The organism is Algoriphagus antarcticus (genome assembly GCF_002150685.1).
GTDB classification, from domain to species: domain Bacteria; phylum Bacteroidota; class Bacteroidia; order Cytophagales; family Cyclobacteriaceae; genus Algoriphagus; species Algoriphagus antarcticus.
Genome location: NZ_MSSW01000042.1, coordinates 1 through 57,671, shown reverse-complemented (window position 1 = coordinate 57,671; position 57,671 = coordinate 1). Strand labels below are relative to the sequence as shown.

Below are 57,671 nucleotides of genomic sequence, written 5' to 3'. Positions count from 1 at the left end.
CATTGATTGATGCGAGAGCGACGGATGATATTGAAGTTTTCCGTTCATTTATGCGTAAAGAATATGCCGAGTACCTTCAAGCAGATATTCAAAGGTTTGAAGAAATGACGAAGCCCAAAAAAGGAAAAGGTTTTAATCTGATGTTTTGAGATAGATTTTTTCATTCCATTTTTGGCAAAAGGCAAATAAGTAGCCGCCTTCCTTCTTTTTTCTGACAACTACCGCTCTTTCTATTGCTTTTTTAGGTAAAAAAAATGCATCCTGTTAACAGTTTTTTACTCAAGTAGAGTCAATCTCTTCAATTGACCTTGGGTTGCTAAATTAAGTACAACAAGATCAAATGATTAAAGATAAACTTACCCTCTCACAACTCGATCAATACCTCCCCAACTAAGCGTAGATTGTATCTACGCTTTTATATTTTTCAGGGATTTGTAATCCCTAATACTATGTTTATCTTCACGCTATATATTTTCCCCAAAAACCACTCATAGCCAAGTCATTACCGCTCTTCGCAATCGACAATCTCGAAGCTTGATCTGAAGATTTGAAACCTTCGAGGTGTAAAAAACCTCAAAGGTTTTTCGGATTGAAAATCCTACGATCTAGGTTTAGGATCAACACAGCTGACTGATGATTTTGAGAGAAATTTACCGACTTCTCAACATTAGAATTCCCCAACTAAGCGTAGATTGTATCTACGCTTTTATATTTTTCAGGGATTTGTAATCCCTAATACTATGTTTATCTCCACGCTATCCATTTTCCCCAAATCCACTCATAGCCAACTCATTCCCGCTCTTCGCAATCGACAATCTCGAAGCTTGATCAAAAGATTTGGAACCTTCGAGGTGTAGCAAACCTTGAAGGTTTTTCGGATTGAAAATCCTACGATCTAGGTTCAGGATCAACACAGGTGACTGACGATTTTGAGAGAAATTTACCGACTTCTCAACATTAGAATTCTACTTTTGCTCTGCCCGATAAAAAACATCTTGCAAAGCTTCTCGAATACCCAAACTGTACAATTTCTGGTGATCTCTAGACGGGTAAACTCGGTTGGATAGAAATATATAAGTGAGCTTTTTTTCGGGATCGTCCCATACAAAAGCCCCCGTAAAACCAGAGTGACCGAAACTTCTGGGGCTTGCCAAAGGAGAAGGATAAGCTTCCGCCAAGGGAAGCTCGGCATTGTTCAAGAGTGGTTTGTCAAAACCCAGCCCGCGACGGTTTCCGTTTTCGCGAAATTGTACTTCCGTAAATTCTTTTACGGTTTCGGCTGAAATAAGCTGTTTGCCATTCACTCTGCCATAATTTTGATAAAAGAGCATCAATTTTTGGCTCCTCCTCTGCAAGCGCTGAAGAAATGAAAGCTGAGGAGTTGGTCAACATAATTACAGAATACGAAAAGGTTGACTACTCTATTCTTGATCAGGTACCATCAGCAAAAAGAAGAAACAGGTGACTTCTGCATTTAAATATAGATTTTGAACTCATATACTTATCTTTGTGTATCTTATTGTGTACACAAATATTAAAAGGCTATGGTAGTAGTAAGCACTAGAGAATTTCGTCAAAATCTCAAAAAATATCTGGATTTGATTGATAAAAATGAGCGGGTTATCATTAAGAGAGGTAATGATAAAATCTATGAAATATCAAACACTGTAAAAAATGATCGCTTCTTTGATGATCCTGTAATCCAAGAGCGGATTTCAAAAAGTATTCAGTCCTACAATGAGGGTAAAACGGTTAAGTTAACTGACGATCAACTGAAGGAATTGCTTGGCATATGATTTTTGAGATTGAATTCACTTCAGAAGCATTGGAGGACATTGAGAAACTAAAAAAGACTGGTAATAAAGCTCTGGTAAAGAAGGTTTTTATATTAATTCAAGAACTTAAAGAGCATCCAGAGACAGGCACTGGTAAACCAGAAAAACTTAAATACAACCAACAGAACACTTGGTCAAGAAGGATTGATAGAAAAACACAAACTTGTTTACCTGATTGACGGTTCAAAGATTGTAGTGACAGTTTTAGGTGCTTAAGGGCATTATGATGATAAATAGCCACTATTTTTGATTTTTGTGCATATCGTATTCTGCCCGATAAAAAACATCCTGCAAAGCTTCTCGAATACCCAAACTGTACAATTTCTGGTGATCTCTAGACGGGTAAACCCGGTTGGATAGAAATATAAAAGTGAGCTTCTTTTCGGGATCGGCCCATATAAAAGTCCCCGTAAAACCAGAGTGACCAAAACTTTTGGGGCTTGCCAAAGGAGAAGGATACGCATCCGCCAAGGGAAGCCCGGCATTGTTCAAGAGTGGTTTGTCAAAACCCAGCCCGCGGCGGTTTTCGTTTTCTGGAAATTGTACTTCCGTAAACTCTTTTACGGTTTCGGCTGAAATAAGCTGCTGCCCATCCACATTGCCATAATTTTGATAAAAGAGCATCAATTTGGCCAAGTCATCTGCAGTAGCGAACAATCCTGCATTACCGGAAATACCTCCTTTTAGCCCTGCGTTTTCGTCGTGTACCCAGCCGTTAACCAAGGTTTTTCTAAAGAGGGAATCCACTTCGGTAGGGACAATGTCGTTTACATAATTTTTTCCCTTAGGTAAATATCCCAAGGTATGTGAACCTAGAGGTTGATAGAAATTCTCTTCCAAATAGGTTTGATAGTCCGTTCCTGTGAGTTGCTCGATCAACCTAGGGAAAATCAAAAAAGTGAGTCCCGAATACAGGTATTTCTTTTCATCGGAGACTTTGGACCGGTTAATAATTCGGTTCATTTTCCGTTCAAAACGATTGTTGATATAAAGCCCATCGTATACTTGTCCTTGAAATCGATTATTAGGTGATTGATGAACAAATCTTCTTTTGATCTTGCCATTTTCCCGAACCACTTTTTCCAAAAACACTATGTAGGGCACCAAACCTGCCTGATGCGCCAAAATCTCTCGGAGGGTTAGATCCTTTTTGTCTTTTCGGTTTCTCCAAGGTTTCCAATAGTTGCTGAAAGGTTTGTCCAGATCAAGCTTCCCCTCGTCCACCAACTTCATTAAAGCAGGTAAAGGCCCCGCAATTTTGGTCACAGAAGCCAAATCGTATAAATCGTTCAATGCGACAGGCTGAGTGTTGTCGTAGGTATGGTAACCGTAGGCTTGGTGAAAAATAACCGTATCGTTCTTTGCTACCAAAAGTTGTGCTCCTGGAAAAGCCAAACTGTCGATGCCCATTTGCATAATAGAATCCACTTTGTGGTTGATGAAATCCTTATCAAATCCTAATATAGCCGGCTTGGCATGGATCAGTTCTCGTTGAGCAAATCCAAGTTGCATCACTGAAGTAATTAAGAAAAACGAAAATGCTATTTTTTTCACTTTGGCTGAGTTTTATTCCTAAATATGCAAAAATCCTTCGCAAAATAACTGGCTATAGTATTAGCGGTCTCCACGCGTTAATTGGTGAAGGAAGTGGTAGTCGCAAAATTTGCGACAACTGCAAACTGCTTTGGTTAGCATTAAGGTAGGTGGCTTAAAAAACTTAAACGCAAAGTGTAATTCCAGTTTTATTATTTGTATTTCTGTTCCACATATCAGAACAATTAAAAACTAATGCGTGTTGTCAACTACAAACGAATTAAATAATTTTCTGAGAAACATGCTGATTCAGAAATACCATTAAAGTTCTGGTATTCAATAACCAGCAAAAAAGACTGGCTTTCCATAAACGATAGCAGGAAGGATTTTAATTCAGTTGATTATGTAGGCAACAATCGATTCGTTTTCAATAGTAAAGGAAATACATACCGTCTAATTGCCATTATTTCATTCAACGCCAGTAAGGTTTACATCCGGTTTATTGGAACTCACACGGAGTATGACAAAATTAAGGACATTCAAACTATCTGAACCATGATCAAATCAGAAAAAGAATATAACGCCATTTTAGAAAGAATTGAGGAATTACTCTCTAACCCAGATAATATAGAAAATTCTGAAGCCAAGGGATTTGTTGAATTGAATATCCTCTCAGATTTGGTTGCAGATTATGAAGAACAGCACTATCCTATCCTGCCTCCAACCTTACCCGAAGCTATTCGACTTAGAATGCATGAACGAGGCCTAAGTCAAAAAACACTCGCTGATTTTTTGGGGGTAAGCAGTTCAAGGATCAGCGAATATCTCAATGGTAAAAGCGAACCAACATTAAAAGTAGCTCGCGAAATAAGTCGAAAACTGGATATTGAAGCATCAATTGTTTTGGGGGTTTAATATCCAAAGAAAGCGGATGAACAATTAAGCATTTTCAACTACCGAGAAAAACTCTGTAGTTGAATAGTTATAAAAAAACGACATTCAATCATTAAATGGCGTGATTAAGAAACTTGCTGAAAAGAAAATCACCAATGACCAAGAATACGAAACTGCCATGAAATGGCTAAACCCAATTTTCAATGCAGATCCTGAAAGTCCTGAAGGGATAGAGGCTGAGCAGTTGGTCAACTTAATAACCGAATTCGAAATAATACACTACCCTCATCCTGAAAAAGAAGTCAAAAAGAACACTTCGGAAATTATATTTAAAATAATGAGTATCCGCAATCCTGCACCTTGCCAAATTTAATACTGATTTGCTTCTGAAATCCCCTTTACCCCCTTTGAGAAAGGTGGAATTTGATCCGATTTAGAATCAAGATTTAGCTTTTTTCCGGAACGTGCAACAAAGCGAACACTCATTTTTAAAATTTTAATATCCCTAAATAGTACGGCAATCAGGAATTTTTTTACTGTATATGTACCGCATATAAGTTAACTACCTGAAATAAAAGTGATTTTACATTCTGTATCGGGAAATGATGGATAGTATAAACTAAACCACTATAAACTTAAAGTCCATAGGTTAAGGGGGAGCGACTAGAAGTCGCCTTGGACCTCATCACTCTATGATAAAATTATCTTTGGTGTCATCTTTTGGCCGTCTATGATGCTCAAAATATTCGTTGACCATCTCATCCGTTATGTTTCCTGTACTCCAACATCCATAACCTATGGACCAAAAGTGGCGACCCCAATACCTTTTCTTCAAGTCAGGAAATTCCTGCTGGAGTTTTCGAGTGCTCCGACCTTTTAGCCTTTTCACAAGATTACTCACGCTTTGAGAAGGACGATATTCCAAATGCATATGAATATGGTCTTTTGATACCACTCCCTTCAATATCCTTACGTCCTCTGACTCGCAGATTTGGATCAAGAGCGTTCGACATCGCATTTTAATATCCCCTTTGAGAACGGCATATCTATACTTCGTGCACCAAACCATATGAACTGTAAGTCGAGAAACTGTATGTCCATTGCTCCGTTGTTCTGACATTCGTCAAAGTAAACCTTTTTAGAAGCTAAAGCGAAATGCACTAAAGTGCATAGTTTAAACTACTTTTGAGACCACTTAAAAGCGTAAAATTTAATCAACAAACAGCTTGGTTAACAAGTAGTTAGTCAGTAAAGCTGTTTGATTAATGCAAAGCAAATATTGCCGTCCATATCAAAAACATCTCTCTATCTAAATAGTTGGATGAAATTTTCAACTACCCACAATTCATAAGAGGTTGAGCATGCCTCTCTCTGAAAGAGATAGCGCATGATCACCTGGCTGTCAGCATATCAGTTGGCTGTTAATTAATTTCCAACCAAGAAACACAAGTGCGAATCAGGTCAATGAAACGGCTCTAAGACTTTGTAGCAAATCTAAGTCACCAATGAAAAAAGAATTGCTCAGCAGCCATGAGAAGTCCAAATACTCAAAGACTGGAAAGGCTTTTAAACCCTGTAATTGAATAAAAAGCAGAAGATCAAACAGGATCCTTACTGTTCCTTTTTTTTAAATGAAGGTAGGTTATTACTTTTCCCATTTCTAGTCGTTTTTTTATGTTTTGAAACAATTTATTCCTTTTCTGAATAATTTTGAGAATCAGATCTGGGTGGTGAGTTCCTTAAAAATAAACGTAACTTAAGCGCATTCTGCTTTGATAGCCTCTCCCCTGCTAGCTTTGGAGAAATTACCTGAAGACAAAGCTAATTATATGCATCCTCCCAAATCTGATCTATTCATAATAGCCATTGGTGCCTCAGCAGGAGGCATGGATGCCATAAATACACTTTTTGACCATACGCTTACTGACGCGGTTTCTTATGTGATTATCCAGCATCTTTCCCCTAATTATAAAAGTTTCATGGCCGAATTGCTTGCTAAGCATTCCAAGCTCAAGATATATAAGGCAGAATCCGGAATGGAAGTCATTTCCAATCGAGTCTATGTAATGCCGGAAGGAAAGTACATGACCATAAATGGCGGTAAACTGATTTTAACACAAAGGGAGGAGTCAACGCCCAATTCAGCAATTGATATATTTTTCAATTCTTTGGCAGAAGACCAGGGGAATAAAAGTATTGGCATTGTGCTTTCCGGAAATGGATCCGATGGGACAAAGGGCGTAGCGGCAATTAAGAAAGTTGGGGGCATGGTCATCGTACAGGATCCCCAATCCACTGAATTTGAGAGCATGCCGAACTCGGCCATTTCATCAGCCAACTATGACCACATACTCCTCCCTCAACAAATACCTCTGAAAATTGTCGAATACGTAAACCAAAAAATATGGACAAAAAGGTACTCTGACTCCATTTCGGATCAGGATGAGAGCAATGTTATGGAATTGATCGGATTAATAAAAAGCCAAACTCCCCTTGATTTCTCCCAATACAAGCGTCCCACCATTATCAGGAGGGTCATAAAAAGGATGCTCGCAAACAACTGCGAAACCATGGAAGACTATATCGGACTTCTGAAAACCAATGCTTCTGAAATTGATGTGCTTTCAAAGGAGTTTATGATAGGAGTCACTAATTTTTTCAGGGATCCGGAGGCTTTTGAAGTCATACAAAATAAAGTCATTCCAGAAATAGTAAAGAATAAGTTATTGGTTGATCCCTTAAAAATATGGGTAATAGGTTGTTCTACTGGGGAAGAAGCCTATTCTTTGGCCATATTGGTCAAGGAGCATTTGCTTGCACTGAAAAAAGACATCGAGGTGAAGATATTTGCCTCGGATATAGATAAAGAGGCATTGGACAAAGCCTCCAAAGGGTTTTATTCACCGAAAAACGTAAGAGATATTTCAGCCTCGCGCCTTAGGACATTTTTTAAAAAGGAGGGGAAAGGATACCAGGTCAGAGAAAATATAAGGAAGATGCTGATCTTTGCTAACCACGACATTGTACAACAACCACCCTACGGCAAAATGGATCTGATAAGTTGTCGCAATCTGATGATCTATTTTAACCCTACCCTTCAAAAGAAAATATTTTCAATTCTTCATTATTGCTTGAATGTGGAAGGTTACTTGTTTTTAGGCCCGAGTGAGGGGTTGGGTGAAAAGAGGGATATGTTCCATGAAGTTGATAAGAAATGGAAGATCTTTCAAAATATTGAAGGTTCATTCACACTGGGTTTTAATACAACCCCTACCAGACAGGCGGAAATGAAGCCTGGACTCTCTTCCACGGATGATTTAGATACCTCGAAATATCATTTACCCGATCCGATTACTGAGATAATCGCACAATCCCATCTTGAGGAATCAGGGTTTCACGCCGGGGTTTGTATTGACGGAGAAAACAAAGTTATTCTGCCTTTTGGAGATGTCAATCAATATCTGCTTCCAAAACTTTTTAATGACAATTTATTGGAACTTCTTCCTGATGAACTTGCTCTAACCGTAGGCACTTCCATAAAAAAAGTCGCTGCCGGACATTTGAGCGTAGCTGTAGAGCAAATAAAGTTCACTGAGAATAATGAGGTTCGTTCTGTAAGAATTCTGGTCAAGCCGATTTTTAATGACAGTAAATCCTCCAAGCAGAGGTTTATAATCTATTTCGGTGAAGAGAAAATGGAAAATAATGCGGATAAGGTCATTGAAGTTTTTGATAAGAATCTATATTCTAACAGGCATTTAACTGAACTGAATCAGGAACTCGGAGAAACAAGGAAAAAACTTCAGCAATCATATATTGCATTGGATGAATCCAACTATAATATCCAATCCTATAACGAGGAACTGATCTCCAGCAACGAAGAGATGCAGAGCTCCAATGAGGAGTTGCAATCCACAAATGAGGAACTCACCACTTTAAATAGCCAATACCAAGATAAAATTAAAGAACTGGCAGACTTAAATGATGACCTCAATAATTATTTCAGAAGCAATATTTCCAGCCAAATCTATGTAAATAAGAATTTAATTATCAAAAAATTCTCTCCTATATCGTTTAAACAGCTTAATATTAGAGATAGTGATATTGGAAGACCAATTGGAGACATTTCTACAAATATCAAGTTCTCCACCTTGATGCACGATATCAAAGCAGTCATTAAAAGTCAGGAAAACATAAAAAAAAATATTGAGACCATTCACGGCAATTGGTACAGTATGACGATTGTCCCCTACATAAAGTTAAAGGAGGGGAAACCAGATGGTGTAATTATCACCTTTAATGAGATCACAGAAATAATCAAATCAAAAAATATAATTGAGATTGCCAATGCCAAATTGATAAAAATGAATGAAGACCATGACACTTTCATTTATTCAGTTTCCCATGATCTTAAGTCTCCCTTAAACAACATTAATGGCCTAATTAGCATTATTCAGGAGTCAAATGATATTAAAGATATTAAACTAATTGCGGTTCCACTTATCGAATCAGTCTCAAAATTAAGGGAAACCATTGATGAACTTTCAGATATAATCCAAATTGAGAAGGGATTGGAGGATTATGATAAGATAGATCTAGCTGAACTGGTAAGAGAGGTGATTGCAAGTCTCCAAGACAGGGTCGTTCAATCCAGCACTAAAATTCATATTAAACTTGAAGAAAATATACTATTTTTTCCCAAAAAATATTTAAGAAGTACCCTTCTCAACCTAATTAGCAATGCAATTAAGTACAGGTCTCCAGAGCGAGAAAATGAAGTGGAGATTAAAAGTCAAAAAATGGATGACGTTATCATTTTATCAGTCAGAGATAATGGATTGGGAATAGCGAAAGAAAATGTTGGTCAACTATTCACCAAATTTAAGCGTGTTCATGATCTGAATATCCCCGTTGAAGGAACGGGTATTGGCTTATATTTGGTAAAGAGAATGATTACCAATGCCGGGGGCGAAATTGAAGTGGAAAGTAAATTGGGAGAAGGATCCTGTTTTAAAGTTTATATCAAGACGAAAGCGCCGGTAAGATTGGAAAGCTAGGTAATTTTAAGATATATTTTTCATGGGAAATTGCTTTCATAAAATGAACATTCCTGGATCAAATCAAGTAGAATTTCAATTCTCACGATTATGCAGGTTGTGATTGTTTAGTTTTCCAAACTAAGGGAATCACTCATCGGCTAAAAGTCATCATTGCTCTTTGGCTCACTTTTAAGGTAGTTATGCCAATTTAGATTGCACTTCAGCAATAGACCCTTTCAGTTATTACTTGGAAAATAACCAGTAATACCAAAAGTATTGTAGATTAGAATTAGGCAGGAAATTACATGAATTGCTCGATTCCATTACTTATATCTCACAGCATAATATTCTACCAGATATCATATATTAGATGAGTTTAGCCTAATTTGCAATGCTTTTGAAAATTCGGCTCCATGCGGAGCTTTGAGCATATTTGCATGTTCTCCTGGCATATGAATGATGTGTATAGCATTCACATAAGGAGACCAACCAAATGTTTTAAAATCAGACACATAAAATGTTTTCTTCTTTGCCAAAAACAAAGTAACATTAGCATTAATATGTTCATGCTTGTATTTTCTCCATGCATCCATATTGACATTTTCAATTTGACTAATACGAGCTTTTAGATTTCCTAAATCTTCATCTGCAATAGGATTTCGAAACTTATCAAGTTTCTCTTTCAAAGAATTCACTCTATATTTTTTATAATAAACAGGATCATCAAAAAGGAATTTAAGTTCAAAAAGCATTTTTTTAGAAAAATTTTTAATTTTAGAAGGCATCGTTTTTGGGACTTCACTTGGTAAGGTCGCTGTAGTATCAATCATTCCCAAAAATGCTATCTTCTCACCTTGACGCAGTAATTGTTTTGCCATTTCAAAAGCAATTTGACCGCCGATGGAATTACCTAATAAATTATATGGTCCTGTGAAACCGTTCTTCTTTATTTCAAATAGGTATCTCTCTGCTATATCTTCAATAGTATCAATTGGATCTATTTTACTGTTTAGTATTGTGGGAGACTGCAATCCCCAAATAGTTTGATCCTCATCCATATAATTAATTAATGTCTTAATTTCTAAAGGATTAAGACCAACTCCATGAATAAAAAACAGAACTTTATCTGGAATACCATCTTTTATTTTGACTAAAACCCCACTTTCAACTACATCATTTAAAAGGAGTTGATCTAACTTCCTAGAAATAGAGTTGATTGTTGAATATTCAAAAAGAAATGAAAGCGGGAGATTTATATCAAATTTCTTTTCAATCTTTGAAATTAAATCTACCGCAAGTAGGGAGTGCCCCCCAATTTGAAAAAAATCAGCATCTAATTTTGGGTCACGTGTAATTAAAACGTCCTCCCACATTTTTTTAACTTTGAAAATTGTATCACTACTTCCAATATTAAGGATTGGTGGCACTATTTGGTTTTCAACTTCTTCTACCGATGTATGTATTAAAGATCTTAGAGCTCTCCTATCAATCTTTCCATTTTGGTTCAACTGAAAATCATCAACAACCAGGAAATTTGCTGGTATCATAAAGCTTGACAGAACTCTAGAAAGATTTTGTTTGCAGGAATCAATCCAATTTGAAGAATCTATGATACCCCTCTTATTTTTTTTAAATGAAATAAATGCGACTAGGCTATCATCTCCATTTTCATCTATGATTTTTTCTACAATAACATTTTCAATTTCATTATCACGAGCTATCATATTTTCTATTTCGCCTAGCTCAACTCTTTGCCCTCTAATCTTAACTTGGTGATCAATTCTTCCTTTACATATAAGCTCTCTATCTTCGGTCCAAACAGCCAAATCTCCTGTTTTATAATATCTATTTGGCTTATTAGGCAGAGGATATGAAATAAATTTTTCTTGAGTCAGCTCTTTTCTATTTAAATATCCTATTCCGACGCCTTTTCCACCTATATATACTTCACCAAGTTCTCCTGACTTGGTTACTATATTTCCTTTTTCATCCAATAAAAAAATATCGGTACCCTCTACAGGCTTACCAATAGTCACTTTTTCTGTTTCCGAAGTAATCTCTTTTATGTTGGTGTAAATCGTAGTTTCTGTTGGCCCATAGATGTTGTACACTTTAGCGGAAGCTTTGACCAATGCTTGAGCTAAGGACAGCTGCAAGGGCTCACCAGCAGATATAATTGTCAGTTTCTCTTGTTTCTCAGTCAAGCCATATTCTACAATAGATTTCAAATGAGAAGGTGTAGCAAATAATTTGGTGATTCCTTGGGTCTTGATAGCTTTTACTATTTCACGAGGATCTCTTCTTTCGAATCTGTCAAATAAATATAAGGATGCCCCGTACACAAATGGAAGGATGAGCTCCATAAATGACATGTCGAATGAAATAGAAGTCAACCCTAACACATGGTCATCTTCATTCAGGCCAGGAGCTTGTTTAAAATGCTTCAAAAAATCTGCTAGATTTTGCTGGGATAACAAAACTCCTTTTGGATTGCCTGTAGATCCTGAAGTATAAACAATGAATAATGGATCCTCAGCAGTAGGTAGTTTTGCAATGAAATCCGGAGATTGTTTTAAAAACATCCCTTTCTCCATCTGAATCTTTCTATCATTCAATTTATCCCAGGAGTAGTTATCTTTGTCAGTGATAAAAGCCTTTACATTGACGTCATTAAGCATAAACTTTACTCGATCCTCTGGCAATTCAGCATCAATAGGCATGTAGCATGCTCCTACTTGCACCACTGCTAATGCACTTGCAACAAGCTCTATCGTTCTATCCAGATGAACACCAACAATCTTTCCAGGCCCAACTCCTTTTAACAACAATTGCTGAGAAATGGAATTGGTTATATTATTTAGGTATTCGTATGTATACTCTTTACCTCCGACTCTAACAGCCATTTTGTCTTTGTTGGAAGAAAGCTGCTTTTTGATTAATTCACCTAAAGGTTCAAAGTCGTCTAATACAATTTTACTTTCCTCGAGTTCAATACTAAGTAAATCTACTATTCCAGAAATCTTTTCATCAGGATTTTCTATAAATAAATCGATCATTTCAAAAAATCTATCCGCTGCCGCTTCAATCGTGGATTTATTGAACAAATTACTATTATAGGTCCAGTCTATAACATGCCCATCAGATGTTTCGAATAGATCAAGTACTAATTCGAAGTTTACATACGACTTAGCATTAAACTTCAGATCATGATTTAACCCCTTGAATTCAAGAACATTGCCCGTTCCTTTATCGATATTTAAAGTAACTGGAATCAATGGAATTCGAGATGAATCTCTTGGCAGATTGATATATTGAATCATTTCTCCAAAAGAGATACTGCTATGTTGCAAAGCCTTATAATAGTCTGACTTTCTTATTTTCAAGTAATCAGAAAAAGTTAAATCCCTATCGATTTTACTTCTTAAGGGAAGTAAACTGACACAATGACCTATCAAGCAATGCTTATTAAGCATTAACTGTCCAGCAATAGGGATGCCTACAATTATATCATTTTGCTTGGTCCACTCATGAAGGAATATCTCAAAAACCGACATTAAAGTAAGGTTCAGACTTGAATTAAGCTTTGCACCAATGGCTCTAACCTTGTTTAAAGTTTCATCCTTCAACCGTTTTTTATGGACTTTTGAATTATAAGTCCTGCTATTAGTTCTCTCATTATCTATCGGTAAATCAAGTATTGGAACAGGATTACTTAAATAATCTTGCCAGAATTCTTTCGTTTTCTCGAAACTAGGTCTTGACATTAAATTGAAAACTTCCTTTGAATAATCACCCAAAAGGTAAGCTTTGGGTAGTTTGTGTTCATTCCCTGACATATAGGCTGAGTATAAAGCACCCAGCTCCTCTATCATTACGTCTAATGACCATCCGTCAAAAATTAAGTGATGTCCCGTGAAAGTCAATAAAAATTCTTTCTCATCCAGTTTGATTAAATCCATCACATACAATGGTCCATGAGTCAAATTAAAGTCGAATAAACCAGTTTGCTCTATATGTTTCTCGAGAAATGTATCTTTTTCATATGCGCTCAAATCACTAATATCTGTCAAATTTATAGGTTGAGAGTAGGTTTTGAAAATGATAAAACTCTTTCCATTTGGACTTACAATTGATCGCATAGCTTCATGCCTCCCTATCACCTTCAAAAAAGCATCTTCCAAAATTTTCACTGAAAGAACACCGGTTAGATTCAATGAGACTGATTCATTATATGCTTTACTAGCCTGTTTACCTCCCAACTTACACGCAAGCCAAATTTCCATTTGGGAAGGAGTAATCGGAATTACCTTTTCTATTTTAGGTATTTCTCTATCAGGAATATTCTTGTTTGGGGACACTTTTTGAGCTTTAATCCAATATGGATTGCCTTCTTTATCTAACCCAATTTCAGCTCCCTGAAAAGGTGGGCTATTCACATCCTTTGAAGTTCCTATAAAATCCGGAATATCTCTTTTCATAGTTTCATTTCCAATTAATTCTGATGTCTTGAATTTTGATAAGTATTCTGCTTGTTTTTTGATCGAAGGATATTGATAAATAAGAGCTACAGGAAAATGAACATTTAAGGTATCCTTGATACTCAAAGAAAGCATTTGAGCAAAAATTGAGCTTCCTCCCAAATCAAAAAAGTAACTTTCTCTAGTTGCTTTTTGTTCAGGCAGAATTTTATTCCAAAGTAAAGCCAAGTCTGACTCTAACCCAATGCGCGGAGACTCTGAGCTGCTATTTGTAGTACTGGTAGAATTGTCAATCGAGGTGGATAATTTTTTTCTATCGACTTTCCCACTAGTCGTTTTAGGCATTTTTTCTAGCTTCGAAATTTTTGAAGGAACCATGTATTCAGGCAGCACCCGTGACAATTGAGTCCAAATAACGTCAACTGTAATCGATTCACTTGATGAAGTGTAATATAGTTTTAAATAAAGTTGACTATCACTATAGTGAGCCTTTACAACAGCACATTCATCAACTCCCGGAACCTTGGAAGCCGCCAGTTCTATTTCACCCAATTCTACTCTAAAACCACTTATTTTGACTTGATCATCCCTTCTGCTTACAAAACCTATTTCACCATTTTCGTTCCAATACCCCAAATCACCTGACTTATATACCCTATATGATGAATTTTCTTTATCAGTAAACATTACAAATTTATCCAATGTCAACTCTTCCCTATTGAGGTATCCACCTGCTAAACATACTCCTGATAGGTACAATTCGCCAATTTCACCTGCTTTGGTAATTATATTTCCTTCATCATTTACTATATCAACTCGTGAATTTTGAATTGGCAAACCTATTGTTGGCAATTCCTCCCAGCTACTTGGACTTCCTTGCAAATGAAGCTGTGTCACTACATGGCTTTCAGTAGGCCCATACTGATTAAATAAATCACAGTCAGGTATTTCTGAAAAAAAATTCCTAATTGATTCGGTGATCTTTAGTTGTTCTCCGGCAGTCATTACCTCAATCAAACCAGATGGATATATTTGGTATGAGTTGGCGGTATTAGCCAAAGCCTGAAGAGCTACAAAAGGCAAAAAAAGGCGATTGATATTCTGCTGCTCTATATAATTAAGAAGTAAATATGGATCTTTTATTGTCTCATTACTTACAATATGCAAAGTACCACCAGTACCTAATGAGCAAAATATTTCTTGGAAAGAGGCATCAAATGTCAATTTCGCGAAGTGAAGGGTTTTAAAACCAACAGTGGATTTAGAAATATTATTTTGCCATTCAACTAAGTTTAACAACGCCTCGTGGGGCATGCATACACCCTTAGGGACTCCAGTAGAGCCCGAAGTAAACAATACATAGGCATATTTAGAAATAACTATCTCCTTATTTTTACCGGAGTCATTACTATAAATTGATTTAAGACCTAACGATTCAAATGATTCTGAAGCTACGCTAGGCAAGAAGTAACTTGATTTTGCTTCAGATACTATAGTTTGTATCCTCTCAGTAGGTAAATCAAAATCAATCGGCAAGTAAGTTTTACCTGCAGCGAGTACTGCAAGCAAATTAACTATAGTTTCAATCGAACGTTTGCAAGAAACCGCTATAATACTTTCTGAAGGCACATTTATCTTCAACTGTTCAGCAAGTGAATGTATTCTCTGATCTAATTCAGAATAGCTAATAGATTGATTATTAAAAACTATAGCTTTTTGCTCTCTATACATATTAAAGGCAGGCGCCAAGAGTTCAATAATTTGATTACGCATAATCGAAAGTTAAAGAGAAAAAACAACGAATGAGAATACTTCAATATTACGAGAACATTATTTAATATGTTTATCATTATCTTCACGTAGATATATAATGATAGTTCGTGATATATAAACTTCGATTGTAATATTAGAGGATAGTAATTAGTTGAATATAATCAATAGTATGATTATTTTATGAATATAATCTACTTTATGCAAAATCCCGAAATAATCGGGAGAAGTCTTGCCTCAGAGATTTGTGAAATAAATCTGACATCTTAACTGGAAAAGACTGGTGTGAAGTTCAAAAGTTGCCAATCGGTCACCAAACGTTTTGGTTTACAGAGGGAAAGATTTTCGACTACAGTAAAAGTAGACGCGGGAGTCCGTTCAAAACCAGAGCATTCATGAGAATTCATAATGATTTAATAACATCGAAATAGGATTCAAGGTGGCTCTGAATGTTCAAATTTTGAAAAGCCTTCACATATAATCGTTGAAGGGTATCTCCACTAGACCATTTTTCGTAGTTTACCTTAGCTTTGATATTTAACTCAATACCCAATCATGAATAGATTTGTACTCGGATTTCTTGCAGCCCTCCTGATAATGGGAGGCATTTGGTTTTTTACGGACAAAAAAGACAGTCGCGATGAGCTGAATGAAAATTCCGCCATGATCCAGCAGCAAATCCAAAACGTGGGCAAATTGATCGTGACCGAGGGTTATTACTCTCAAGTTTTCACCTATAGTAATTCTCAAAAGCTATTTCTAAGTCTGGTAAGTGCAAATAAGAAAGCATTGATTGTCGCCAAGGCAAAGGCAACTGTAGAATATGACCTGCGACAACTGGAAACGAAGATTGACCAGGAATCAAAAACCTTGACCATCACTAAAATCCCTGAGCCTGTTGTCAACATTTACCCTGAGTTCGAATATTATGATGTCACTCAAGACTTTTTAAATCAGTTTGAAGCAAAAGATTACAATAAGATCAAGACCAATATTACTGACCAATTTCGTAAGAAAATAGAAGCTTCTGAGCTTAAGAATGATGCACAGGAACGCTTGATGAGTGAACTGCTAAACATCTATGTGCTGACAAAATCATTGGGCTGGAGCTTGGTTTATAATGAAGTCATCATAGAAAATCCGGAGCAGATGGAGAGTTTGAGACGGTAAGCACATATTTCTAACACTCATTTCTGCTACTCCCCTCATTTGCCTAATCCCTCAAAAACTCTTCTCTAAACTTCGATACAGTTTTGACTACATGCTCAATTCAAGGGGTGGAACAATACTATTATTTTTTTAAAAAAGCCTGCCCACAATCAATTAACAAATTTTCCTTTCAAGAACTATCTGTAGGTTCTGATATAAGGGAGTAAGATGTTCCGCTTTCTCGCCGGTAGGTTCAGCAGTTCCAATTGAACCTACCAGCGAGAAGCTGCTGAGCTAGTCAAGTAGGCAGATGTGATAAGTCAATTAAATTTGGGTAGTGGCAGAGTTACATGTAATCATAATACAGTTAGTTTAATTGATCGTAATTCGTTTTATCAACTTTTTCTCCATGATTCCCTTTATCCACAAATACCACATCTTTTTTGTATTCAAAATAGGTCCTCGTGAAAGTAGATTTAACTCTTTCAGATTTGACGAAATAGGGAATCCAAATAAACAACCCAATAACCCCTCGAAAAATATCAACTGATGAGGAATCAATAGCTAACTCATGGAAATATTGGTCTGCCACATATGCCTCAATTAACAACGAAATAAAATTGATGGTAATCAATAGAATAAACATTTGAGGGGCGGCAGTGCGCAACTTGAAAAAGAAAATCAATGTGAGTATCGAATAGCAAAACATGAAAATCAAAAAAACGAAGCTTACTCCATAATACACCTGCAAACCATTCCCATAGTTACCTGCACCTGTCCATACCGAACCATTGAAATAAGTGCCATCCACTAAATTGAAAACAATGGTAATAGGGACAACTAGTAAGGTTATGGCAGGAAATACAAGCCATCCTCCAATCCCATCGTAGTAACTTTTGGACTGTGGCGCTGGGTTGTACCCTTTGTAAAGCTTTGTACCAAAGAAGAAAGATGCTGCCAAAATAAAAGCACAACAGATGATAGCTGGGATGCTCAATGAGCTTCCAGTATTAGGATCGTAGGTCAAATAGTAATTTAATTCATTGTTTACTGAATTCTTACTTTCAATTATTTTGGCTACTTCAGTGCCAGGAACACTCGATTTAAGCAATTCATACTTATGGCTGATATCAATAATATTACCCTCCCCTTTTACCATATTTTCATATATAAAAGCACCAGCATCGATTCGTTTATGATATTCTTCAACAGCCCAAAATTCAGGCATAATTAATTTAGTGGTAATGGTAAACTCTTCAGGTTCACCTAAGTAATAGTCCATTTCACGACTGGCACTTTGAGGAAAACCTAGGCGAGAATTTAATTCCAATGGATAAACTTCTGCATATAATTGATTTTCCTCGGTATCTGATTTCTTCCAGAAATTTTCAATAGTATAATTTTCCAGTGTTGTAACTACGTTGGATATGTTTCGGTCTGAATCCGAAAACTCTATAGGGCCACTTGCTTCAATTCCGGGATAAATTGCCGAATAAAAATCCAAATACGTTTTGGAAATTTCATCAACAGTACTGTTTACGAAACTGGAACGAGTTTCATCTGCCTTCCTCCCTCTATACTCCGTCCGTATCTGCAAAGTCGCATTCCCTTCCAAGTCATGGACAGCGATCAGTTCTTCTACTTTTTGAACGGATTTTTTAGCTTCTGGAAAAGTAGTTAAGGCAGAATTACCGGGTTTAACCACCAAACCCATTTTATAGTCAGGAAAGTAGATTCCTGTCAGATTTCCACCCTGATCCGTAATCGTTGGATCAACATAAATATTTTCTCCCTTCCATTTATACGTCACTACACAATGATCAAATGCTGAAGCATTGGCTGAGAATGCTTCAATATTATTTTTCCATTGTGTATTCACCAGCACTGGATAAGCCTCCAATCCCTCACTCCGAAGTAACGCAACAAGCAACAACGATTTGTCTTTACAATCCCCATATTTCTGTTTGAATACTTTCGAAGGAGCGTTTGGTCGGTAAGCGCTCATTCCTGACTCTAATCCCAAATAGCGAATATCATCCTGCACATATCGGATGATATTGGTGATTCTAGAAATATTTTCTTTGCTGCCAGCGAACTGCTTTTTAATAATGTCTAATTCATTCGCTGAATACTTGTAAAGCGGCAATGCCCAATCGACTACTGATTTCCAATCTGAAAAAGTAGAATAGGAAGTCATAGGGTACATTGCTGACCAATAAGGAACATTAACATCAAAGCTTATTGCCTGCATTCCATCGTGGCTCCACTTATAAATATCCATCCCATTTTTACTCAATTTCTCAGGTTGATAGGCATGCTCGTTAGTGTGAATCTGCAAAGGCTGTCCTTGCGGTACCAACAATCGATAATGGAAATTTTCAACCTTAACGTACAGCTTATGATATAGAAAACCTGAAAACTGGTTTCCATAAACAGGGTTAAACCCTTTCAAAGTATAGCTGTAATCAATGATGTCATTTTTCTGAACATCACTTAAATGCATCAACGCGCTGAGTGCTCCATCATAAATATGCCTGTCTGCACTAGTTTCCTTTTGGATAAGCGCAAAATCATCAGCTTCCAGTTTATTGATTTTCTTACCGCTCCGATAAATATTCACTTCATGGATTTCCAATTTTTGGAAAGTAGGGTCATAATCAATCAGCACATCAGAATTTTCTTGAATTCCATCGGCAGATAAAACCTGCACACTATATCTGTAAAAAGACTCCTTTGCCGGTAGATTTATCTGCTTATCAAAAAGTAAGTATCGATAACCTTCGCCTATCTGGGTTTCCCGCTTTGAGTTTACATCTAACTTAGGCGTTGTCACCCAGTTGGGTATTTCTGAAACGGTAATTTTCTGAGCATTGACGGAAATAATTACTCCAAGAAGTAACATTCCCAATAGAAGAGTTCTGTGCATAAACGAAATTGAAACTAATAAATACTTGGAAATATATTAATTAATTTCACGGGTTCGATAGTTGACTAATCGATCTTTTGTCCTTTTCCACAACTTCAATTTTATATGGTTGATTGTGAGTACTTTAATTTCAACTTAAACTGTATTTAGAAACAGACTAACCCAAATTCTTTCATCAAATTCATCCTAATCCTCAAACTCTTGCTTGCCGGGATGGGCTATTACTAAGAAACCAGAAATCAAAACTGCTTCAATTGCCCAGATAAGAAAATAGGAAATGACTGATAGGGTATTTTCTACTTATGTGAAAAAGCATATTCCAAAAATTACTTCCATACGAAGTACTGGATACTGACTTAGAAATCAATTAGATCCGTTTGAAATCGTGTGATTCATGTGAGCATTCTGAAGCGCACTTGATGGATCTTCTACCAAAAACGAAATATTAATTTCTATATTAGCCCTATCAAATAAGGGGTGCCCTAAAAGTTACGGGCTGAGATCATACCCATCGGTGAGCGATCACCGAGCACCTGATCCGGGTAATGCCGGCGTAGGGACTAGATTACTGTTCTCCCTTTTTTGAATAATCATAAAACGTTATTCAAATGTTATTATTTATTGACCTGAGTCTGTTCGCCGAGCAGATCAAAGCCACCAGTTTGCTGGAATGGATCGCAGTGAGTTTTGGTGTCACCGAAGTGCTACTAGCTCGTAAAAACAATGTTCTGCTCTATCCCGCAGGCATCATCGGCATTTTGTGTTCTGGTTTCTTGCTGGTGGATGCCAAACTTTACGCTGAAACTTTGCTTCATGCCTACTACTTGGTGATGAGCATTTATGGCTGGGCATTATGGAAAAATCGTTCTGCAAGTGGAGCATCCCAAATCACAAGAAGCACTCAGAGTGAGCAGAAAATCACCTGGGCAATTGCTCTTGGCGGCTGGGCATTTCTCTATTTCATGCTCACCACTTTCACCGATTCTGATGTCCCGATAGTTGATGCTTTTGTATCCTCTACAGCTTGGGCAGGCATGTGGCTTTTGGCGAAAAGAAAGCTAGAAAACTGGATTTGGCTGAACGTATCCAACCTTGTAGCTATCCCCTTGCTCTTTCACAAGCAACTGATTCTAATCTCATTCCTTACCATTTTCCTTTTCGTCGTAGCAATTTTCGCCTATTTCGACTGGAAAAAAGAACTAGACCAACCCCATGAAATCGAGCATGACTCTAAGCGTCACACATTGGATGATTATAAGTCCTGCGAGATTCCATCTGACCATTAAAAAATAAAAAAAACAGATGAAAAACTCAAAACTGTTTAGTCACGAACTAGCCACCAAGGCAGAAGAACTTGGATGCCTTCCAGATGAATGGTTGTCTGAGGTTTATTCTGAAAAATTGTTCAAGCTTTTTGTACCAACCGATTTGGGAGGACTGGGATGCACCTTACCCGAAGCATTAGAGATTGAGGAGAAATTAGCGAAGCTTGACGGAAGTTTGGGCTGGACTGTGACGCTATGCGCCGGTGCAGCTTGGTTTGTTGGTTTTATGGACAAGTCACTACGAAAAGATATTTTTCCTGACGAAAAACTATGTCTGGCCGGAAGTGGATTTGTGGGTGGAAAAGCAGATAAAATTGGAGAAACCTACCTGATCTCAGGAAGTTGGACCTATGCATCTGGAGCTTTGCATGCCACGCATCTTACTGCCAACTGTGAGATTTTGGAGGATGGAAAGGCACTTTTGGATAAAAAAGGAAAGCCCGTGATCAAGGCATTTGTGCTGGACAGAAAAGATGTGGAGATTCTGGATGGCTGGAATTACATGGGAATGATCGCAACTGGAAGTCATGCTTTTCGCTGCAAAAATATAAGTGTTCCGTTAAACCGTTGCTTTGAAATCCTCCCCAAAAAAGCTCAATTGACCGCGCCAGTTTATCAGTATCCATTCCTGCAATTTGCGGAAGCTACACTAGCGGCAAATATTCTGGGGATTTCTACTCACCTAATAGAGTTGATCGAGCAGTCTTTCTGGAAACGACATGAGTACAGAAAATACGATAAAAAGCACCTTAATTATTTCCAAGAACTACTGAGCAAGCAGAATAGAAAACTTCAGAAGCTTCGGGATGAGTTCTATCATCAAGTAAATTCTTCATGGGCAGAACTGGAAGAAAATGGCAGAATCTCAGACTCTCATTTAAATAAAATCAGCAAAATCAGTCGTAAGCTAACGCAAAATTGCCGTGAAATAAATGGGAAGCTTTATCCATTCTCAGGTTTGGAAGCTGCGAAAACACATACCGAACTCAATCGTGTTTGGCGGGATTTCAATACAGTAGGCCAACATGCGCTATTGATATTTCCTTTTTAAAGATTAGGATAGAATTTAAAGACAATTAAGAAAGAATAACTTAGTTTTAAATCGTGTATTTTAATCAAATATTGGCATTCAAGCATAACATAGTTTAGTGGATAATGGTATAATCATAAAAATTAAGACATTACATTGATATCCAAACTAGGTCTGAAGGAGCTTAACCATTAAAAAATGAATAATCAAAGCCCTGAAGGGGTGGAACTTCATAGTTTCGCCCTTTCAGGGCTTAAATATTGATAACATTTGCTTCACCCCCGGCTTTGCCGAGGGTTAAGAATGGTTTCAATCCTTCGGATCTTTTTTGACTGAAATAATTATTTAGATTATCGAATATTATAAGTCTTCCATTCCGCTTGTGCATACAAAAAATTGACTAATGTCTCAATTCCAGATATATGAATAGATAAGTATCTTGCTTTTCTAGTCTCACTATTATTTAAACCAAATAAACTATCCCAAAATGCCTCAAAAACTAGCCTTTCGCATGAAGCTGATTCCTGGTTTTGAAGGAGAGTACGAAAGAAGACATCGTGAGATTTGGCCTGAACTGGTTACTTTACTCAAAGAAACCGGAATCATTGATTATCAGATATTTTTGGATAAAGAAACTTGCAGTCTTTTTGCATTTCAAATAATCGAAGGGGATGCAAATTCTCAGGATCTTGGGAGTACTGAGATCGTTCAACGCTGGTGGAAACACATGGCAGATATCATGGAAACCAATCCAGACAACTCTCCTGTTTCAGTCGATCTTCCCAACGTGTTCGACCTCCAATAACTTAAGGCCCTATGCTTTGTGCCTAAGTATAAGGATTTTTATATGGTACAAATTAATCTGGGCAAACAGAAAATTATTGGTCAATTCCTACCCATATAGTACAGGATACATGAGAGCATCTCCTAGCCTAATTTGAACCTCAAGCCCAAAAAGAAAACCTATGTCATCAACCCAAAATCTAAAACAGCGGCTCGAAGCTGTCAATGAATACGAGCGAACTCCTATCCCCAAAAACAAACTAAAAGGCTGGAAAAGCTTTATCGGTACTTATGCAGGCGAACATACTGCAGGAACTGAGTTTGTGTTGGGGCCACTTTTCGTCGCTCATGGTGCTTCAGCTGGAGATTTGGTGAGCGGATTGATTGTCGGGAATATTCTCGCTGTTCTTAGCTGGGCATTTTTAACTGGAAAAGTTGCAGTTAAGACAAGAACAACACTCTATTATCAATTGGAGAAAATAGCTGGCAATCGATTTACGCTAGTCTATAACGTAGTAAATGCAGCACTCTTCTGCTTCCTTGCAGGCTCCATGATCGCCGTTTCTGCTACTGCCGTCGGAATACCTTTCAATCTGCAAATGCCTTCGCTAACTGATGTCTATCCGAATAGCGTTGGTTGGATAATAACCGTATTTGGCATCGGAGCTATCACTACGGTTGTGGCTATGTTCGGTTTCAATGTCATCTCAAAATTTGCCAATATCGCTGCGCCATGGATGATTATGATCTTTATCGCTGCAGCAGTGGGAGTTTTGCCTAGACTGGGAATCAACTCATTTTCTGATTTTTGGCCAGTGGCCGAAACGACTATTTGGAATGGCGTACCACTTGAAGGTCAAAGCAAATTCACTTTCTGGCACATCATGTTCTTTGCCTGGTTTTGTAATATGGGCATGCACATCGGAATGGCTGACTTGTCGCTCCTCCGTTATGCAAAGAAATGGACGTACGGATTTTCATCTGCCACTGGAATGTTCTTAGGGCATTTTATCGCTTGGATGGCTTCAGGTATTTTGTATTCATTGTTTCTTATCGAGTCAAAAGGAAGTTTGGTTTTTGCTCCAGGTCCTATTGCTTACGAGGCAGCTGGCATAGCAGGTGCAGTTTGTGTGGTGATCGCTGGATGGACTACTGCTAATCCTACCCTTTATCGAGCAGGACTTGCGATTCAATCCATCAACCCGAAATGGAAAACTTGGAAAGTAACACTCTTCGTTGGCTTAGTGACAACTATCGCCGCTTGCTTCCCAGCTTTGGTGATGCAGTTGCTGGAATTCGTTGCCCTTTACGGATTGATCTTAATGCCACTTGGCGCAGTGATATTCTTGGATGTATTTGTGCTTCCAAAAATGGGACTTGCCAGCAATTATGCTGAATTGACCAACTCCCACTTCAATCCAGCAGTCGGAATCACTTGGGGTATATCTCTTATCTTCTGCTTAGGATTGAATATTTATGGTGGAATAGAAATCTTCTTCCTTGGACTTCCGGGTTGGTTTGTAGCAGTGTTCGTATACTTGCTTGCTTCAAAAGCTATTCAGAAGAAAGTCACAAACGTCTCTCCTACTATTCCTTTAACTTATTGATTGTGGCAACTATACTTAAAATAATATCCTTCGCTGCTTTAGCACTTACACTTGTTCCAGCATTCCTTGTATTTTGGGGATATATCGAACCAAATCTATCTAAAACGCTAATGCTAATTGGCACGGTAGTCTGGTTTGGGACGGCTTCCTTTTGGATGAACAAGTCAGAAGAGGAAGAGGAAGAAGTCATCTAGCTAGCTTTCGTTAAGTCCAGCTTCTGGAGACGCATGGAAAATACAATTATCAAAAAAAATACTGCGCCCTTTGCATGACCTTTGTGCCCTTTGCGGTTAAAATAATACAACTATGAAACTTACTCTCGACCAAATAAACGATCAAAATAAACCTCAAAGCGCTGAGCATACAAGAAGCTTCGAGTTCCTTGCGGAAAGCCTGGCTAAAAAAGGAAACAATGTAGAAGAACTAATTTCCAAGCTTCAAGCTTTGCAAATTGCCATTCCAAGTTGGGCTCTAGGAACAGGCGGAACACGCTTTGGGAGATTCTCTGGTGGTGGAGAACCTGCCACTTTGATCCAAAAAATTCAGGATGTAGGAATACTTCATGACCTCAATCAATCCAGCAGTGCCGTTTCTCTCCATATTCCATGGGATATTCCAAGCGATTATCAAGCAATCAAGGACAGTGCAGCGGAGGTAGGAATCTGCTTCGATGCAGTGAATTCCAATACTTTCCAGGACCAAACCAATCAAGCGCATAGCTATAAATTCGGTTCTTTGGCCAATTCTGAAGCTGCGGTTCGTGAGTTGGCTGTCGAGCATAACAAACAGGTAATTGAGATTGGGGAGAAATTAGGTTCCAAAGCACTCACCGTTTGGTTGGCTGATGGCAGTAGTTTCCCAGGTCAGCATAGTTTGAGAAAAGCGCTGGAAAACACCCACTTATCGCTACAGGAAATCTACAAAGCTGTGCCTGAAGACTGGAAACTGCTTATTGAGTACAAACCTTATGAGCCGCATTTTTATAGTACAGTGATTCAAGATTGGGGAACGTCATTTTTATTGGCAAATAAGCTTGGTAAGAAGGCATACACTTTAGTGGATCTTGGGCATCATCTTCCGAATACCAATATTGAGCAGATCGTGGCTACCCTAATGACGGAAGGAAAATTGGGCGGATTTCACTTCAATGATTCAAAATACGGAGATGATGATTTGACAGTTGGAAGTGTAAAACCGTATCAGCTATTCTTGATTTTTCAGGAACTTGTGAAAGGCTTTAGCGAAACGAAAAATCCCCCACTTTCATGGATGATAGACGCAAGTCACAATCTAAAAGACCCGATGGAGGATCTGATTCAATCTGTGCAAGCGATTAAACTTGCGTACGCTCAGGCATTATTGGTGGACACCAAATCTCTGGACGCTGCTCAGGAAGTTCACGATGTAACAGGCGCACAGGAGATTTTGCAGGATGCCTATAGAACAGACCTTCGTCCACTTCTAGCTGAAGCTATCCGCAGATCAGGTGGAGCGATTGATCCAATTCAAACGTTCAGAAGTCTTAAAGTAAGAGAAACTCTGATTCACGAAAGAGGCTTAAAATCAATAGCTTCTGGGTTGTAATTTATATTAAGTTTTAATCTAAAACACAGTTCACCCCTAATCCGAACTTCATGATTGAACAGGAGCACTCCCCCTTTTAAGGGGTTTGGGGGATTTATTTTTGTGATAATTAACCAAACTCTAAAAAGTAATACGTGGTATCCTCCTAATACAATTTTCAGTTTTAATTTGAGTTTCAGATTGGAAAATCCCCCTTGCCCCCTTTGTAAATTGGAACTTGGCAAATTGCTATCTTCAAGTACCTCATATAATCATTCTCCTGCTTCTTAGCGGGTCTCCGCGAAAAACTCAGTGTGCTTTGCGGTTTAAATATTTACATTTTTTACTTCCCCTCTAAGGGTAATCCCGCTCAAAGCTGTCACCTATATGACCTCACAAAAAAGTCATTATAGCTTATGGGAAAATATAGCCAACTCCGAAAAATCACTCAAGTCTTCAACGAATACGGAATCGTATTGACTGGAGCTCGAAAACACGATCACTTCATATTCGATCTGAGAATGGATAAAATCTTCCTGAATGGATTGATTTTCGAATTGGAGTATGCCCTTGAAAAGGAGCTCGAAGATCATAAAGTAATCGCAGTGGATGCACCATCCCAACTGATCGCTATGCTGATTGATTGAAACTCCACAGCAAAAGCAACAACTTAATAATTAAATTTTCACCAATCCATGTCGCGCTAGTAAGCACTTTTCTACCGTTGACTTTGGATTAGTTTTAAAAACCCACCTCAATGAAAACTCTCCAACTAAAACTCGCCCTATTATCATTTTTGTTTTTCACTTTCATATCAATCTCATATGCTCAAGAAAAAAGCCCCGCTCATGTAGGGGTCTTCTACCCTATTTCCACGCATGGAACAGAGGCAGCTGATTATACCAACAACTTTAGCCTTCATGTACTTACGGGATTGTCCGGAGGAGAAACTGGCGCTGCGATCTACGGTTTGGCGGGAATGGTCAAAGGCGATGTGCGAGGCGCACAGATCTCTGGGCTCTGGAACAATGTCTCCGGTAATGTAATAGGTCTACAGGTTGCAGGCATTCTCAATCAAAGTTCAGATGCCACTCAAGCCGCCCAGATTGCAGGCATCAGCAATATAAACTTAGGGAATTCTGCTTTTCAGGCTTCGGGCATCTTCAATACCGCTAAGCTTGTAGATGGAGCCCAGCTAGCTGGAATCTCAAATATTGCTGAGAAAATTGATGGGATTCAAGGTTCTGGAATTTCAAGTATTTCTAAGTCTGTAACTGGCTTGCAAGTGTCGGGAATTGCTAGCATTTCACCTGAAATAGATGGGGCACAAATCTCAGGAATTGCCTCATTAGCCAAGAATGTGAGTGGAATCCAGATTTCAGGAATCTCAAACGTAGCAGCAAATGTCGAGGGAATTCAGATCGCAGGGCTGGTGAATAGAGCTAAAAAAGTCAAAGGCATGCAAATCGGCCTGATCAATATTGCAGACAGCAGTGATTATACGATTGGCTTGATCAACATTGTGAAAAACGGTGAGCATAGAATAGGTGTTTCTATGGATGAAAACTTCAACTCCTTTCTAACTTTTCGCTCGGGCGGAAAGCGGATTTATGGGATTTTTGGCTTGGGAACAAACTTTGAAATTAAAGACCTGAAATATGGATTTGAAGCAGGTTTAGGTTTGAATTTGGTGGAAAGCAAACACTTTCGCCTAGACTTGGAAGGAGTAAGCAAATATCTGACGGATTTTAAGGACAATGATTTCGCAAAATTCAGCTTCCAATTACTGCCTGCCCTGAATATCTCCCAAAGTATTCATCTTTTCGCAGGGCCAAGTATTTCCTACGTGTATTCAGAAGACTGGAATATGATGGATCATTCGGGCTTGACAATTTGGGACAAGACGAATCGAGAAAATCAGCAAGCGGTACTGTTGGGATTTACGGTTGGTTTGAATGTGAGGTTCTACCAATAAATGGTGATATGACCGATGCAACTAACATCGGTCACCCGACACCAAACACCTGACAATAATCACAATTACCAATAAACCCATATTTTTACCAACCCCGCTAAGGGTAAAGCCAGTTCAACTTGTCATATCACTGAAAGCATCAAAGAATCGCAAGTGACAGAGAAACTATCACATCCGTCAAATACGCTCACGCTGGTCGATGAACAGTCATTCGAAGTCGTGTTCAAGACATATTTCAAGGCTTTGCATGCCTATGCAATGGCGATTTTGAAGGAGTCGGAAACAGCAGAAGAAATCGTACAGAGCGTATTTCTCAAACTTTGGGAAAAACGAGAAACCATTGAAATCAGCAGTTCGCTAAAGGCTTACCTCTACCGAGCTGTGTACCATGACAGTCTGAACCACATCAAGCATCAACAAGTGAAACGAAAGCATTGGGAACATGCGCATTACGAAATGACTCAGGGCAAGCCCGAGGAAGTTGGGGAGCCGATCAGCGGCCAAGAAAATGAATTGTATGAGCGCTTCCAATTGGCGCTGGAAAAACTGCCTGAGAAATGCCGAATGGTGTTTAATCTCAGCAGGTTTGAGGAACTGAAATATCAGGAAATAGCCAATCGATTGGGAATCTCCATCAAAACGGTGGAAGCTCACATGGGGAAAGCACTGAAGACGCTGCGGTTTGAACTCGCGGAATTCCTTCCGCTGCTTTTGATGTTTTTGATAAATCTATAAGCTATGGAAACCATGAACGAAGAAAAATTGATCAAATATTTGCTTCAGGAAAGTGATTCAGAGGAGACCAAAGCTGTACAAGAATGGATTGCCAGTGATGCCGCGAATCAAAAGCAATTCGAAGAGATAAAATGGATTTGGGATTCCAGTAATGTTCTCTTGGAAAAAAGCGACATGGATGAAAACCAAGCTTGGCAGAAATTCACAACTCTTAGAGATAAAAAAATAGCAAATAACCCGCAACAGAATCAGCGCTTTTTGCGAAGCAACTGGTTCAGAGTGGCGGCGGCAATCACATTAATAGTTGTATCAGCATGGGTTTATTCGGCTTTTCTACCTCAGTCTGGCAGAGCCTATTTTAGCTCAGTTGAACTCCAGTCAGAAAGCACGCATATGGAAGTACAGCTGCTGGATGGTACGGATATTACGTTGAATAGAAATACGAAGGTAACCTATTCTCAGAAGCTTTTCGCAAATGAAAGGAAAGTGAGTTTAGAATATGGAGAGGCATTCTTTGACGTAAAAAGAAATGAAGCAAAGCCTTTTGTAATCCAGTCAGATCGGGCTCAAATAACAGTTTTGGGAACAAGTTTTCATGTAAAAACCTATGAGAATACTACAGAAGTGATCGTGGTGACAGGTTCTGTACAAGTAGAAATTGAAGGCAGAAAAGAGATACTTAAGCCAGACGAAAAACTCAGCATTAATCAAAATACTGGTGAAATGGTAAAGACTTTACAAACAAATAAGCTTTACAATTATTACGTCAGCAAGAAATTTCAGGCTGATCGGATTCCATTGGAAGAGTTGGTGGCAACGCTCAATGAAGCCTACGATGCTAACATCGAAATTGCCAAAGTGGAATTGAGGACACTGCCCATCACTACGACTTTGGAATATGGCTTACTCAGTGAGAATCTTGAAGTGATTCGAGAAACTTTGAATTTGAAAATTACTCAACGTGGCGGAAAGATTATCATCGAGTAATAAGTTACTTTCTAGAGAATAAAGGACTATGGTTGAAAAAATCATAGTCCTTACTTTGTTAAATTGAATCATCATTCCTGTTTTTAATATATTGACTTAAATGCTCAACTCTAAAGTACTTTTTCAGGGTTCTATCCTACTCTTAATTTTTTTGATCAATTCGGTCAATGGATTTTCGCAAATGATGCTTGAGAAGAAAATTCAAATCCAAAGAGATGACGAACTCAATCTTCGTCAAATGCTGGATACGCTTTCTGCTCAAAATGCCTTCTATTTTTCTTATGAAAGCACACTTCTGGAACTGGATAAAACCTTGGATACAGAAAGATTCTCCGGTACCATAGGCGATTTTCTCCTGAAAGAACTTGGCAGTGAATATGAATACAAAGAGCTGCCAGGCTACATCATCATCCGCTATGCACCGGAAAAACTTGATCTGGATGCTGATATGGACACAAGATTTAAAACGATAACAGTAAAAGGTTATATCAAAAATGTCCGAACCAATGAAGTTGTGAGCCAAGCCAGTATCTATGACAAAAATAGCCTTGCTTCCACGCTCACAGATGATAAGGGGTATTTCAAATTGAAGTATAAGAAATTAGACTCATCTATTTGGCTCAAGCTGAGCAAGGAGAATTATAGAGATACTACCTTTTTGCTTTTGCCTACTGTGGATATTGTCGTAGAGAAGGAAAATCGGAGGTTCCGCTACTTACCTGAAGACAGCACAACTAGAGCATTGGAAGATAGTTTCTTAGGAAGGGCGTTCATTGGTTTCAGACAAAGACTACAAGGAATAAACGTAGGAAATTTCTTTGCGGAAAGCCCATTTCAAATGTCCCTGATCCCTGGACTGAGTTCCAAAGGTATGTTTAGCAGTCAAACTATAAGCAAATTTTCCCTAAACCTAATAGGTGGCTATACTGCCGGAATCGAAGGAATGGAACTGGCGGGAATCTTCAACATAAATAAAAGAGATGTGAAATCTGTGCAAGCTGCTGGTATTTTCAACTTAGTAGGCGGTGGGTCCAAAGGAGTTCAGGTAGGAGGAATTTACAATTCGGTGTACAGAAATATAGATGGCTTGCAAGTTGGAGGTATTTACAATCATGTGCGAGAAAATGCAGAAGGCCTTCAGATTGGTGGAATAGTGAATCAAGTGAACAATGATGCTGATGTACAGATAGCCGGAATTGTTAACCACGCGAAGAATTCCAATCATTTTCAGCTTGCAGGTATAACTAATCATGCCACAAAATCAGCAGGCTTTCAATTGGCAGGAATTTCCAATATAGTGGGTGATTCTGTAAATCATCAAGTCTCTGCCATTGTCAACCGAGCTAAAAAAGTCAAAGGATTTCAATTATCGCTGATCAATATTGCAGAGGAAAATGACAACCCGCTTGGTCTTTTGAACTTTATCAAAAATGGAGAGAAGAATTTAGGACTTTCCTTTGATGAGTCGGGATTTACTCATTTCGCTTTTAGGTCAGGAGGTAGAAAAATGTATGGAATTCTGGGAGTTGCCTATAATCTTAGAGATGTTGACACTCCTATTGGAATAGAGGCTGGATTTGGGATTCACTTGATTCCAGACTCCAAATTCTCTCTAGACACAGAATTTTTAAGCCTCTCTGCCAGTGATTTTCAAGAAATATCAAATCATCTCCAATCTTTTCGACTTTTCCCCGGTTACCAATTTGGCAACCATTTTCGCATTTTCGCAGGCCCAAGCCTTAATTTTGCATTCTTGGATCCGGGTCAGGAAGATTTTACCAATGGCTGGAATATTTTAGACAAAACCACATCAACACGCATCTACCGGAGTTATGGTGGGATTACCGGTGGGATTCAGGTTATTTTTTAGAATTAAATAATCCCGTTACGCTCCTACCCTATAGTTTTCTGCCAATACCAAGTTCCAGAGGAACGGCATTTTTTTTAGCCTCGGGTTTCAACCCGAGGTAAAATATGATTGAATAGATTCCCGTGTTTTGGCCGAAAAGATGTCAAAAGGAAAAATGCCAGTTCGCCATTTTAGAATTAAATAATCCCGTTACGCTCCTACCCTATAGTTTTCTGCCAATACCAAGTTCCAGAGGAACGGCATTTTTTTTAGCCTCGGGTTTCAACCCGAGGTAAAATATGATTGAATAGATTCCCGTGTTTTGGCTGAAAAGATGCCAATAGAGAAAATGCCAGTTCGCCATTTTAGAATTAAATAATCCCGTTACGCTCCTACCCTATAGTTTTCTGCCAAAACCAAGTTCCAGAGGAACGGCATTTTTTTTAGCCTCGGGTTTCAACCCGAGGTAAAATATGATTGAATAGATTCCCGTATTTTGGCCGAAAAGATGCCAATAGAGAAAATGCCAGTTCGCCAAAACCGATGGATGATGATAACATAAATTAAAAGTCTTTGGAAACGCGGACTACATTGAAGTTTATTTTTTTGACCGCATTTTTTTCGCCACATAGAGTCTCATAACGCTCATAGTCTAGAATAGAAAATTGAGCCCCATCCTGGTTCAAGTCTCATGACTTGAACCTGTTAAAATGTAGTCTTCAGCATTTCATAATGGCGAAAAATCTTTCGTCCCAATCGTGCCATCTGTTTTCTCTGCGTTACCCTCAGCGACCACCGCGGTTTAAAAAAACATAAAAAAACCCGGCCGAAGCCAGGTTTTGGGTGATTTAAACAATTTTTCACTAGTTCCTTATTTGAATGTTGCCACTAGAGACAACACCAGACACGGTATAAGGAGAACCGTTATTAATCTTCAATGAGCCTGAAGAAGTACTTCCTCCTACCCTTAGATTTCCACTGGATGATTTCAAATCAAAGTTGAAACCATTCAAATCGGAATTTGTTTTAATATCAAAATTCCCTGAAGAACCTTCAAATATTGTATTAGGCCCTAGGTTAGAATCTTCTGCTGTATAATTTCCAGAGGAAACCTTCAATTTCCCAATTTCTTGAACTCTGCTTAAAGTTCCGTTTCCTGAATTCAATGAACTGTTTACCCTGCCGCTAATTTCATTGAAACTAAATCTTCCGCTAGATCCTACTGCATTTATATTCCCTTCGAGATCTGAAACAGTGGCATTTCCCGATGACATCTCCAACTCTACATTACCTATTAACTGTGTAGCATCGATCATACCAGAACTCAACTCCAAATCAATAAGGGGAGCACTGATACTTGATAGCCTCACATTCCCAGATCCCCCATCAAACTCAAATTTCTGAGAAGTAACTTGGTGAATCTGAATATTCCCAGAACCGGCTTCCAGATCTATATTCATCAATACAGGGCCAGTAAGGTTGAGATAGCCACGGCTATTTCCGCCGCCACCGCCGTGTTTTTCCACTTCGATGATCAGCTTATCCTGCTCCACACGATACTCAATAGAATATTTTCCTGATCTGCTCGACTCCAGAGCTCCAAGGAGTTGTACTGACTCGGCATTTACATTTCCCTGATAAGTCACATCCAGAAAAGATGACTCTATTTCAACAGAAGAAATCCCTGTGAATTCCTCATTAACTGACTGGACTAACTCAAGGTCATAATCACAAGATGCCAAAGAAGCAAAAGTTAACCAAAGTAGAACAAATGCTAATTTTCGAAATTTAATTTGTTTCAATTTCATAAACAGATAGTTTTTCAAGATAAAATATTGATATATAATACTAACTACATCTGCTTGCACACAAACTTATGCAGATTTAAATGGCTCTGTTTCTCCTTTTTTATTACTTGATCTAAATCAATTTGAAAAGACGATGTATTCTACAGAATTGAAGTAGAAATGAGGAATTCATCTCTTATTCAACACTTTTCGATTACTGTAGTATTCCTCATTTCATTAGATTTGAATGAACAGTCACACCTTATTCAAATCATCTTTAGCAGATAAAGCTAAGACAGCTTTCTTTGTACTTACCCTTAGTTAAAATTTAAAAAAATGATCGCCGACACTCCAAGACCTCCCTACTACGCAGTTATTTTTTCGAATATCAGAACTGAAATAGAGGAAGGTTATGCCGAGACAGCAGTAGAAATGGTAAGATTGGCTGAAGCGCAAGATGGATATCTTGGGCATGAAAGTGTACGTGATGGTTTAGGAATCACAGTCAGTTATTGGTCAAGTTTAGATGCAATTCGAAACTGGAAGCAACAGACTGATCACCTACTTGCCCAAAGAATGGGAAGGGAAAAATGGTATTCAGCTTATAAAACCCGGATTTGTCGAGTAGAGCGGGATTATGATTTTTCGGTTGCCGATAAGTGATTTCAGATATGAGATTTCAGCCAGACCTTTATCACATTTTAACCAACTCAGCAGTGTTGGTAAAATCTTATAGTAGAAAACGCCTATAAAAAATCCTTTGAAATATTTCAGGATTTGTAACACTGAATTATTCCAAAGGATCTAAAATCTTAAGTCTAATGTCTCAATACTAAGGATTAACTGCTAAAAAGCATATCCAAGACCAACTCCCGCAAACAATGGCCAAAACCCATTGTTATTAAAGATCGGATTCAAATTTACTTTCCACATAAAACCGCCATCAGTTGGCATTCTTCTATAGCCAAAATTCAAGACTCCCATTACAGATGGAGATCCGTCTATTTCTAAAATGAAGGCTGTCCCAGAGTTAGTTTGATTATAACTATTACAGATATAAGTGCCATTCTGATCAAAATAGCAACTCTCATAAAAGTTATTATTTTTAAAAGCAACGAAAGTCGCACCAAAACCCATTTCAAAAAAATGATTTCCTTTTCCGTATAATTTATTCACCATTACAGGAAGAGAATAAAACGAATTTCTATCCAATGCATAGCCACCAAAACCAACTCTCATGCCCCAAGAGTCCATTCTGGTTTTATCAAAGCGAAAATCATAGTTAAAACTGTAAGGTAAGCCAGCTCCACCCAGTTCTGCATAAATAGACCGAGTTGCCAGTTCAGGTTCTGTTTCTTGAGCCATCAGTAATTGGCTACTTAATAGCAATAAGAATACAAGGATAACATGTTTCATAAATGTTGGTTTAAGAATTATTAATACGAATTAACGCATTTCGGTCGAAATTGATGTTTAGATTTGATTAAATTTTACTGTTTAATTAGTTTTAAATTTTACACTTTTATGAATTTTTCAAACAACACTACCGCTACTTATAACCAACTGATCTTATGCTGAGAAAAATACTGCTAGGAGTGTTTGCCGCAGCGATGGTGCTTGCCATTGTGTATATGCTGGGCCCCAAGGTCAAGGATCAAGAAATAGCCATAGAATTCCCCCAAATACCGACTCGTCTGGCTGAATTGCAGGAATACTTACACCAACGAGAAGATTCTGTAGTAGGGCTGAAACCGGGAAATGAAGCCTATATCGTATGGGCGGATAGTTTGAATAAGCGCAAGACTCCATACTCTATCGTCTATATCCACGGATTTGGAGCTAGCCCTATGGAAGGAGACCCTGTCCACAGATTTCTTGCTGCTCATTTCGGAGCCAATCTCTTTGTAACTCGTTTGCCTGAGCATGGTATCAAGCGGGAAAACGGGATGGAATACATGAGCCCACAGGCGCTAGCCAATGCTGCTGGGGAAGCCTATCAAATAGGTAAAAGTCTTGGGGATGAAGTGATCGTAGTCGGCACATCCATGGGGGGAGCATTGACTTTGCTTCTGGCGAGCCAGCAACCTGATATCAAAGCAGTCGTTGTTTATTCTCCCGCTATACGGGATTATGGTGAAAAATTGAGCGCATTCTTTAATCCATGGATGGAAAAAGTAATGGAAATGACGATGATGGAAAAGAAGATGATTCATCAGCCGCGTGAAGGTGAAAAAGCCATGTATTGGTCAGAAGATTATCATATCAACGGTTACGAAAGTCTAGCGATCATCATGTATAGCAACATGAATGAAAACACGTTCAAAAATATTGAGCAACCCTTATTTTTAGCATACTATTATAAAGACAATAAAGCTCAAGACATGGTCGTCTCAGTACCAAAGATGAAAGAAATGTTTGAGCAGATTTCTACCCCTGCAGCAATGAAGCGGGAAAAAGCATTTCCAAATTCTGGCGACCACGTGATTGGAAGTTCTATCACCTCTGGAGATTGGGAAGGAGTGCTTTTCAGCACAATTGATTTCTTAGAGAACGTGGTGAAAATCCCGGCTAAGCCTGAGTTTCAGGAAAAAGTGGATGAGCTGCTGCAGGTGCAGGAATCCATGGGGAAAATTGATTGATTGAACCGCAAAGAGCTCGGAGATTTTCGAAGAGTTAACATGAGAATTTTCTTAATATGATTATACGGAATCTTGCCAATAGAAAATTTATAGGATCGAAAATCCAAAGACACCTTGAATTCTGGTTTACTTCGGTCTTCCGTCATCGGTCATCCAGCCCGAAAAGAAAATAAGACTAGTGGCAACATAGCGAATAGTCATATATTAAAATTTCATTTTTTTTTAGCTTCACTCAAACTTAGCCCTGAATGGCTCAGCAGGTAAGTCCAGGTTATTTACCAGATTCACCTCAGGATTGTCTGCCCAGGCATAGCGGATTTCCCCGGTCTCTATTCCTTCTGGAAGCATAATCTTCACCGTTTCCTTATCTACAATTGAGCCTGCCACTTGTTGAAAATCTGCATCCTCCTTAGCAACAATAAACCCTTTTACTGCGTCCCCTTCTTTCAGCTTTAGCCCTTCACCTGCGGACTTAAACTTAACTATCAACTCATTTCCTTGTCGAGAAAGTGAGTCAAACTGTGGCCCAGAAGCTAGGTTTTTCTCTCCGTACGCAACTTTTCTAGCCTGTAGCCAAAGTCGCTCTCCCACATCTTTTTTGTTCCTAGGGTGAATATCTGCTTCTTCTCCTATGTCGATGATCGTCACCATTCCAGTTTTTGGAAGTTCTAGAATCTGATTCTGAGCCTCTCTCAAAAATGCCCAATTACTTTCCGGCTGTACATCTTTTCTCTCCATGAAATTAGCTAGCTGTACAAAAAGAAAAGGGAAATCACCCAACCCCCAATCAGCTCTCCAGTTGGTAATCATCGTAGAGAATAGTTCTTTGTATTCTTCGTGACGACCAGCATTACTTTCTCCCTGATACCAAATTGCACCTTTGATCGTATAGTTGGTAATCGGAACAATCATGGCATTGTACATCATTCCCGGCATCCAGTTATACCATTCTACTTTTGGAAGTTGTGGCTCTACAGTCGAATTAGAATAGCTCCACGTTCCCTCAAGCGATGTTTTCTCATCTGACTGTAGCAAATACATTTCCTCTGACTTCCCTATAGTTGGCTGATTATTCCAAGTATTTATCGCGCGCACAGTCAAGACATTAGTTCCTTTGACCAGCATTTCCGCCGGGATTTCCATCTCCGGCAAAGTTTTACCCCAATCTTTGTAATGCAACAGTTTCCCATTCACATACACATAGGCCATTTGCTCGATATTTGGCAAGTGGAGGCTTACATTATCTGTATTTGTAAGTTTGAATTTTTTACGAGCCCAAGCGATATGCTGGAGAGGATTGGCTTGAGGCAGATTAATTTTTCTCCAATTCGAATCATCATATGAAATCGCAGCAACTTGCAATGCTGCAAGAGAATCCGGTTTGCTCACCAAGGAATCGCGCAATTGGCGATTCGACTCATTCTCTTTTAGTTTGGCATCCCAACTTTGATTGTTCTCAACGACATCCTTAGCTTGCTCCTTAAACGACCCTTCCATTTCCGCTAGGATCTCGGCATCAGTCCAGCCTTCTACGGGCGTCCCTCCCCAGTTGGCCTCTATGATTCCCACTGGAACATTCTTTTCTTTATTATTTCGCTTCGCAAAAAACCAAGCAATCGCCGAGAAATCCTTCATATTCACTGAATCAGCTACTTTCCACTCACCTCCTACCACATCGTCCAACTTTACAGCACTGTAAGAATTGGGGACTTTGAAAAATCGGATCTGAGGATTTCCTCCCTCAGCAAATTCCTTTTCTGCTCCGATAACCTGAGATTTCAGCCTCCATTCCATGTTGGACTGACCACCTGCTACCCATACATCACCGACATAGACATCATTGAAGATTTGCTGATTTATCTCCAATACAAAAGGACCTCCTGCGGATAAATTTGGCAGCTTCAAAATCCATGTACTATCTGCGTCTACAGTTGCACTAGTTACCGCGTCTGCCAAGCTTACCCGAACATTTTCACCGGGAATGCCTTTTCCCCAAACGGAAATAGCTGCCTCACGCTGCACGACCATCCCATCTCCAAAAAGCTTTGGCAAGAAAACCTCCGAATCAAATTTTGAAGACTCACAGGAAAACAGAATAAAGAGGGCGAATAATTTCCAGATATGTTTCATAGGGTGTGGTTGATTCTAATGGGAAATTGCCTAAAAAAACTGAAACATCTAAACCTATTGATGCCAATAGAATAATTTCTCCGAGTAAACAGGCTGGAAGACCGGAGACAGAAGTAATAAGCCCAAATTCTGGGCATATCCTTTTAACAGCCACCTTAACTAATTGCTAGGGAAATGGAGACATATAAAACATATACTGATATCTGCAATTCATCCATTTGCTAAATTCAATCTAGAGCCCACCTTCATTGGGCCCCCCGCCCGGTAATTTTAGATTTAGTGGGGGAAGAAAATTTATGATTTTGAAACTTACTGATTAATAACTTCTAATGAATTGGTTAAATAAGCGAAAGGAGCATTCCAGTTGATTGCGATTTCATTGGATGCGTAGCTACAACTTTCGTCAATGTATGCCTCATCTGCAAATGAGCTTATGTCTTCAAAGGAGAAATCGCCTGAATTGGAGAAAACTGGGATGGTGTAGGTAAAAGCACTTCTCCGAGAACCCCATTCTTCATGGTGTACATCTTTGTTTCGAGTGTTTGTGCTTCGTCACCTTTGCTTTTTCTAGCTCTTCGGTTGTTAAAATGTCTGATATTTTTGCTGTGGAAAATTCTTCGTGTGTAGGGAAAAGAGCTTTCTTTTTATATAGCTGCGCGTTTAGCTCGTTTTCACCATATTATTATTCAGCCGAAGTCTGCCCTTGTCTTCCTGATTGGCCTGAATTTCATGAGTAAATCCATCAACACGAAAAACCCCCAGATCATGCTCAGGATATTAGAATTGGACAAGCCCAGACTTTCATCAAGATTTCGAAAAACCAGTTTTTCTTCTTCAACCTGACCAGAAACTGATCCAGCCCAAAGCATCATCAAACAAGCTATTCCACTTACCACAAATCCTTTCATACACCAGTAACTATGGGAGACAAATTATGAGAATTAAAGGGAAAATCGTATTTGCACACCTATATTTTGCAAATGCAGTTCACTTTTTTCACCAAAAAAGTCCGACTGAGGAATCTCAACCGGACTTTCAAAAATTAGTTATAAAAGACACTTAGATAAACCTATTCAATAGATTTTCGAAGTACTCTTGCTTACCGCTGGTCTGAATAGGCTCACCCACTTCAGCCGCATAGTTTCTCAAATCTTCGAGCGTAAGATTTCCTGTTTCAAAAGACTTGCCTTTTCCAGAATCGAAACTCGCATAGCGATTCTTTCTTCTTTCTAGGTAGTCAGATTTGTCCAAAATATCCTGAGCGATCAGCATACCTCTGGCAAATGCATCCATACTTCCGATATGTGCAAGGAAAAGGTCATCCATATCTGTAGAGTTTCTTCTGATTTTTGCATCAAAGTTTACTCCGCCACCTTGGATACCTGAGGAAGTCAACAACACAAGCATCGCTTCTGTCATTTCCTGCAAGTTCATTGCAAACTGATCGGTATCCCATCCGTTTTGGTAGTCACCTCTATTTGCATCTATGCTTCCAAGCATGCCTGCGTCCGCACACACTTGCAATTCATGTTGGAAAGTATGTCCTGCCAACGTAGCATGGTTTACTTCGATGTTCAATTTGAAATCCTTGTCCAATCCATGCTGTCTTAAGAAGCCAATCACAGTAGCAGCATCGTAATCATACTGGTGCTTTGTAGGCTCCATCGGCTTAGGCTCGATGAAGAATGTTCCTTTGAAACCATTCTTTCTAGCATAGTCACGTGCCATCGTAAGGAATTGAGCTAGGTGCTCTGTCTCGCGCTTCATGTCTGTATTGAGCAAAGACATGTAGCCTTCACGGCCTCCCCAGAACACATAATTCTCGCCATTCAAAGCAATAGTCGCGTCGATTGCATTTTTCACCTGAGTTCCTGCCCATGATACCACATTGAAATCCGGGTTGGTAGACGCACCATTCATGTAGCGGGGATTGCTAAATACGTTCGCAGTTCCCCAAAGTAATTTCACACCAGTATCAGCTTGCTTTTGCTTGGCGTATTCCGTGATGATTTGCATTCTTTTCTCGTACTCTCCCAAGCTAGAACCTTCATCGATCAAGTCAATATCATGGAAGCAATAGTACGGCGCTCCTATTTTAGTGATGAATTCGAACGCCGCATCCATTTTATCTTTAGCTCTCTGAATTGGATCAGCGGCTGCATCCCAAGGATGAACGATAGTACCGGGACCGAATGGATCTCCACCAGTTCCGCAGAAGGAATGCCAATAGGCAATGGCAAATTTAAAATGCTCCTTCATAGTTTTACCGGCGATTTTACGATTTTCGTCGTAGAATCTAAAAGCCAACGGATTGTCGCTTTCCTTACCTTCGAAAGGTATTTTATCGATTGAAGAGAAATAAGTTTTTGACATGTTTACTTAGGTTTATTAGGTATTTATAGGTTTGAAAATTTACTTATAGGTTCATTTGTTGGATTGCTTCCAAATGATTCTTCCAAGTGGAATATACTCCTTCATACTGCTCATAGAAATGCTCATTTGGTTCTATTGTTTCTAGTAATTCCAATCCAGCAAAAGCCTCTGATTCGTTAGCAAATACGCCGGATCCGATTCCTGCACCTCTGGCTGCTCCCTGTGCACCGTCTGTATCGTACAATTCCAGCACAACTTTATTCATGTGAACGAAGGTCTTGCGGAAAACCGGACTGAGAAACATATTTGCTTTTCCGGCTTTCACAGTCTTAAGATCCAATCCCATTTCCTGCATGATCCGGAAACCAAAGGTCAGCGCAGAAACTATGCCTTCCTGAGCAGAACGAATCATATGTCTTTTGTCATGCTTGAGGAGGTCTAAGCCTAGCATGTGAGCTCCTATATGCTGATTTTGCATGATTCGTTCAGATCCATTGCCAAACGGAATGAACGTCAACCCTTCAGAACCTATTGGCACAGAACTACCCAGATTATTCATTTCATCATATTCAATATGACCTGCCCCCATGATTTTTTTCAGCCAGCTATTTAGAATACCTGTTCCATTCACACAAAGCAAAACACCATAAGATGGTTTTTGCACGGAGTGATTTACATGGACAAAGGTATTAACTCTGGATAAAGGATCATGAAGTGGCTTGTCCGAGACTCCATACACAGTACCTGAGGTACCGGCTGTGGTCGCCAATTCCCCTGATTTTAGAACTTGAAGTGAAAATGCATTATTAGGCTGATCTCCAGCTCGGTATGAAATAGGAACTCCTTCCTCTATTCCAGTAACTTCAGATGCTAAAGCAGACACTCTTCCTTGAATCGAATAAGATGGAAGCACCTCTGGAATCCAAGATTTAGAAATCTGGTAGTTTTCCAAGACCTTATCACTCAGGCCGTTTTTCTGAAAATCCCAGAATATCCCCTCAGACAAGCCTGTTTCGGAAGTGCAAATCTCTCCGCTTAATCTCATAGCTATGAAATCACCCGGAAGCATCATCTTGTGGATTTTTGCTGCTAATGCTGGCTCATTTTCTATCACCCAGCGAAGCTTTGATGCAGTGAAATTGCCCGGTGAATTCAGTAAATTTTTTAGGCAATACTCTTCGCCAAGTTCCTTGAAAGCCTTTTCTCCTATGCTTACTGCACGGCTATCACACCATATAATTGACGGTCTCAAGACGTTTTGATCCGCATCCACCAATACCAATCCATGCATTTGGTAGGCGATACCGATTCCTTTCAATTCTCCCTTCTTTACTGAAGTCTTGCTGAGTACATAGCGGATAGAATGCTGCACATACTTCCACCATGTATCAGGATCTTGTTCGGCCCATCCTTTCTCAGGCGAATCGATAATCATTTCTTCCTCTGGAAATGCCTTTGATATCAAAGCCTTACCGGAATCTGCATCTAGTAAGGAGGTTTTGACAGAGGAGCTTCCAATGTCTATTCCTAATAATAAACTTCTCATTTATAATATGTTTACCAGAATACAATATACAATGCTGCAGTAATGCCTGCAATCAGAACAGCACCAATTTTAAATGTGGAACTTGTACTGAACAGATCTTTATTGATCTCAATGCTGTTTGGATGATCTTTTCCTTTACCCTCTACCAAGCTAATTACGATCATCAACGCAGCCAGAATCAAAAACACGATACCCATTCTATCGATGAAAGGCAGATCTGGGAAAACAATTTTCAACACCACAGAAAGAGGGATACTCAGTGCAGCACCTGTCAATGCGGCGTTTGAAGTTGTCTTCTTCCAGAACACGCCAAAGAAGAAAATGGCAAATACACCAGGACTAATGAATCCAGTATATTCCTGAATAAACTGGAATGCCTGATCCAATTCACCCAATGCTGGAGCGACAACAGAGGCTACACCAAAAGCAACTAATGCGGTTATTCGGCCAACTTTTACCTGCTTCGCTTCAGAAGCGCCTTTTCCAATGTATTTATTATAAATATCCATTGTAAAAATAGTGGAGGTACTATTGGCCATAGAAGCTAATGAAGAGACAATCGCTGCTGTCAAAGCTGCAAATGCAAGGCCTTTCAATCCTACTGGCAATAATTGAAGTAATGTCGGATAGGCTCTATCTGATTTTATAAGTCCAGTAACTGGATCTTTCATTGATTCTATAAAACCAACGTCTATTCCGTTTTTCACAATTACAAAAGCTGCGATACCGGGAATCACCACGATCAGTGGCATAAGTAATTTCAAGAAACCTGCGAAAATCATCCCTTTCTGGGCTTCGTCGAGGCTTTTTGCAGCTAATGCTCGTTGTGTGATATATTGGTTGAAACCCCAATAGCTGAGATTGGTAATCCACATACCTCCTACCAATACGGAAATCCCAGGGAGATCGAGATAGGCATCACGAGTTCCACCAGATCCATCAGGTATCATCATTTCACCTCGAGACAAAATCATAGAGAAGTGTCCAGGGACTTCTCTTCTCAACAATCCTAACCCTTCCCACGCGTCACCACTACCAACCATCTGAAGAGCGATGTATGTAGTAGCAAGCCCACCTGCTATCAAAAAGACCACCTGGATCACATCTGTCCATGCAACTGCCTTCAGTCCGCCATAAATGGAGTACACCATAGCAAAAAGTGCCAATCCAAAAATTCCGTAACCCATTGGCACATTGAGTATGGTATTCAAACTCAAAGCTCCTAGATACAATACTGAGGTAAGGTTGACAAAAACATAAAGTAGCAACCAGAAGATTGCCATGGTGGTTCTTACTCTAGTATCGTATCGATCGAGTAAGAATCCAGGCATTGTATAAATACCTTTTTTGAAATAAATCGGCAAAAAGAAAATAGCAACTACCAATAAGGTGACGGCAGCCATCCATTCGTAGGTAGAAATGGCCAATCCTAGGGCGAAACCAGATCCTGACATACCAATGAACTGCTCTGCAGAAATATTGGAAGCAATCAAAGACGCCCCTACTGCCCACCATGGCAATGCTTTAGAAGCAAGAAAGTAATCGGATGAGTTCTTAACATGTCCTTTCTTCTCACGGGACACAAAAATACCCATTCCGATGATAAGTAAACAATAGCCGATAAAGACGGCTAAATCTAAAGGTTCTAAGAGCATAAATTGTTAGGTTAGGTTATGGGCAGTTAGTTTGGGTAAGCGACTAATCTTATTAGAATAGGCCGTTAAAGATAATATTTTAGATATAAGGTCAGTATAAAAAAATGCCTATTTAAAAATCATTCAAATATTTGGTTTAAAAATAATGTTGGCTGAGTGGAAAACTTCCTCTGTCCAAAACTCGCCAAATAACTGATGCCTGTGCAGTTACTTATAAAAACATGCGAAGCATCTTCCAATTCTGAAATATTAAATTCCCCTTCTTTATAAAGCAATGAATTTCTATCTAGATGCTCCAGAATTAGTTGACGACTCACCCCATTAATACAACTACAGCTCAATGAGGGGGTGAAAACAATCCCGTCTTTTATCCAAAAAATATTTGAGGAACCAGATTCGGAAATATAACCTCTGTAATCAAGTAGAATTATTTCATCCAATTCTCTCTCTTTTCTCTCTACGTTTGCCAAAACGTAGGGTAAAGCATTAAGAGTCTTAAATGAACTCCAAAGTGTGGGAAACAACTGAACTTTTGAGGAAACATCAACTTTCTCTTTTATGCTCGGAGCTGCGCTAAACTCGGTGATCTGCAAAGTTTGCGACACTTCAGCGCTTTCTGGTGTGTACTTACCTAGCCCCGCACGGAAAACAGTCCATCGAATTCGCTTTCGTTTACCTGACACGAAGCTTTCCAATAGTGAAATCAGCTCATGGGAAGCAATCATGGAAGCATCTAATCCCAAAACCTCCATTCCACTCTTCAAGCGCTGCAAATGCTTATCAAAAAAACGTACGTGATTTTGATCCCAGACCATGGTCTCAAACAGTCCATCCCCATAACTAGTAGCTCTGTTAGGCAACTTTAAACCATCTTCACAGAACCAAGTCTTGGCAGCAGGGGATTTCTGGAAAATTGTTACGATTTCGGTCATAAAACTGTTCATAATCGGTCAAACTATTGTTTTGTAAAAAATGAAAATGTTAAACTATGTAAACATGTTACCATTTAAATCGATTCTGCACAATAAATATTAATAGTTGCATGAAATCATAAGAACGATTTACCTTAGCATCAAAATTGGAACAATAGACCCAAATGGCAAAAAAAAGTAGCGTTTTTGATATGATTGGACCAATAATGATAGGCCCATCCTCCTCGCATACAGCGGGAGTCGTAAGAATCGCTAGAGCTGCCGTTCGTGTTTTGGGAGGAAAACCTGACGATGCTACTGTCACCTTTTATAATTCCTTTGCAAGAACTTATGAAGGACATGGAAGTGACCGAGCGATAATTGGTGGCCTGATGGATTTTAAAACTGACGATCCAAACATCAAAATTGCTCTTGAAATAGCTAAAGAAAAAGGATTTACTTTCCGGTTCAAATCAATTGGGAACTCTTCCATCCATCACCCAAATACGATTAAACTAAACCTGAGAAAAGATGATAGAACCGTAGAAGTCGTAGGAGAAAGTTTAGGTGGTGGATTGATTAACATCTCAGAAGTTGATGGATTTGTCGCAAATTTTTCTGCTGCTGATCATACACTTATAATCAAGGCTAAAGATATTTCAGGAGCCATCGCATTCATTTCTGCTGTGATCGCTCAGGAAAAAGCCAACATTGCTACCATGTCTGTATCTAGAAAGGGCAAGAACGACCTTGCATGCCACGTGATAGAAATGGACTCCGGTATACAAGAAATCACACTAAATTACCTTAAATCATTATCCTGGATTACAGAATTAATTTACATACCTGACATTGACCTTTAACTACACTATGAGAAAATTCCTACTAGGCTTAGCCTTGGCGACTGGGATTGGTTTTTCAACTTTTGCACAAGAAACTGTGATTCCATCTAGTCCCATCGACTTAGAAACAGCTGTCAAAATTGCATTGGAAAATAACCTGACGCTGAAAAGAAGCGAACTAAACCAACTTACCAACGAAGCCACACTACTCCAAAACCAAGGGCAACGCTACCCAAATTTTACTACTGGAGCAAGCTCTGGATATAGATGGGGTAGATCTATTAACCCAGTTACAAACCTTTTTGAAACTGCACGGATTGGTAATATCAACGTCTCTGCTTCATCGAATGCAACAATTTTTGCAGGCAACCAAATCAATAATTCAATCAAGCAATCGAAGGTGGATTTGGAAGCTGGGATGTACAACATTGAAGCTACAAAAAATGACATTACGCTAAATATTATCAATTTATTTATCAATGTCGTATTTAATAGAGAACAGGTAAATGTTGCTGAAAATCAGCTATTAACAACTAAGGATCAATTGACTCGCACTACCAAATTGGTCGATGCTGGGTCTTTGCCATTGTCTGACCAACTGGATGTACAGGCACAAAATGCCACCAATCAGGTAAATTTGGTAAATGCCAAAAACAATTATAACATCGCAAAGCTAAATCTAGCTCAGGCATTACAAATACCCTATACTCTTGATTTCTCAGTAATCGAGCCCAAGTTCGAAATAAATGAATCTCTGATGGCTACTGAAACTCCCAAAGACATTTACCAAATTGCTATTGAAACAATGCCCGAAATCAAAGCAGCCCAGGCAAATATTTTGAGTTCAGAATATGGAGTCAAACTCGCCAAAGCAGGTTACTTTCCTACTCTAGGAATCGGAGCAAACATATTTTCCAATTATGTAGATCAATCTTTTGGCAGGGAAAGACCAACCTTTGGTCAACAGATAGACAACAACCTTTCTGAAGCTCTAAATCTTCAATTAAGCATACCTCTTTTTTCCAGGCTGAACAATAAGGCTAATGTACAGCGAGCAAGAGTGCAGAAGCAAATCAGTGAAGTAGCAGCCTTGGAAGCAGAGAATCAGTTAAGAAATGATATCGAAACTGCTTACAACAGTGCCCTTGCAGCACAATTGACATATGAATCATCCCTTGTGCAAGTTCAGAGCCTCAAGGAAACTTTTAGAATTTCACAGCAACGCTTTGACCTTGGAGCAATCAACTCGGTAGATTTTCAGGTAGCCCAAAACAATCTTTTCAATGCGCAGGCTGATTTGCTAAACGCTAAATACACTTATATTTTCAGAGTAAAAGTTCTTGATTTTTACCTGGGTAATCCAATTAATCTTAATTAAACCATGGCCAATAAGAAATCAAATAAGTTATTGTATTACCTCCTTGGAGGTATAGTAGTCCTAGTTATTTTTGCAGTAATCGCCAAAAATGCCGGCTGGGTAGGCGGAGACAAAGAAACTCAAGTAGAAGTGGCTACCGTAAAAAGAGTCTCAATCATTGAGAAAGTAAGTGCATCCGGTGAGATCCAACCAGAAGTAGAAGTTAACCTAAGTCCTGACGTGGCAGGTGAGATCATTGAGCTCAATGTACAAGAGGGTGATTCTGTAGCTGTAGGAAAACTTTTGGTTAAAATCAGGCCTGATAATTTTATCTCAGCGCTGGATAGAACCAAAGCTAACTTCAGTCAGCAGGAAGCTAATCTTTCTCAATCCCGTGCTGCATTGCAGAGATCTGAGGCACAATACACCCAGGCTGAGCAAAATTTCAATAGACAGAAGATTCTTTATGAGCAGAAAGCTATTTCTGAAGCAGACTTCGAGCAAGCACAGGCTGATTACATTTCTTCCCAAAAAGATTTGGAAGCCGCAAAGCAAAGTGTTCGCGCCTCAGAATTTGTGGTAAAAAGTTCTCAAGCATCAGTAGATGAAGCATCTGAAAACCTGAGATTAACCAATGTTTATTCTCCTGTAAGCGGGATTGTATCTAATCTTCTCGTAGAGCAAGGTGAACGTGTGGTAGGAACTCAACAAATGGCAGGTACTGAGATGTTGACTATCGCTGATCTTTCTAAAATGGAAGTTCGTGTAGATGTCAATGAAAATGATATCGTGAGATTGAGCATGGGAGACACTACTATTATCGATGTCGATTCATATGCTTACACAGGTAAGACTTTCAAAGGTGTAGTTACCAGCATCGCCAATACTGCCAACGTCAAAGCATCGGCAGATGCAGTAACAGAATTTAAGGTCAAAATCAGAATTTTAAATGATTCTTATCAAGACTTGGTAAGTGAAGGCAAGAAATATCCTTTCCGTCCAGGAATGACTGCTTCAGTGGAGATTCTTACAAACTCTAAAAGCGACGCACTCGCTGTTCCTCTAGCTGCAGTGACGACTAGGGAGAATAAGCTAGACACGCTGGTAGCAGGAACTACTCGTGCAAAGGAATTGGTATTTGTAAATGATGGAGGCGTTGCCAAATTGAAAGAAATCAAAACAGGTATTTCTGATTTCCAGAATATAGAAGTATTGGAAGGCTTAACGGAAGGTGAGCAAATCATCTCGGGTCCCTACTTCATCGTAAGTAAGGATCTGAAAGAAGGTGATAAAGTAGCTCCTGTAGAAGGGAAAATTATGGTAATTAAGAAGGATTAAAAAGTAGGGACAAAAGATTATTTGCCCCTACTTTTCACCTATTATAAAACCAAAAAAGCCCTGCGAATTAATTTCACAGGGCTTTTTATTACGATTTATTTGGTTCAAGTCACCTGACTAGGACATAACAAGATGCACATTAGGGGCGAACGATTATTCGCTCCTACCATTTTTTCAACTGAGCATAAACCAGATGAAGTGGAAAACCCATCACATTATAATAGGAACCCTCGATCCGCTCCACTCCCATGAATCCTATCCATTCCTGAATACCATAGGCACCAGCTTTATCCATTGGTTTGTAGTGACGTATGTAATGCCAGATCTCTTCCTCCTCCAGAAATCTGAAAGTCACTTTCGTTTCATCCTCCAGCGTGATTTGTCTGGACTTATCTCTGAATGTAACCGCTGTCATCACCGAATGAGATGAGCCTGAGAGGCTTTTAAGCATATCAAAAGCTTCCTCTTCAGTATTGGGCTTGCCTAAGACATGTCCATCAGCTATCACCACCGTATCTGAAGTGATGAGAATTTCATTCTCAATAAGTTTCTCTGTAAAAGACTCAGATTTCAACTTGGAGAGATAAGCAGCCACGTACTCAGCCTGAATATCCTTTGGGATGGTCTCATCCACGGTGTTAACTCTCACTTCGAAATCAATTCCTAATCCCTTCAGCAATTCTTGGCGTCTGGGGGAATTAGAGGCGAGTATAATTTTCTTTTTGGTTAGATTACTCAAAAAAGGCTCCATAGTCGAAATCAAATTCATTTTGTTTAATACTGGCGAAAAGCAATCCACCCAGCGCTTTTGGATAGAAATAGGTGGATTTCTGAGGCATCACTTCACCGCTTCTACATACTTCCAAAACTTGCTCCATCTCTAATTCTCGGGTAATGACAGCAAAGCTTGCTTTGCCTGAGCGGACTTCATGTATGCACCTGGAGAAATTACGCTCATAAGTAAGTTGATCAGAGTTTCTTTGATCAGCTACCGGGATATTCAATATTCTTGCAAACAGCACCTCATGAAGCACTGCCAAATCAAGCTGCCTGATACTTTCGGGTAAGTGTAGATTCATCAGATCCATCTTTCCCGCTTTCAATTTCAGGGTGTAGCTCTCCTCTCCCATTACTAATCCAAAGGTATGAGGTTTGTGAAAAGCATAAGCCTCCAATTCTTCAGGATCAGCAAATTTTTTCACCTCAAACCATTCTTTAATCTTTTCCAATAATAAATCCTGCGATAACTCCAATCCATAAAATAAGCGGTGTGTTGGAAGTATTTTCAGATGATTTCCGCTTGTATTGGTAAGATACATCAGGTGATAATCATGTCCTTTCCAGCGTGACTCAGCCAATTTCCCCTGCATTGACTTTCGGTATTCTATTGCTCCTTCGAGTCGATGGTGTCCATCCGCCAGAATTACTTGTTTGTCTTTTAATACCTCCAAAAAACATCGGATAATATCGGGATCCTGGATCACTGCCATCACTTCTCTTACTCCCTGATAATCTTCAAGTTCATAGAGTGGATTTGCAATAGCCTCATCCATGTAATTCTCTAGCTGCTCCTCGGTATCTTCATACAGTCCGTGTGTAGGACTAGCCTGAATTTGCGTTTGTCGCAATAATTCAATCCGGTCATTCACAGCAGAAACGATAGTATTCTCATGCCTCAAAATGACTTCATCGCTCCATTCATAAGCCTTGATCTGAGCAATAAATCCCTTTCTACAGCGCTCATCATGCTCTCCCGGCAAGCGAAAATATTGATAGTACACGTAGATTCCAGGCTGTGCATCCTGATGGATTATTCCATCAGATTTCCAATCGAGGAGTGTTTCCTGCGCATTTTGAGCGGGGTTTTCTCCCTTAGGAACTGAGAGGTGTATGCTATTCAGAGGATTCTCATAGAGTAATTTCCGCTGACGAGCTGAGACCACATCAAAAAGTGGCGCTGTCAATTCCTCCATTTTAGGAGTCAAAGCTTCGGCATATCGCCAAGCTTTTAAAGGTAGTATCTCTGCCATCTTACTGAAGTCTATTTCTCCAAGCTGATTCTTTATTGGAAATTGATTCAGACTTCAAAAGTCCTGAAGGTTTATTTTTAGTGAAAAACTCGACAGCCAATGCTGATAGTAACTCCAACTCTGATTCGGAAAATTCCTGCTCCAAAACCGATGGACTGAAATAGTTCTCTACAAATTTGGTATCAAAGTCACCACTCACAAAAGCATCATGAGTAATCGCAAACTTGCAGAAATCAAGCGTAGTCTGAATCCCAACAATTTTATAATCTTCAATTGCCCGCACCATTTTTTCAATCGCTGACTGACGATCTTCTGCATGAGTGATCAATTTGGCAATCATAGGATCATAATAGATCGGAATGTCCATTCCCTCTTCGAAACCATCATCAACACGAATCCCAGCCCCTTGAGGACGTTTATACGTCTCAAGTTTTCCGATATCTGGGAGGAAGTTGTTCTTTGGATCTTCTGCATAGACACGTACTTCCAGGGAATGTCCGTTGATTTTCAAATCATCCTGAGTAAAGGAAAGTGGTTTTCCCTCTGCTATTAATATTTGCTCTCGAACAAGGTCCTTTCCAATGATCATCTCTGTCACCGGATGCTCGACTTGAAGTCTGGTATTCATTTCCAGGAAAAAGAAATTCAATTCCCCATCGACAATGAATTCTACGGTGCCAGCTCCATAATAGTCACAGGCCTTTGCTACGCCGACCGCTGCTTCCCCCATAGCCTTTCTCATCTCAGGAGAAACAACCGCCGATGGAGCCTCTTCTATCACTTTCTGATGTCTTCTCTGAATGGAACACTCTCTCTCAAACAAGTATAGAATATTTCCCTGCTGATCTCCCAGCACTTGAATCTCAATATGTCTGGGAGAGCTGATGTACTTTTCTATAAACACCGCACTATCGCCAAAGGAAGACTGAGCTTCGCTGACGGCACGCTGCATTTGTTCCTCAAATTCGGCCTCATTCTCAACTACCCTCATTCCTTTGCCTCCGCCACCTGCACTCGCTTTGATCAGAATGGGGTATCCAATCTCGGCAGCACGCGTTTTTGCAACAGGAATATCAGAAATAGCCTCCTCTGTACCCGGCACCAACGGAATATCATACTTTGCAACGGCTTGTTTTGCAGCAAGCTTACTTCCCATGACTTCGATAGCTTCTGGCGAAGGTCCAATAAAAATCAATCCCGCTTCCTGGACTTTTCTGGCGAAATCAGCATTTTCCGAAAGAAAGCCATAGCCAGGGTGTATTGCATCTACGCCTAGCTCTACGCACACAGCAATTATTTTGTCTCCCAATAAATAGGACTTCGCTGAAGGTGGTGGCCCTAAACAGACCGCTTCATCAGCAAAAAGCACATGTGGAGAAAGTCTATCTGCCTCACTGTAAACAGCTACCGTCGCAATGCCCATTTCTCGGGCAGTTCGCATGATTCGCAAGCTGATCTCTCCTCTATTTGCAACTAGTATTTTTTTGATTTTTGCCATTATCTCTGGTATTAAAAGCTGATTTTTTGGGTTTCGGCTAAATAAAGAAAATAATCTGAGCTTTGTAAAGAATCATTTGTTTCGCTACCGTTTTTTGCATGTCAGGCATATAAGTTTTATTTTTGACGGATTTTAATGAACAGATCATTAAATCCACTAACACTTAAATTCGAAAGCTTTGGATCTATTTGCAAAATTAAAAATGAACATGGGCCCGTTGGGCAAACACTCTGAGTTCGCTGATGGCTATTTCTCCTTCCCCAAACTAGAAGGCGAAATTGCTCCGAGAATGAAATTTCAGGGGAAGGATGTTCTAACCTGGAGTTTGAATAATTACCTAGGCCTCGCAAATCATCCGGAAGTACGTAAAGCTGATGCAGATGCAGCTGCTCAATACGGTGCTGCTTATCCAATGGGAGCACGTATGATGTCAGGGCAGACCAGCCTTCATGAGCAACTTGAGGATGAATTGGCAGCTTTTGTCCACAAAGAGAAGGCCTATTTGTTGAATTACGGATATCAAGGCATCATGTCTGTGATAGACTCACTTCTTGATAGAAAAGATGTAGTAGTGTATGATTCAGAATGTCATGCCTGTATCATTGATGCACTTAGAATGCACTTGGGAAAGCGCTACGTTTTCCCACATAATGATATTGAAAGCTGTGAAAAGCAGCTGGAAAGAGCAACTAAACTTGCCAATGAAACTGGAGGAGGAATCCTTGTGATTACCGAAGGTGTATTTGGAATGACTGGAGATCAGGGCAAGCTGAAAGAAATCGTTGAGCTTAAAAAGAAGTTTGATTTCAGATTACTCATTGACGATGCGCATGGTTTCGGTACAATGGGTAACACCGGTGCCGGTACAGATGAAGAGCAAGGTGTACAGGATCAGGTAGATCTTTACTTCTCTACATTCGCCAAGTCTATGGCAAGCATCGGGGCATTTATCGCTGGTGATCCAGAGGTGATTTTATTCTTGAGATACAATATGCGTTCTCAGATCTTTGCCAAGTCTCTTCCTATGATTTTTGTAGCTGGAGCATTAAAGCGTCTTGAGCTATTGAGAACTCAACCTGAGCTGAAAGACAATCTTTGGAAAATCGTGAAAGCACTTAGGAAAGGACTTCATGACAATGGCTTCAGCACAGGAAAATCAAACTCTCCAGTGACGCCTGTGGTGCTAAATGGTACTGTAGGTGAGGCTGCCGCATTGACTCAGGACCTTAGAGAAAACTACGCTATCTTCTGTTCAGTAGTAATTTACCCGGTGATACCTAAAGGAATGATTATCTTAAGATTAATTCCTACTGCAGTGCATACACTTCAGGATGTAGAAGAGACCATCACCGCTTTTGCGGCAATAAAGGAAAAACTAACTAGTGGAGTATATAAAAATTCCGAGTTTGCGATTTCAGTTGGTGAGTAAAAAAAGCAAATAAAATGGCCTCAGGATTGATTTAGTAAGTATTTGGGCTATATTGATTTGCAATAAACTTATCATCAACCTAAAAAACACTTTTACTATGAGCAAATTTAGTGAAGTAAGCGAACTGGTGAATTCTCTTAAAAACGATTTCGAAAAGTTCTACGACAAAGGAAATTCCGCAGCTGGTACACGAGTTAGAAAAGGAATGCAAGACTTGAAAAACGTGGCTCAAGACATTCGTAAAGAAGTTCAAGACAAAAAGAACGAAGGATGATTCCCGCAACAAAAAAAAGGTGACTAATCAGTCACCTTTTTTTATGCAATTTCATCTAAAAGAGAGACTTAATACACCACTTTATTATTTTCCTGATTGATGTCTGCTAGCCTCTTGCTAGGATCTATCTCAATGGATTTGATTGTGTTTGATTTTTTGTTGATTCTGATAGTTTTGGTAAGATTTGTCCAAGGCCAATCTTCAGAAATCACCCGCGTTGCAGCACCGGATTCAGGCGCTTTTTCTCCTCTCATGATTTCCAGAGGCAAATACACCATCTCGGATGAGCCATCAGAATAAGTAATCACCAAGTCTATAGGCATCGGCATCAAACCAATTCGCTCCAGTGTAATATCTGTTTCCTCGCCTTGAGCTTTTACTGAATTGATCCCATAATCAATGGTTTTGGTAGTATTTACAAAGTATTCCTTATACCAATCTAGCTCCAAGCCGCTCTCCTTCTCCATGATTCGAATAAAGTCATTCACATTTGGATGTTTAAATCCCCATGTATTCCAATAGTTCAGCATTCCTTCATCTTTAGCTTCATCGCCAATGATGTAACCCATCTGAGCTAAAAACACAGCACCCTTTGAATAAGCGGCAGAACTGTAGGCAGCATTAGTATGGTAGTGATCAGCATGAGTACTCATCGGCTCTTCCTTGCCCGAACTGACTAACCTGAAATATCCGGCGTAAGAGCCTCTTAGAGGAGCTTCGCTGGATTGGAATATATCAGACATGGTGAGAGCAGACGCATAGCTGGCAAAACCTTCGTCCATCCAAGGATAAAGGGCTTCATTTGTAGCTATTACACCCTGAAACCAGCTATGTGCCAATTCATGAGCCATCACACTAACAAGCCCATTTAGGTTGCGGCCGCCAGTTACAAGAGTGGACATAGGATATTCCATTCCACCATCACCGCCTTGAATTACCGAATATTGCTCATAAGGGTACTCACCAAAATGCTCAGACATAAACTCAATGGCTTTTGGAGTGTATTCCATAAGCTTCACCCAGTTTTCGGTAGTTTCGTTTGATGGGATATAAAGATGGTGCACAGTCACTCCAATATCCATTAATAATTTATCGTGACGATAGTTAGGATCAGCGGCAAACATAAAATCATGAACTTTTGGCGCTTTGAAATGCCACGTCAGCTTAGCTCCTTTAGCAGGAGCTACTTTCACTCCTTCATCTTCATAGCCATGACCAATCTCGTTTGGATTTTGCAAGTAACCTGTTCCACCCAACACATAAGTTTTGTCGATGGAGATCTTCACATCAAAATCACCCCAAATACCATAGAACTCACGCCCGATATATGGGTAAGCATGCCAACCTTGCTCGTCATATTCAGACATTTTAGGATACCACTGAGACATAGAATATCTCACTCCTTCTTCACTATCTCTTCCTGATCTTCTGATCTGCACAGGTACTTGGCCATTGAAAGACATTTCGAATTTGGCGTCTGAATTTGGAAGGATAGGCTCAGTAAGTTCAACTTCCAGTATTGTCCCAACTTCTTTGTAATCAACATCCTTACCGTTCATTTTTAAGCTACTTACTCTTAAATAACCAATCTCATCTGGCTTCAATTTGCTAATGCGATCGCCCACTCTACGGTCTGGATCAGCAATGCTTCTGGATCTCTCGTCCATCATACTGCCTGGCTGAAAAGCATTGTAGAACAGATGATAAAACACCCGATCTAGCGTGTCAGGAGAATTGTTGGTATAAATCAATACTTGAGTTCCTGTGTATTGATTGGTGTTGACGTCCATATTGACGTCCATTTGATAATTCGCAGCTTGCTGGAATCTACCTGTCTGGGCAGAGACTCCGCTACTAAGTACCATTAAAAGAAAAAGCCCGTAAATAGGCTTAGCCAAATTAATATGCATAATCATGTAATTTTTTATAAATAAAACCAATTAGAAAAGCGATCCCAAACCATCAGTCAAAAATTGGGAGTAAATTATTCCCAAAAATTTAATTATGGTTGCAGCCAATAGGTAATCATTTTAATTATAAATAATGGAGCGCATGGAACAAACTCCAAGCGCTCTATTATTTACTCCTCAATTAATTGACTTTAATCAGCCGCTTAGTAATTGTTTCAAAATTGATCTGCACTTGAACTTGATATAATCCATTGCTCAATTCTCTTAGATCTATTTTTCGGATAAATCCTTTTTCATAATCTCCAGATTCCTCCAAGACTAATCTGCCCGCTGCATCAAACATCTTCAAAGTAACGATCGATGGCGTTGAGAAATCTATTTTTACGTTTGTTTCTAGTGAAGCTGGATTAGGATAAACACGTACTGTGTTAGGCACGTTTTCACGAGATAAAGTGAAGTCTTTTTCAATTACATTCCCCACAATATCCTTACTAGCTACATTAATGGAGAAAGACTTCATATCAACTGTTCCGCCTTTCCAAATCAATCGATTCTCCTCTACATATAAGTTTGGATTTTCTATGATAGTATATTCATGGTAATCATCAGCCGGATCGACAGTTTGCAAAATCCCGACTACGCTGCCAGTTCTTACATTAAGCGGAATTAGTTTTGCAGAGAGCTGAATGTCAATCGGAGCAGGTTTGTCTAGTACCAACACCGAGGCTTGGATATTTTCAGAAGAGACAGAGGATAAAGAGTCTTTCAACAAGCCACCTACAAATTGTACACCCTCTAAAATTGGGTCATACAGATTCATATCCCAAACTACTGTTTTTCCAGAAAGCTCCTCTTCTACTTTATTCAGTTTATCCTGAAGTGCCTCTTTGGAAGTATTCCAGTCCACCATGATTAATTCTGATTCTCTGACAGACCAGTTATGTCCAAAAGGACTTTGTACCAAAACCTTTCCACCAGTTAGATTAGTGGTAGCTTCTTTGCTATCGGAAGCTCCTTTCTCATTACCATAGACAACTTCATTGGTCGCAGTTTTCCAGATCTTAATTCTAATCTTATCAGCCTTCTTATAGTACCACTTATTAAACGGATACTTTTTATCGCTGTCAATTGTGGAAATCATAAATGAATATCCTGATTGCCCATTGATACTACCGCGACCTTTGAAGACTGCTTTATAACCGGAAAGTACCAAGGACATATCAGTATAGGAAGAACTTTTGAAGATCAAACCATCAATTTTAAACTGGAATTCTGAATTCCTATCCACCTTATTACCTACGTACCTAGATTTGGCTACAAATCCAAAATTGGCCCGGCCCTCAGTATTTGGATTAGTTGTGTAGGCGCCTTTAGGAGACCAGAAAGTCCCTCCTCCTGCTACAAAGAATCCAAATGGATGATAGATCACAACTAGATCAGTTAATCGCTCAATCCGATTACCACAATTATCGATTACAACCAACTTAGGCTGGTAAACACCCGGTTTTCTATAGTAATGTTGGGCACCATATCCAGAATCGTCATCATCACAATTCCAATCGTGGTAATGAGAGAAAAAGAAATGGGAATTAAACGATGGATTAAATTTGCTAGAGCTTGCTGTCGAGATTTTATGACGCGGATTATAGCCAGAACCAGAATTATCAACAGATGTAGTAGTTCCATCATCCCAATCCCAATAAGCTTCTTCGACAGATCCCACAACCATAGCAGAAACTTTAATCTTGGAGTAAACAGGTTTTGGATCTAAAGGACTGGAAATAGACAGGATTGTCAATTGACTATCGCATGGTTCATCACAGCTGTTAGGTATTCCAGGATTTATCAATTCATCCGTATCATCACAATCATCTGAGTTGATTACATATCCCACAGGCATATTACAAGATTCGATCGTGCTTGCTGAATCTCCATAGCCATCTCCATCCTGATCTCGGAAGTAGGTATTCAAGCCAACTGCATCCGGATCTTCACCGTCTATCAATCCATCACAATCATTGTCTTTGCCATCGCAAAGCTCTGGAGCGCCTGGGTAAATAGTATCATCGGAATCATGACAATCGCCTTGGTTTGGTGTAAATCCATCACCATCTAAATCCAGATCACTTGGATCAATAGCATTCACTATAATAGTAACAATGGCTTGTCCAAATCCTTGATTTCCGTTCACATCAGTAATTGTAAGCGTGACAATATTTTCACCTTCGTCAGCTGCTGTAAACAATGTCTTACTTAACCCAAAGGACTGAATTCCACAATTATCAGAAGATCCGTCATCTATATCGGAAGCTTCTAGAATTAACTCATCTTCCTGATCAATAGTAAATGATCTATTTCTGGTAATTACAGTTGGTAATTCATCGTCGGTCACCGTAACATTGAAGCTACAGATTGACTGGTTACCCGCCACATCAATAGCAGTATAGATTACTTGAGTAATTCTCACAGGGAAA

Annotated in this window: 44 protein-coding genes (1 of these 44 running past the window's edge); 26 read left to right on the top strand and 18 right to left on the bottom strand. The window is 39.2% G+C overall.

Features of this window, described 5'->3' with window-relative positions; all coding sequences use genetic code 11:
- A protein-coding gene (locus BVH04_RS14150; RefSeq protein ID WP_086542122.1) for a Fic family protein crosses the window boundary here: on the top strand, positions 1-149 show its final stretch. It extends 649 nt beyond the left edge of the window; only the last 149 of its 798 coding nucleotides appear in the window; the start codon falls outside the window, past its left edge; its stop codon occupies positions 147-149.
- 816 nt (positions 150-965) lie between these two features.
- Here BVH04_RS14150 and BVH04_RS14145 read toward each other — a convergent pair.
- Positions 966-1,331 carry a serine hydrolase gene (locus BVH04_RS14145; protein ID WP_086542121.1) on the bottom strand — a complete coding sequence of 122 codons (366 nt, stop codon included), beginning with the start codon at positions 1,329-1,331 and terminating at the stop codon, positions 966-968.
- A gap of 213 nt (positions 1,332-1,544) precedes the next feature.
- Here BVH04_RS14145 and BVH04_RS14140 point away from each other — a divergent pair, with 213 nt between their 5' ends.
- Both BVH04_RS14140 and BVH04_RS14135 read left to right on the top strand, forming a co-directional pair.
- Entirely contained in the window at positions 1,545-1,796 is a 252-nt protein-coding gene (locus tag BVH04_RS14140; protein WP_086542120.1) for a type II toxin-antitoxin system Phd/YefM family antitoxin, read from the top strand.
- Positions 1,793-2,014, top strand: a complete 222-nt coding sequence (locus BVH04_RS14135; protein WP_240510936.1) for a Txe/YoeB family addiction module toxin — start codon at positions 1,793-1,795, stop codon at positions 2,012-2,014. The genes BVH04_RS14140 and BVH04_RS14135 overlap by 4 nt, the downstream gene beginning before the upstream one ends.
- Before the next feature lie 61 nt (positions 2,015-2,075).
- On the opposite strand, the gene BVH04_RS14130 is transcribed toward BVH04_RS14135, so the two are convergent.
- The gene (locus BVH04_RS14130) at positions 2,076-3,389 is read right to left on the bottom strand and encodes a serine hydrolase domain-containing protein (protein WP_086542119.1); all 1,314 of its coding nucleotides are present in this window, start codon (positions 3,387-3,389) and stop codon (positions 2,076-2,078) included.
- Positions 3,390-3,683: 294 nt separating this feature from the next.
- Here BVH04_RS14130 and BVH04_RS14125 point away from each other — a divergent pair, with 294 nt between their 5' ends.
- From BVH04_RS14125 to BVH04_RS14115, 3 genes are all read left to right on the top strand, one after another.
- Complete coding sequence (locus tag BVH04_RS14125; RefSeq protein ID WP_205635860.1) at positions 3,684-3,920, top strand: type II toxin-antitoxin system HigB family toxin; 237 nt, start codon at positions 3,684-3,686, stop codon at positions 3,918-3,920.
- Between the two features lie 3 nt (positions 3,921-3,923).
- Positions 3,924-4,283, top strand: coding sequence for a helix-turn-helix domain-containing protein (locus tag BVH04_RS14120; RefSeq protein ID WP_086542118.1), 360 nt, complete (start codon positions 3,924-3,926; stop codon positions 4,281-4,283).
- A gap of 100 nt (positions 4,284-4,383) precedes the next feature.
- On the top strand, positions 4,384-4,635 hold the full coding sequence (locus BVH04_RS14115) for a hypothetical protein (protein WP_240510935.1): 252 nt from the start codon (positions 4,384-4,386) through the stop codon (positions 4,633-4,635).
- 312 nt (positions 4,636-4,947) lie between these two features.
- Here BVH04_RS14115 and tnpA read toward each other — a convergent pair whose 3' ends face one another.
- Complete coding sequence (tnpA, locus tag BVH04_RS14110) at positions 4,948-5,382, bottom strand: IS200/IS605 family transposase (RefSeq protein WP_086542117.1); 435 nt, start codon at positions 5,380-5,382, stop codon at positions 4,948-4,950.
- A gap of 652 nt (positions 5,383-6,034) precedes the next feature.
- Between tnpA and BVH04_RS14105 the strand changes: the two genes are divergently transcribed.
- A complete protein-coding gene (locus BVH04_RS14105) occupies positions 6,035-9,319 on the top strand; it encodes a CheR family methyltransferase (protein WP_140160593.1) in 3,285 nt (1,094 codons plus the stop codon).
- 341 nt (positions 9,320-9,660) lie between these two features.
- On the opposite strand, the gene BVH04_RS14100 is transcribed toward BVH04_RS14105, so the two are convergent.
- Complete coding sequence (locus BVH04_RS14100; RefSeq protein ID WP_086542115.1) at positions 9,661-15,552, bottom strand: non-ribosomal peptide synthetase; 5,892 nt, start codon at positions 15,550-15,552, stop codon at positions 9,661-9,663.
- A 552-nt stretch (positions 15,553-16,104) separates the two neighbouring features.
- Between BVH04_RS14100 and BVH04_RS14095 the strand changes: the two genes are divergently transcribed.
- Positions 16,105-16,719 carry a DUF4230 domain-containing protein gene (locus tag BVH04_RS14095; RefSeq protein ID WP_086542114.1) on the top strand — a complete coding sequence of 205 codons (615 nt, stop codon included), beginning with the start codon at positions 16,105-16,107 and terminating at the stop codon, positions 16,717-16,719.
- A 346-nt stretch (positions 16,720-17,065) separates the two neighbouring features.
- Here BVH04_RS14095 and BVH04_RS14090 read toward each other — a convergent pair whose 3' ends face one another.
- Complete coding sequence (locus BVH04_RS14090) at positions 17,066-19,624, bottom strand: DUF3857 domain-containing protein (RefSeq protein WP_086542113.1); 2,559 nt, start codon at positions 19,622-19,624, stop codon at positions 17,066-17,068.
- A 608-nt stretch (positions 19,625-20,232) separates the two neighbouring features.
- Between BVH04_RS14090 and pnuC the strand changes: the two genes are divergently transcribed.
- From pnuC to BVH04_RS14035, 11 genes are all read left to right on the top strand, one after another.
- A complete protein-coding gene (gene pnuC / locus BVH04_RS14085; RefSeq protein WP_086542112.1) occupies positions 20,233-20,910 on the top strand; it encodes a nicotinamide riboside transporter PnuC in 678 nt (225 codons plus the stop codon).
- 16 nt (positions 20,911-20,926) lie between these two features.
- Positions 20,927-22,000, top strand: a complete 1,074-nt coding sequence (locus BVH04_RS14080) for an acyl-CoA dehydrogenase family protein (protein ID WP_086542111.1) — start codon at positions 20,927-20,929, stop codon at positions 21,998-22,000.
- Positions 22,001-22,466: 466 nt separating this feature from the next.
- Positions 22,467-22,784, top strand: coding sequence for an L-rhamnose mutarotase (rhaM, locus tag BVH04_RS14075; protein ID WP_086542110.1), 318 nt, complete (start codon positions 22,467-22,469; stop codon positions 22,782-22,784).
- A 160-nt stretch (positions 22,785-22,944) separates the two neighbouring features.
- Entirely contained in the window at positions 22,945-24,369 is a 1,425-nt protein-coding gene (locus tag BVH04_RS14070) for a purine-cytosine permease family protein (RefSeq protein ID WP_086542109.1), read from the top strand.
- 2 nt (positions 24,370-24,371) lie between these two features.
- Positions 24,372-24,563 carry a hypothetical protein gene (locus BVH04_RS14065; protein WP_086542174.1) on the top strand — a complete coding sequence of 64 codons (192 nt, stop codon included), beginning with the start codon at positions 24,372-24,374 and terminating at the stop codon, positions 24,561-24,563.
- A 112-nt stretch (positions 24,564-24,675) separates the two neighbouring features.
- Complete coding sequence (locus BVH04_RS14060; protein ID WP_086542108.1) at positions 24,676-25,953, top strand: sugar isomerase; 1,278 nt, start codon at positions 24,676-24,678, stop codon at positions 25,951-25,953.
- Between the two features lie 395 nt (positions 25,954-26,348).
- Positions 26,349-26,579 (top strand): acyl carrier protein, encoded by a 231-nt coding sequence (locus BVH04_RS14055; protein WP_086542107.1) that lies wholly within the window; start codon positions 26,349-26,351, stop codon positions 26,577-26,579.
- Between the two features lie 110 nt (positions 26,580-26,689).
- Positions 26,690-27,907: a hypothetical protein gene (locus BVH04_RS14050; protein WP_086542106.1), complete on the top strand. Its 1,218-nt coding sequence runs from the start codon at positions 26,690-26,692 to the stop codon at positions 27,905-27,907.
- A 153-nt stretch (positions 27,908-28,060) separates the two neighbouring features.
- Positions 28,061-28,642, top strand: a complete 582-nt coding sequence (locus BVH04_RS14045) for an RNA polymerase sigma-70 factor (RefSeq protein ID WP_086542105.1) — start codon at positions 28,061-28,063, stop codon at positions 28,640-28,642.
- A 12-nt stretch (positions 28,643-28,654) separates the two neighbouring features.
- Positions 28,655-29,629 (top strand): FecR family protein, encoded by a 975-nt coding sequence (locus tag BVH04_RS14040; protein WP_205635855.1) that lies wholly within the window; start codon positions 28,655-28,657, stop codon positions 29,627-29,629.
- Positions 29,630-29,729: 100 nt separating this feature from the next.
- Positions 29,730-31,499 (top strand): peptidase associated/transthyretin-like domain-containing protein, encoded by a 1,770-nt coding sequence (locus BVH04_RS14035; protein ID WP_086542103.1) that lies wholly within the window; start codon positions 29,730-29,732, stop codon positions 31,497-31,499.
- 842 nt (positions 31,500-32,341) lie between these two features.
- Here the strand turns inward: BVH04_RS14035 and BVH04_RS14030 are convergent.
- Complete coding sequence (locus BVH04_RS14030; protein ID WP_086542102.1) at positions 32,342-33,286, bottom strand: DUF4097 family beta strand repeat-containing protein; 945 nt, start codon at positions 33,284-33,286, stop codon at positions 32,342-32,344.
- Between the two features lie 315 nt (positions 33,287-33,601).
- Between BVH04_RS14030 and BVH04_RS14025 the strand changes: the two genes are divergently transcribed.
- The gene (locus BVH04_RS14025) at positions 33,602-33,928 is read left to right on the top strand and encodes an antibiotic biosynthesis monooxygenase family protein (RefSeq protein ID WP_086542101.1); all 327 of its coding nucleotides are present in this window, start codon (positions 33,602-33,604) and stop codon (positions 33,926-33,928) included.
- A 183-nt stretch (positions 33,929-34,111) separates the two neighbouring features.
- Here the strand turns inward: BVH04_RS14025 and BVH04_RS14020 are convergent, their stop codons facing one another.
- Positions 34,112-34,681: a hypothetical protein gene (locus tag BVH04_RS14020; protein WP_086542100.1), complete on the bottom strand. Its 570-nt coding sequence runs from the start codon at positions 34,679-34,681 to the stop codon at positions 34,112-34,114.
- A gap of 155 nt (positions 34,682-34,836) precedes the next feature.
- On the opposite strand from BVH04_RS14020, the gene BVH04_RS14015 reads away from it, so the two are divergent.
- A complete protein-coding gene (locus tag BVH04_RS14015) occupies positions 34,837-35,904 on the top strand; it encodes an alpha/beta hydrolase (protein WP_086542099.1) in 1,068 nt (355 codons plus the stop codon).
- 228 nt (positions 35,905-36,132) lie between these two features.
- Here BVH04_RS14015 and BVH04_RS14010 read toward each other — a convergent pair whose 3' ends face one another.
- From BVH04_RS14010 to BVH04_RS13985, 6 genes are all read right to left on the bottom strand, one after another.
- Complete coding sequence (locus tag BVH04_RS14010; protein WP_086542098.1) at positions 36,133-38,034, bottom strand: sialate O-acetylesterase; 1,902 nt, start codon at positions 38,032-38,034, stop codon at positions 36,133-36,135.
- 686 nt (positions 38,035-38,720) lie between these two features.
- Entirely contained in the window at positions 38,721-38,942 is a 222-nt protein-coding gene (locus BVH04_RS14005) for a hypothetical protein (protein WP_086542097.1), read from the bottom strand.
- Positions 38,943-39,093: 151 nt separating this feature from the next.
- Positions 39,094-40,407, bottom strand: a complete 1,314-nt coding sequence (gene xylA, locus BVH04_RS14000) for a xylose isomerase (protein WP_086542096.1) — start codon at positions 40,405-40,407, stop codon at positions 39,094-39,096.
- 43 nt (positions 40,408-40,450) lie between these two features.
- Positions 40,451-41,953 carry a xylulokinase gene (locus BVH04_RS13995; RefSeq protein ID WP_086542095.1) on the bottom strand — a complete coding sequence of 501 codons (1,503 nt, stop codon included), beginning with the start codon at positions 41,951-41,953 and terminating at the stop codon, positions 40,451-40,453.
- Positions 41,954-41,964: 11 nt separating this feature from the next.
- On the bottom strand, positions 41,965-43,608 hold the full coding sequence (locus BVH04_RS13990) for a sodium/sugar symporter (protein WP_086542094.1): 1,644 nt from the start codon (positions 43,606-43,608) through the stop codon (positions 41,965-41,967).
- Positions 43,609-43,727: 119 nt separating this feature from the next.
- Positions 43,728-44,540 (bottom strand): aminotransferase class IV, encoded by an 813-nt coding sequence (locus tag BVH04_RS13985; RefSeq protein ID WP_169714438.1) that lies wholly within the window; start codon positions 44,538-44,540, stop codon positions 43,728-43,730.
- Positions 44,541-44,704: 164 nt separating this feature from the next.
- Here BVH04_RS13985 and sdaAB point away from each other — a divergent pair, with 164 nt between their 5' ends.
- From sdaAB to BVH04_RS13970, 3 genes are read left to right on the top strand one after another with little or no spacing between them, the layout of a single operon-like run.
- Entirely contained in the window at positions 44,705-45,382 is a 678-nt protein-coding gene (sdaAB, locus tag BVH04_RS13980) for an L-serine ammonia-lyase, iron-sulfur-dependent subunit beta (protein WP_086542092.1), read from the top strand.
- 7 nt (positions 45,383-45,389) lie between these two features.
- A complete protein-coding gene (locus BVH04_RS13975) occupies positions 45,390-46,739 on the top strand; it encodes a TolC family protein (protein ID WP_086542091.1) in 1,350 nt (449 codons plus the stop codon).
- 3 nt (positions 46,740-46,742) lie between these two features.
- Positions 46,743-48,056: an efflux RND transporter periplasmic adaptor subunit gene (locus tag BVH04_RS13970; protein ID WP_086542090.1), complete on the top strand. Its 1,314-nt coding sequence runs from the start codon at positions 46,743-46,745 to the stop codon at positions 48,054-48,056.
- Positions 48,057-48,219: 163 nt separating this feature from the next.
- Here the strand turns inward: BVH04_RS13970 and BVH04_RS13965 are convergent, their stop codons facing one another.
- Genes BVH04_RS13965 through BVH04_RS13955 form a run of 3 tightly spaced genes read right to left on the bottom strand, consistent with a single transcriptional unit; the run spans position 48,220 to position 51,584 of the window.
- Positions 48,220-48,825, bottom strand: coding sequence for a Maf family nucleotide pyrophosphatase (locus BVH04_RS13965; RefSeq protein WP_240510934.1), 606 nt, complete (start codon positions 48,823-48,825; stop codon positions 48,220-48,222).
- On the bottom strand, positions 48,788-50,086 hold the full coding sequence (locus tag BVH04_RS13960; RefSeq protein ID WP_086542089.1) for a DUF1015 domain-containing protein: 1,299 nt from the start codon (positions 50,084-50,086) through the stop codon (positions 48,788-48,790). Before BVH04_RS13960 ends, BVH04_RS13965 begins: the two co-directional genes overlap by 38 nt.
- Position 50,087: 1 nt before the next feature.
- Complete coding sequence (locus BVH04_RS13955) at positions 50,088-51,584, bottom strand: acetyl-CoA carboxylase biotin carboxylase subunit (protein WP_086542088.1); 1,497 nt, start codon at positions 51,582-51,584, stop codon at positions 50,088-50,090.
- Positions 51,585-51,762: 178 nt separating this feature from the next.
- On the opposite strand from BVH04_RS13955, the gene BVH04_RS13950 reads away from it, so the two are divergent.
- Entirely contained in the window at positions 51,763-53,013 is a 1,251-nt protein-coding gene (locus BVH04_RS13950; protein ID WP_086542087.1) for an aminotransferase class I/II-fold pyridoxal phosphate-dependent enzyme, read from the top strand.
- A gap of 97 nt (positions 53,014-53,110) precedes the next feature.
- A complete protein-coding gene (locus BVH04_RS13945) occupies positions 53,111-53,287 on the top strand; it encodes a histone H1 (protein ID WP_086542086.1) in 177 nt (58 codons plus the stop codon).
- Positions 53,288-53,355: 68 nt separating this feature from the next.
- Here BVH04_RS13945 and BVH04_RS13940 read toward each other — a convergent pair whose 3' ends face one another.
- Together BVH04_RS13940 and BVH04_RS13935 are read right to left on the bottom strand one after the other, a co-directional pair.
- Positions 53,356-55,197: a M1 family metallopeptidase gene (locus BVH04_RS13940; protein WP_240510933.1), complete on the bottom strand. Its 1,842-nt coding sequence runs from the start codon at positions 55,195-55,197 to the stop codon at positions 53,356-53,358.
- Between the two features lie 181 nt (positions 55,198-55,378).
- Positions 55,379-57,671, bottom strand: a 2,293-nt coding sequence (locus BVH04_RS13935) for a T9SS type A sorting domain-containing protein (protein WP_140160592.1), incomplete at its 5' end; no start/stop codon positions are given.

What these genes read in the sequence shown, in the direction of transcription:
- BVH04_RS14145 (WP_086542121.1), bottom strand. Translation starts at nt 1,331, where the DNA reads ATGCTCTTTTATCAAAATTATGGCAGAGTGAATGGCAAACAGCTTATT.
- BVH04_RS14140 (WP_086542120.1), top strand. Translation starts at nt 1,545, where the DNA reads ATGGTAGTAGTAAGCACTAGAGAATTTCGTCAAAATCTCAAAAAATAT.
- BVH04_RS14135 (WP_240510936.1), top strand. Translation starts at nt 1,793, where the DNA reads ATGATTTTTGAGATTGAATTCACTTCAGAAGCATTGGAGGACATTGAG.
- BVH04_RS14120 (WP_086542118.1), top strand. Translation starts at nt 3,924, where the DNA reads ATGATCAAATCAGAAAAAGAATATAACGCCATTTTAGAAAGAATTGAG.
- tnpA (WP_086542117.1), bottom strand. Translation starts at nt 5,382, where the DNA reads ATGTCAGAACAACGGAGCAATGGACATACAGTTTCTCGACTTACAGTT.
- BVH04_RS14100 (WP_086542115.1), bottom strand. Translation starts at nt 15,552, where the DNA reads ATGCGTAATCAAATTATTGAACTCTTGGCGCCTGCCTTTAATATGTAT.
- BVH04_RS14095 (WP_086542114.1), top strand. Translation starts at nt 16,105, where the DNA reads ATGAATAGATTTGTACTCGGATTTCTTGCAGCCCTCCTGATAATGGGA.
- BVH04_RS14090 (WP_086542113.1), bottom strand. Translation starts at nt 19,624, where the DNA reads ATGCACAGAACTCTTCTATTGGGAATGTTACTTCTTGGAGTAATTATT.
- pnuC (WP_086542112.1), top strand. Translation starts at nt 20,233, where the DNA reads ATGTTATTATTTATTGACCTGAGTCTGTTCGCCGAGCAGATCAAAGCC.
- BVH04_RS14080 (WP_086542111.1), top strand. Translation starts at nt 20,927, where the DNA reads ATGAAAAACTCAAAACTGTTTAGTCACGAACTAGCCACCAAGGCAGAA.
- rhaM (WP_086542110.1), top strand. Translation starts at nt 22,467, where the DNA reads ATGCCTCAAAAACTAGCCTTTCGCATGAAGCTGATTCCTGGTTTTGAA.
- BVH04_RS14070 (WP_086542109.1), top strand. Translation starts at nt 22,945, where the DNA reads ATGTCATCAACCCAAAATCTAAAACAGCGGCTCGAAGCTGTCAATGAA.
- BVH04_RS14060 (WP_086542108.1), top strand. Translation starts at nt 24,676, where the DNA reads ATGAAACTTACTCTCGACCAAATAAACGATCAAAATAAACCTCAAAGC.
- BVH04_RS14055 (WP_086542107.1), top strand. Translation starts at nt 26,349, where the DNA reads ATGGGAAAATATAGCCAACTCCGAAAAATCACTCAAGTCTTCAACGAA.
- BVH04_RS14050 (WP_086542106.1), top strand. Translation starts at nt 26,690, where the DNA reads ATGAAAACTCTCCAACTAAAACTCGCCCTATTATCATTTTTGTTTTTC.
- BVH04_RS14040 (WP_205635855.1), top strand. Translation starts at nt 28,655, where the DNA reads ATGAACGAAGAAAAATTGATCAAATATTTGCTTCAGGAAAGTGATTCA.
- BVH04_RS14035 (WP_086542103.1), top strand. Translation starts at nt 29,730, where the DNA reads ATGCTCAACTCTAAAGTACTTTTTCAGGGTTCTATCCTACTCTTAATT.
- BVH04_RS14030 (WP_086542102.1), bottom strand. Translation starts at nt 33,286, where the DNA reads ATGAAATTGAAACAAATTAAATTTCGAAAATTAGCATTTGTTCTACTT.
- BVH04_RS14025 (WP_086542101.1), top strand. Translation starts at nt 33,602, where the DNA reads ATGATCGCCGACACTCCAAGACCTCCCTACTACGCAGTTATTTTTTCG.
- BVH04_RS14020 (WP_086542100.1), bottom strand. Translation starts at nt 34,681, where the DNA reads ATGAAACATGTTATCCTTGTATTCTTATTGCTATTAAGTAGCCAATTA.
- BVH04_RS14015 (WP_086542099.1), top strand. Translation starts at nt 34,837, where the DNA reads ATGCTGAGAAAAATACTGCTAGGAGTGTTTGCCGCAGCGATGGTGCTT.
- BVH04_RS14010 (WP_086542098.1), bottom strand. Translation starts at nt 38,034, where the DNA reads ATGAAACATATCTGGAAATTATTCGCCCTCTTTATTCTGTTTTCCTGT.
- BVH04_RS14005 (WP_086542097.1), bottom strand. Translation starts at nt 38,942, where the DNA reads ATGAAAGGATTTGTGGTAAGTGGAATAGCTTGTTTGATGATGCTTTGG.
- xylA (WP_086542096.1), bottom strand. Translation starts at nt 40,407, where the DNA reads ATGTCAAAAACTTATTTCTCTTCAATCGATAAAATACCTTTCGAAGGT.
- BVH04_RS13995 (WP_086542095.1), bottom strand. Translation starts at nt 41,953, where the DNA reads ATGAGAAGTTTATTATTAGGAATAGACATTGGAAGCTCCTCTGTCAAA.
- BVH04_RS13990 (WP_086542094.1), bottom strand. Translation starts at nt 43,608, where the DNA reads ATGCTCTTAGAACCTTTAGATTTAGCCGTCTTTATCGGCTATTGTTTA.
- BVH04_RS13985 (WP_169714438.1), bottom strand. Translation starts at nt 44,540, where the DNA reads ATGACCGAAATCGTAACAATTTTCCAGAAATCCCCTGCTGCCAAGACT.
- sdaAB (WP_086542092.1), top strand. Translation starts at nt 44,705, where the DNA reads ATGGCAAAAAAAAGTAGCGTTTTTGATATGATTGGACCAATAATGATA.
- BVH04_RS13975 (WP_086542091.1), top strand. Translation starts at nt 45,390, where the DNA reads ATGAGAAAATTCCTACTAGGCTTAGCCTTGGCGACTGGGATTGGTTTT.
- BVH04_RS13970 (WP_086542090.1), top strand. Translation starts at nt 46,743, where the DNA reads ATGGCCAATAAGAAATCAAATAAGTTATTGTATTACCTCCTTGGAGGT.
- BVH04_RS13965 (WP_240510934.1), bottom strand. Translation starts at nt 48,825, where the DNA reads ATGAATTTGATTTCGACTATGGAGCCTTTTTTGAGTAATCTAACCAAA.
- BVH04_RS13960 (WP_086542089.1), bottom strand. Translation starts at nt 50,086, where the DNA reads ATGGCAGAGATACTACCTTTAAAAGCTTGGCGATATGCCGAAGCTTTG.
- BVH04_RS13955 (WP_086542088.1), bottom strand. Translation starts at nt 51,584, where the DNA reads ATGGCAAAAATCAAAAAAATACTAGTTGCAAATAGAGGAGAGATCAGC.
- BVH04_RS13945 (WP_086542086.1), top strand. Translation starts at nt 53,111, where the DNA reads ATGAGCAAATTTAGTGAAGTAAGCGAACTGGTGAATTCTCTTAAAAAC.
- BVH04_RS13940 (WP_240510933.1), bottom strand. Translation starts at nt 55,197, where the DNA reads ATGCATATTAATTTGGCTAAGCCTATTTACGGGCTTTTTCTTTTAATG.